Genomic DNA, 48,118 nt, shown 5'->3' on the forward strand with positions numbered 1-48,118 from the left:
TCACGAAGCTCGTCTGGGTACTTGCGCGGTGCTCCCATGGTTCTGATGATCCCTTCCCGGGTATTCGATGTCTCCATCAAACCCGGGGCGATTCACGATCGTCAGCCAGATCGCGAGCCCCGAAACCCCACCACTCCACGGGACTTACCCCGCCCTGCCCGACATGCTCACGTTGAGCGCCTGCAGCCGGCCCGGCCGACGACGGGTCCGCTCCCGATATCGGCGCGCACTCATGGCCGGGGATCTCAGCCCCGCCGACGGCGGCTAGTAATCCACCCCACCAGCATCGCGAATACTGCGGTGACCGTGATGATGAGTTCAGGAATTGAACGTAATCGGGTGGCAAGTGTGAACTCGGTATTGAGCGGGACCTGTGCGACGAGGGCATCGGCAGTGAACATTTCGGTCTGCTCGAGGACATCGCCATTCGCCGCGATAATCGCGCTGACACCGCTGGTGGCCGCTACCACCACCGTGCGGTTGTGTTCGACAGCGCGCAGCCGCGACATCGCCAGCTGCTGATAGGTCATGTCGGTATCGCCGAAGGTTGCATTGTTCGTTGGTACCGCGATCAACTGCGCCCCCGACCGAACCGACTCGGCCACCAGATCATCGAACGCGACCTCATAACAGGTGGCCACAGCGAGCGGTGTCTCATCGATGGTCACCACACCATCGCCGTTACCGGGCACGAAGTTGCCCGCCTGCGCGGCATAAGGCGAAAGCTTGCTCACGATCGATCGCATTGGCAGATATTCACCAAATGGAACCAGGCGTCTTTTGTCGTGCGCATCGCCAGGTCCTGTTCCTTGCTCCCACACCAGCGCTGTATTTCGGGTGGTACCGGAGCCAGTGGACACCACCGCCCCCACAAGGATCGGAGCGCCGATCGCCTCTGTGGCCGCATCGATCCGCTCTGCAGCGTCGGCATTGCGAAACGGGTCGATGTCTGATGCGTTCTCCGGCCAGATCACCAGATCCGGTGCGGGCTTCACCCCCGCTGCGACCTCGGCGGCGAGAGCGTCGGTACGAGCCACATGATTGTCCAGTACAGCGCGCCGTTGCGCGTTGAAATCCAGACCGAGTCGGGGCACGTTGCCCTGGACTAGGGCAACCGTTTTAGAGGGGGTGGTGACCGCTGCGGTAGGGACGGGCATCGAGCCGAGTGCAGAGGCGGTCACAAGCACCGACCCGAGCAGCAACACCGAGCGCCAGGCGGAGCGCCGAGCAAGTCCGACGACCACTGCAGCCGTCGCGCTGCCCACCAGTGCAACGGACAGGCTCACCCCTGGCGCCCCAGCGATCTGAGCGATCGCCAGCAATGGTCCATCAGTCTGACCGAACGCCAGCCGGCCCCAGGGAAACCCACCGAAGGGCAGGCGCGCTCGAACCGCTTCGGTGGCCACCCAGCAGCACGCGATCCACAGTGCAGCCCCGGGCAGCCGCGCCACCAGTGCGGTGGCCCCAGCGAAGACAGCGACTGCCACGGCCTGTAGCGCCGCTAATGCTAGCCAGGGGACAGCGCCGACATAAACCCCCACCCAGGGCAGTAAAGGTACGAAGAACCCGAGACCAGCCAGGTATCCCAATCCGAACGCGCCGCGCACGCCGATCCCTCGGACCGACAGAACCAAAATGGCAAGACCGGCCGGGGCGAGAAACCACAAGGATAGAGGCGGGAAACTGGTGTACAGCAGTATTCCTGCGCCCAATGACGACACCATTCGACCAAGCGCACGGCCGACGGGGTGACTATTTAGCCACCGCCGAGAAGGCGTTGACCGCGGTTGATTTCGGGTAACCCCGCCCATCCTGAGGCCGACTGCTGGCAGTACCACCGATTGCGGCCCCCGGTTCTTCTGTCGTGGTGTCATGTCACGCTCGCGAGGTGTGCTCTCGTCTTCCGCAGAGGTCGCGGGGGGAGCGAATCGAACCCGTTCACGGCCTCGCTGAGTCCACGCGCGCGGCCCCGGAGCGGGGCCCGGCACATGCCTCCGACCGGGACGCACAGAGCGGATCGGAAGCATATCTGCCGGGTCACCCGGCGAGCTGGCCGATCTGGAACTCGGCGAGCCGCGATTGTGGCTGGGACGCTCCACTGTGCTGGTCGGTGAAACTCTCTGTCCCGTCTGTGCCGCACAGCTGCTCGATCCGGTCCGGCCCGCCCGGGTGTTGGTCGACCCACGCGGTGAGGTCGTAGACGATGTTCTCGATCACGGTCCAACACGAGTCGGTCGAATCGTTCTGCTGGACCTCGGCCATCGTGACCTGTTTCTCGGCTCTCTCGCCCGTCTGGAGCTGCTCTGCCTGCTCTGGCGCGCCCGTGTCGTTCCCGGCGCAGCCCACAGCTAGGAGCAGGGCGGCGGTGGTGCCGGAGGCGGTGAGTGTCCTGCGCAGTCTCATTCGATCTCCTCGTATAGTGATCTACCGAAAGTCCAGGCGGCCAGCCACGTACACAGGACCGTGAGCACCAGTGCTACGCCGATGTGGAATGCCAAGGTCGAGCTGCCCCCTAAGCTCGCTTGGGCGAACGTGGCCCCGAACAGGACGAGGGCGACGACTGCAGCCCAGCGACCTCGCCGTGTAGCCCACGCGCGCCACCCTAGAACCAGAGCCAGCACGCCGGTGAGGAGATGAAGGGCGATGGCGGCCGAGCGGTGGACGTCCAGACTGGTGCCGTCCTGGACCAGCACCCCTGCCGAAGTGAAGAGGAGTCCGAGGGCGCTGACTGTCACTAACGCCACCGCTCGTGCGAGCAACAACAATCGTCCGGAAATCTGTAAATCTTGTGATCGCGACACTTTCCCTTTCTCGAGCTGCTCGTCCACTTCTTCGTGGTGGGAGGCGGCCGGCGACCCGCCCCACTTGTCCCCCAATGCCGCACGCACTGTCACATCTGGAGATTGTGCTGTGCTGACCTCTTGATTCGGTCGGGGTTTGATGAAGGTCTGATCAAGATCCCGGACGTGACGGTCGCTGACGCGGTGCTGATTTGGTGCGCGGCCAGTTGGGGTGAACCTGGGTGAAGCCTGTCAGGACGTCCAGCTTCCGAAGGCCTTCCCATGTCGCCCACGTAGTCCCTGACACTCGCAACAGGCAGCTTGATGAACGCTGCCAGAGGCTGTGGTCAGAGGGAGACTCTAGGCACGATGCACGCTGGTGGGGGCCGCTCCCGGTCGTTCGTCGACACGGGTGACGAGGCCCCCACTTCTTGCGACGGCGGACTCTGCTCGTCTAAGTTCGAGCAGAAGTCACATCACGAAACCATCACGGTATAGCGGCAGGGGAGACACGGCGGCAGTGGAGCGAAGACGTGCACGCCGCAAGGCACACCCTTTAACTGTCGACATCTGGGCGAGTTCTGGTCGCCCTCGAGGTGGCGGTACGCATCGCCAACCCTCCGCCCGGCCCGAGTTACGCGATCAGGTCGTCGTCGTCACTGTCGCCGCCGGGGCCATCGTGTCCTCGATAAGTTTTCTAGTGGACCAGCACACAGAGGCTGGTGGTGAGCACATTCACCTCATCGCGCACGAGGAGTCGATCAGTCCTGCTGGCCAGTCTGGAGACATAGCCCTTCCCACGGCTGAACTGCCTGGGCCCGTTGCGGTGCAAGGCGACCTCCCGCTGGAGAGCGCTGCCGCCATGGTGTCGTCATTGGCGGCAGGCACCGAAATCGACGCTCGCCGGCAAGTTGCCGAGGAGACCGCGCGCCGTCCAACAGCAGCGATGCCGACAGTCGGGACCCTCACGTCTGAATTCGGCCAACGCTGGGGCGCACTCCACGGCGGCATCGATATCGCAAACGTGATCGGAACCCCGATCGTGGCGGCGACTGACGGGACCGTCATCGATGCCGGCCCGGCGCAAGGGTTCGGCAATTGGGTCCGACTGCTGTCGGATGAGGGCACGATGACCGTTTATGGACACATGGAAGAGGTTCTCGTGTCCACGGGCCAGCGTATACAGGCTGGACAGACGATTGCCCTCATGGGAAGTCGTGGCTTTTCCACCGGGTCGCACTTGCACTTCGAGGTGTGGTTGAACGAGGGACGGGAGCGCGCCGACCCCATCGAGTGGCTCCGGGAAAACGATATCGCGACCAACTGAGTCAGCCCTTGGAATGAGCCGGGGTCTGCGGTAAGGAGATCGTGAATCGGGCGCCGCGGCCGAGCCCGTCGCTGTGAACGCGGATATGGCCTTCGTGGGCTTCGACGAGTGCACGGGTGATGGTGAGTCCGATGCCGCTTCCTCCGTGTGCCCGGTCGCGTGCGGTGTCGACGCGGTAGAAGCGGTCAAAAATGTGGTCGAGGTGCTGCGCTGCGATGCCTTCACCAGTGTCGGCGATAGTGATCTCCACGTTCCCGTTGTGTAGGCGACTGGTGACGGTGACCATCCCACCTGAATCGGTGTGGCGGAGCGCGTTGTGCAAAAGGTTGGTCAGGACCTGGTTGATTCGATCACTGTCGACAGTGATCGGTACTGCCTGATCAATACGCGCTTGGAGCATCACATTCTTGTGCGAGTACTCGGGGCGCAGGGCGTCGATCGCGGCCGCGATAATGCTGCGAGTGTCGGTACCGATGGGGATGAGACGCGTGAGGTGTTCTTCGGCTCGGGACACCGCGCTGACGTCGTGAGCGAGCCGGCCTAGCCGACCAGTCGCGGTTCGCAGAATGCGCAGCGTGTCGTCGTCGAGTGCACGGACGCCGTCTTCGATCGCCTCCAGGTGGGACTCGAGCGTGGCCAGGGGAGTCCGCAACTCGTGTGCAAGATCTGAGAGCATCCGCCGGCGTGTGGTTTCGGTGGCATCTAGTCGTCGTGCCAGTTCGTTGAAGCTGGCGACAAGATCGTCGAATTCACGACCTATTCCCGGCTCGTGCACTCGTGAGTCGTATCGTCCACCGGCGATCTGCTGGACTGATCGGGTGACCGGGGAGATCGATCGTTGAACGCGGCGGGCGATGTAGCCGCTGACAGCCAGCGACAAGATCACCGATACCGCCAGTGCGATCGACCAAGACAGCATTATTGACGAGTTGAATGCCTCCTCCATATGGGCTGCTTCGGAGGAGTTCTGTGACAGTCCGGCCATCTCCAGATGCTCGTGGAAGATCCCGGGGGCAAGTATTGCGGCGACGACCCAGGCACTGACTGCGAAACCGATCATCACAAAAGCGAGCGCCGCCAGTAGCCGGGTACCGAAGGTGGCAGTGGTGAACCACCGCTTGAGGCGCGTCACGTTGTCACCCAGATCGATCCGGCTCACTGACCATCTCCGGTGCGGTAGCCGACACCGCGGACGGTGCGGATGTACGCGCCCCGGGACGCAGTGTCTCCGAGCTTGCGTCTGAGGTGCGCGATGTGGACATCAACCAGGTGCGTGTCGCCGACCCAGTCAGGCCCCCAGATGGCACTGATCAACTGCGTCCGGGACAGCACCAAGCCGGGGTCTCGCGTCAGTGCCGCCAAGAGGTCGAACTCGGTCCTGGTCAACTGAACCGGGGTGGTGTCGACGGTGACCTCGCGGCCTTCGACGTCGATCGCCAGTGCCCCAATCCTTCGCAGCTCTCTGCGTTCGGAGGCCGCAGACGGGGAGCGTAAGGCTGTAGACGATCGAGGACGGCGCAGCATGACTTGGATGCGGGCCATGAGCTCTCGTGGGCTGAACGGTTTGGTCATGTAGTCGTCGGCTCCCACGGACAGTCCGATGAGGGTATCGACCTCCTCGGTGCGGGCGGTGAGCATGACGACATACGCATCGGAAAAGGTGCGCAACTGGCGGCACACTTCGACGCCGTCCAGTCGCGGAAGGCCGAGGTCTAGCACGACGACGTCGGGATCAATCTGCCGGATCAGGTCGACTGCATCCTGCCCGTCGTGAACGATCGTGATGTCGAAGCCCTCGCGGGTCAGATAGGTACCGATGAGATCGGCGAGCTCACGCTCGTCTTCGACGACCATCGCCCGCAGCCCTGCGGTCGCGCGCGTGGTCGGGGACTCGCCTTCAGGTCCGGTGTCTCGAGAATCGGATGTGGACATAAGGCCCATCATCGTCGTAGGTCTGCCACTGGCGCCTATCGCGTGCTCCATCTTGATCAGAGCTTCATCAAACCTCCACCGAATCAATGGGGTCGGCGAAGCACAATCTCCAGATGTGACTATGCGTGCTAGAGCGGTACTGATGATGCTATGAAGCCGGTGACGCCCCACCACAGTTGCCCCTCGTTCCGGTTCGTCTCGCCGGGAACGGCAGAGGGGACTCATATCAGTGCCTAGGATGGCTCCGGTCACCGCGTTCCTGCGGAATTCATGGCGCACTCTCACCGCGATGCGCACGGCATTGATCCTGCTATTTCTGCTGGCGGTGGCGGCGATACCGGGGGCACTCCTGCCGCAGCGCAGCCTCAACCAGGGAAACGTCAATCAGTACATCGCGGACAACGGCTGGCTGGGAGAGTTCTTCGACAAGCTCCAGCTGTTCGACGTGTTCTCCAGCTGGTGGTTCACAGCCGTGTACGTGTTGCTGTTTATATCGCTGGTGGGCTGCCTGACGCCGCGGTCGATTGATCTGGTCAAACAACTCAAGGCCCCGCCGCCGCTTGCCCCGCGTAACCTTGCACGCCTGCCGCATCATGCGGCGTACCGGACCACGGCAACGCCGGAGCAGGCCGCGGACCAGGTCCAAAAGAGCCTCAAGGGCTGGCGGGTCCGTCGCAACAACGGGGACGGTCGCGTGTCGGGCGGCATCGAGTTGTCCGCGGAGCGCGGGTATGCGCGCGAGGTGGGCAACATCGTATTCCACTTCGGCTTGCTGTTCCTGCTCATCGCATTCGCGGCCGGCAAGTTCGTGTACGCGGAGGGCATGCGGGTGATCATCGCCAACGAGGAATCGCCAGCCTTCTGCAACACCACGCCTAGTGCGTACGACTCCTTCCGGGCTGGTCTGCTGGTAGACGGCACTGATTTGGCGCCGTTCTGTATCAAGGTCGAAGACTTCCGTACCGACTATCTACCTAATGGCCAGGCGGAGATGTTCACCTCCAACATTCGCTTCAGCGAGGAGGTCACTACCACCGATCCAGACACATGGGATCCCTACACGTTGCAGGTGAACCACCCGCTGCGCATCGGCGGCACCCGTGTCTACCTCCAAGGTCACGGCTTCGCGCCCACGTTCACGGTCACGTTCCCCAACGGCGAGACCCGTACAGACACAGTGCAATGGCAACCGACGGACCTGTTGACTTTTCTCTCCTCCGGCATCATGCGCTTTGATCCGCCAGCCGGCATGTACCCGGACATCGACGACCGCCTTGAGCAGCAGATCGCCATCCAGGGGCTGTTCGCACCGACCGCCTCGTTCGACGGCACCATACTCAGCTCCCGTTTCCCGCGGATGGACGACCCGGCGGTGGCGATCGACGTCTACCAGGGCAACGCCGGCCTGGACAATGGCGGCGCACAGTCGATCTTCTCGCTGGACCCCGACCTTATGGAGTCGGGCGCGTTGGAGCGTAGGGCCCGCGTCAACCTCATGCCCGGCGAATCCACGACCTTGCCCGATGGCACCGAGGTTCGCTTCGACGGAGCCGACGAGTTCATCAACATCCAGATCTCGGAGGACCCTACTCAGATCTGGGTTGGCGTGTTCGCTGCCGTCATGGTGGGTGGACTCGTCCTGTCGTTGATGGTCCGTCGCCGAAGGATCTGGGCACGGATCATCGTCGACGGGGCCCAGGCGACCCGCGTCGACCTGGGTGGCCTCGCTAAGACGGACAGATCGGGCTGGGGCCGGGAATTCGATGACCTCCGGGACCGGCTGGTCACCATTGCTACTGCTACACCCGTATTTCCCGAACCTGGCGACACTGCATCTAGTCGAGGCGACGACCCCGACGCTTCGTGGAAGGACAACATCCGGTGAACACTGTAATTCTCGCGCAGGGACTGCCTGTCAACGAGACGCTCTCCACCTACAGCGACCTGGCGTATAGGTCCGCGTTCGGTCTATACGTGCTGGCGCTTGTCGCATCGTTGATCTACTACGCCGGATTCCGGGTAGCCAAGGTGACTAAATCAAGCCGGAACCTAGTGGGTGCCGGTGGGCCCGGGCTCACAGAATCAACCTCTCTCACCGACACCGGAGACGAGGACCGTGAGTCCGCAGGCAGTGTCCGCTGGGCACGGATCGCACAGCTATTCATCATCATCGCCTTCCTCTTCCAAGCGGCTGCGCTGATCCTGCGCGGGGTGGCCACAGGTCGCTTCCCGTGGGGCAACATGTACGAGTTCATTCTGGCCACCACGCTGCTGGGAGTGGGCGCCGGGCTGATTTTCCTGCGCAAGCCGGCCCTACAGGTGGCCTGGCCATTCGTACTGGTACCGGTTCTGATCCTGCTGTTTTTCGGCGGCACCAACCTGTATTCCGAAGCCTCTCCCGTCGTGCCGGCACTGCAGTCGTACTGGCTGCCCATCCACGTCTCGATCATCTCGCTGGGATCGGCCATACTGCTGATATCCGGCGTCGCCTCGATCATGTACCTGATCCGGGTGTGGCAACCGCAGGGTCAGGAAACGGGCTGGAGCTCTGGGCTTTCCCGCCCACTACCGCATGCCGACACTCTCGACCGACTGGCCTATCGCACCGCTGTGATCGCATTCCCGATCTACAGCGTGGGCATCCTGCTGGGCGCTGTCTGGGCCGAGGGCGCGTGGGGTCGCTTCTGGGGCTGGGACCCAAAAGAGACTGCCTCCTTCGTCTCTTGGGTCCTTTACGCCGGCTATCTGCACGCCCGTGCCACCAGTGGCTGGGGCCCCAAGAAGGCCGCTTGGATCAACCTCGCCGGGTTTGCGGTGCTCATCTTCAATCTGTTCTTTATCAACATCGTGGTCTCCGGTCTGCACTCCTATGCTGGCCTGAACTGAACGGTTGAGGAGCACTTCGCAGCCTCGATATCTGCTTTAGAAAGCGCAGCATCCAACTCCGCGAAATGAAAGAAACGGGGCCGGCTATCGCCCCGGTCCGACTCGGGCAGGAGACGCTTTTTGGCACCGTGCGAGGCGAGCCGGGTAACCACACTGGGCTAGGTGGAACCGTTCGCGGCACCTCGGGGAAGCCGGTGGCTCCCTGAGTCCGACTACGAAGAGATCGGCAGAACGAAACTGTGAGCTCCCGCAATGAATCCGAACTGACCGGCCGCCGTGTCCGCCCGGCCACCTGGGCGATCCTGGCGTGGATGATCATCATGATCGCCGCCATCCTGGGGGCGTGGAAGGGGTCGGAAGCCCGGTTCGGTGTGCTGTCGGAGATCACCGTGGCCACCGACCGCAGCACCGTCAAGGCTCTGCCCTTCACCGCGACCGACCTGGACGGCAACTCCTTCACCAACCCGGTGCCCGAATTCGTGGTGCGCAGCGAGCACACACTGACCGTCCGATTGTCCACCGAGCTGCGCGAGTCGACGATGAACGTCTACGAGGTGCGTCAGGGCGGTACCAACGAGTACATCGTCGAGGCTGGCGGTGCCGGCGAGCTACTCATTCCGGTGAGCACCCCGGAGCATGGCCCCATCGAGGGCCTAGCCATCCGGTCGGTCCCGATCTTCTATGACAAAGCCGGTGAGCCGTCGATCCTCAACGGCGAATGGTCCGTGTCCTTCGTCTACGAGGACTGAGCGCCCCAGTGGCGGCAGCGGTATCGGCCTGACCATCACTCGCGCACTCGTCGAAGCCCACGGCGGGAACATTCGAGCGCACAGTGACGGGCCCGGCCGAGATGCAAGTTTCACTGTCGAGTTTCCGAGCTCTGGCCGCTCTCCCACTAACCGAGCCGGCATTTCCGGCGCGCAAGTGGCCGGGCCCGGTCTGATTTGACCGAAGAAGGGAGTCAGCTTATGTGTCGACCGACGTGGCGCTACCGCCTGCTCTACCGTGCGCGGACGGCGCCTTGCCCACGGCCGGGACCGGCGACGGAGGACGATCTCGTGCTGCGGTACGCCACGATCGCTGATCTCGGCGCGACCGCGCAGTTGCACGTTGAACAGCTACCGGCCGGTTTCTTCCCCGGCCTGGGGCCACGATTCATGCGTCGCTGGCACCGGACCTACCTTGATTCCCCGCACGGCGCGGACGCCTGCTTGGCAGAAGAGGCGGTTGCCGACCTGCGGAACTGCATCCGTACCAATCTCGACTGCGCCGATGTCTGCGTCGCCACCGCTTCCGTCCTGAGTCGCCGAACGGGCAGCAACCTGACCGTGGTCACCGAGTTGCTCAAGGCCTGCCGTGCCGCGTGCGCTACTTGCGCCGAAGACTGCGAGGCTCACGCCGACATGCACGAGCACTGCAAGCTGTGTGCTGACGCCTGCCGTCGTTGCGAAAAGGCCTGCAGCGACCTCCTCAGCGCCATTGGCTGAACCCGCGGCGCCGCTGTAGTCGTTGCTCGACTGGGTGTGCGACTTAGGTCCTACGGCGACAACCGACGATCTAGGGGGTTCTCTCCTATAAGCGGGCTCTCCTGTACGGCCCCCGGCTCCCTCCCGCACCTACTCGACGCCCCTTCCGGCTGGGGAAGGCTGCCGCTCCCAGCCCTACAGGATCCCGGGGCCGTCGAGGGCAGCCCACAGGACACCGGCCAGGACGCCCAGCGCCAGGCTCGCGGTCGCGGCGACCGCGGCCGTGACGGCCGGCCAGGCGGCCATCCCGCCGCGTCCGGGGAACTCGGCGGCTTGGGAGTCGGGTCGGGCGAAGACGGGGGCGAACCAGCGCAGGTAGTAGAAGAGGCTGATCACGCTGTTGACCACCACCACCAGAGCCAGCCACCCGTGACCGCCGTCCCAGGCGGCGGTGGCGGTGGTCAGTTTGCCCACGAAGATCGCCAGGGGCGGGGTGCCCACCAGCCCCAGCAGCGCCACCAGCACGGTCAGTCCCAACCCTGGGCGGGAGCGGGCCAGCCCGCGGTATTCGGCGAGCGTCCGGTGCTCGGGCAGGGCAGCGGTCACGGCAAAGGCGGCGACGTTGGTCACGGCGTAGGCGGCCAGGTAGAACAACAGCGAGGGCAGGGCCAGGTCGCTGCGCCCGGCTGCGGCCACGGGCACCAGCAGGAACCCCACCTGCGCCACGGTCGACCAGCCCAGTAGCCGGCGGGGATCGGTCTGCCAGTAGGCGGCCAGGTTGCCCAGGAACATCGAGGCGGTGGCCAGTAGGGCGGCGACGAGCAACCAGGAGTGCTCTTCGGCGGAGACCGTGGCCACCAACCGGTACACGGCCACCAGCGCGCCCACCTTGGGCACGGTGGTCAGGAACGTGGCGGCGGTGACCCCGGAGCCCTGGGCGGCGTCGGGCACCCAGAAGTGCATCGGCACCCCGCCGGCCTTGAACAGCAGCCCGGCCAGCACCCCCAGGATGCCTGTCCCCACGGCGGCGTCCGGTGCGGTGGGCAACGCCTCCCGGAGCAGGGCGTAGTCGGTGCCTCCGGCCAGGGCATAGAGCACGGTGACGCCCAGCATCAGCAGGATCCCGGACAGCGCCCCCATGAGGTAGGTCTTGACCGCCGCCTCGGCGCCCAAGCGGCCGCCGGTGAGTCCGATGATCCCGTACAGCGGGATGCTGGCCAGCAGGAATCCCACGATCAGCACCAACAGGTCGGTGATCCCGGCCAGGACCATCACCCCGGCGGTGGCGAAGAGCAGCAGGGCGTAGGTGTCGGATTCGCGCGGGGAGTCCTTGAGCTCCCCGGAGGCCACCCCCAGGATCAGCAGGGTGGCCAGGGTGGCTATCACCCGTGCGGCGCCGGTGGCGGTGTCCACGGCAAAGGTACCCGCAAAGGCGCTTTGCGCAGGCCCGGCCATAGCCACCGCGGCGGCGGTCGCGGCGCCCAGTAGCGCCAGGGCGGCCGCGGCGCGGGCGATCCACTGGCGCTGCCGGGGGAGGAACGATCCGCCCAGTAGCACCGCCAATCCGCCGGTAAAGACGATGATCTCGGGCAGCAGCAGCCCGGGGCTCATCTGCATGGAGGCGTCCACGGGTTACCGTCCCACCAGTTCCACGAGGGCGGCCGAGCTCGGCTCGATCACCCCGAGCAGCACCAGCGGCAGCACTCCGATCAGCACGGACAGCGCCAGCAGAGGGCCGGCCGACCACAGCTCGTGCGCCCGCAGGTCCGCGAACCCGGGGGAGCGCCCGGCGGCGGGCCCGGTGAAGACCCGCTGCAGGGCCCGCAGGAACAGGGCGGCGGTGATCACGATGCCCACTAGCGCCACTGCGGTCACCGGGGCCACGGCCACGCTGCCGGCGAAGATCTGGAACTCGGCTATGAACCCGGAGAACCCGGGCAGGCCCAGGGAGGCAAAGGCGCCGATCGCGAACAGCGCCGCGTACCGCGGGGCGGGGCCGGCCAGCCCGCCATAGGAACCCAGGTCGTAGGTCCCGGCCCGGCTCTGCATGACCCCGGCCAGCAAGAACAGGGCGGCGGTGATCAGTCCGTGGCTGACCATCTGCACCATCGCGCCGGTGACCGCCACGGACCGGGCCTGCTCGGCACCCTCCACCAGCAGCCCGGCCGCACCCAGGGCCAGGACGATGTAGCCCATGTGGTTGACGGAGGTGTAGGCGATCATCCGCTTGAGGTCGGTCTGGGCAAGCGCCACCAGTGCGCCGTAGAGCACGGAGACGATTCCCACGGCCACGATCACCCAGGCCCACGCCCGCCAGACCTCGGGCAGCATCGGCATGGCGATCCGCACGAAGCCGTACGCGCCCATCTTCAGCAACACCCCCGCCAGGACGGCCGAGCCGGCGGCCGGGGCGTCGGTGTGGGCCGGGGGAAGCCAGGTGTGGAACGGCACGGTGGGGGTCTTGACGGCCAAGCCCACCAGGATCGCCGCCAGCACCAGCCCCCCGGCGAGCGGCTCACCGGCCAGCGGGGGTGCGGCGACCAGCTCGGGGATGTCAAAGGTGTGGGGCGCCGAGAACACATACAGCCCGATGAAACCCAGCAGCAGGGCCAGCGACCCCAGGAACGTGTAGAGGAAGAACTTCAGCGCCGACCGGGCCGCATTGCCGTGGCCCCACCCGGCGATGATGAAGTACATTCCCACGATCGACAGGTCAAAAAAGACGAAGAACAGGATCAGGTCGGCCGAAACGAACACGCCGAGGCTCATGCTCTGCAGGAACAAAAATAGCGCCGCCTGCACGCGCGGCCGGTCCGAATCCCGCAGGCAGCACACAGCGCACGCCAAGAACACCACGACCGTCATCGCCACCAGCGGCAGGGACAGCCCGTCGATGCCCACGTGGTAACTGCTGCCCACCCCCGGGATCCACGGCACCTGCTCCTCGAACGCCAGCCCGTTCGGTCCCGGGTCCTTGTAGCCGGCCCACACCACGGCAACCAGCAGCACTTCCAGCACGCTCACCGCGATCCACGCCCATCGCGCGGCCGCCGGCCCGATCGCCGGCACCGCGGCCAGGACGGCGGCGGCGGCCAAGGGGAGAAAGACGATCAGACTGAGCATGCTCATCCCATCACTGCGTAGACGGTCCAGGCCACCACGGCCACGGTGAGCACCGCGACGGCCTGCAGGAGGTACTGGTGGACGGCCCCGGTCTGCGGGGTGCGGGCCAGGTGCCCGAGTCGGCGAACCCAACCGGCCAGGCCCTCGACGGCGCCGTCGACCACGGCGTCATCGAGGCGGGCCGCGCCCTGCCCGGCCGTATGGGCGGCCCGTGCGGCTGCTCCGACTCCGGCGTCGAGGACCTCTTCGTCGAACCGCGCCACGGACCGTGCCAGCATCGGGACGGCCCCGGCCACGGAGGTCACGGCGCGGTCCAGGACCGCGTCGTCGAACCGGGCCAGGAGGTGCGCCAACCGCATGACGGGAACGACGACGACAACGTGCGCAGCAGCCTCCAGCCCCAGCCACCGCTCGGCCCACCCGAGTTCCGGGGCGCGTAGACGTCGCATCAGCAGCACCACGGCCAGGGCGATGGCGGCCGAGACCACGAGCTCGAGCGCCGTCACCTCGCCGTGCCCGCCCATCGCCTGGGCGAGGGCGCCGCTGAGCGGGGGCAGCGCCAACACCGACACCGCGGCCGCCCCCGCGGCCAGCACGACCAGCGGGGCCTGCTCGAGCGCCCCCACCTGCCCGGTGCCGAGCTCTTGCGTTGCGCCGACCTCCCGCCCGGCGGTGGGCTCCTCGACCCGGGCCTGGGCCCCGCGGTGCCAGATCGTCCATAGGACCTTGCCGGAGTAGGCCGCCGACAGGGCCGCCGCCACCAGTCCTGTGGCGTAGAGCCAGGCCGAGGTCTCCAGGGCTCCAGCCAGCACCGCGTCTTTGGTCGCCCACAGGGACAGCGGCGCGATCCCGGCCAGGGCCAGGGCTCCCACGGTCGCGGTCACGCCCACCACCGGCCATCGGCGGCCCGCCCCGCGCAGTTCCGTGAGCTTCTCGGTGCCCAACGCGGTGAGCCACGCCCCGGCAGCGAGGAACAGCAGTGCCTTGGTGGAGGCATGAGCCACCAGTTGGGCGGCACCTCCGCTCACCGCGCCCACTCCGGCGGCCAGCACCACAAATCCCATCTGCGCCACAGTGGACGCCGCCAGCAACTGTTTGAGATCCCGTTGGGCCAACGCCACGATCCCCATCGCCACCGCGGTCAGTAGCCCGATCCACGCGGCGGCCGGGCCCGCCCACCCGGTGGAGGCGAGCAGCGGCTCCACGCGCAGCAGCAGGTAACCGCCCATTGCCACCATCGCCGCCGAGTGCAGCAGTGCGCTGACCGGACTGGGGCCCTTCATCGCGCCGGAGAGCCAGAACGAGAACGGCAGCTGCGCGGCCTTGCCCAGTGCCGCCACCAGGATCCCGGCCGCCACCACGTGCCGCCACGGGCTCTCCGCCGCCGGCAACTCGGACAGGCCCATACCGGCGCCGCCGGCCAAGGCAGCGCCGGCGGCCAGGTAGAGACCCAGGTCGGCGGTACGGGTGGTGAGGAAGGCCGTGAGCCCGGCCGAGACGCGGTCGGTGTCCCGCCACCAGAACCCGATCAACGCGTACGAGGTCGCGCCCATCAACTCCCAGGCAAACAGCAGCGCTGGCAGGCTGGCGGCCGAGGCCGTGATCAGGGCCGCGGCGGCGAAGAGCAGCATCAGCCCGTGGAAGCGGGGCCGGGCCGCCCGGATGTTGCCGGCCGCAAAAACCAGCACCAAAAGGGTCACCACTGCGACCATCGGCAGGGTCAGCGCCGCCAGGGCGTCGACCTCCAATGCCACGTCGACGCCGGCGATGAACGGGAACGCCACCGCAGGCCGCGCAACGGCGACGACAGCCGCCAGCAGCGCGGTCACGGCAGCGGTCGATACCGCGATCGGGGCCGCAACCCGCTCCGCCCGGGTCAGCGCGAGCACCGCACCCACGGCAGCCGGGAGCACCACCAGGGTCAGCAGCAAGGTCTGGTCGGCGGTCATCCGGAGAGATCCTCGGCCATGTCGGTCATGTCGGTCTGCCGCTTGCGGTGCAACAGCGTCGCCACGGCAAAGCCCATGGCCATCTCCACGGTCATGGCCGCCAGCACCACCAGCAGCAGCACCTGCCCGGAGGGGCCCGGGGCCAGGAACCACCAGAACCCCGCGGCGGCCAGGAGCACCCCGTTGATCATCAACTCCAGGCCCATCATCACCATCACCACCACCTGCTGGGACAGGGCCCCGTAGAGCCCGACGGCGAACAGGGCGGCGGCCACCACCAGAACGGCCTCCAGGGTCATCGACCCACACCTCCCGGCTGGGGGTCGTCGGCCGGGCGGCGCCGCAGATCGTCGCCGAGCCGGTCGTAGCGGGTGCGCCCGGCGGCCAGGACGATCCCGGCCACGATGGTGGCCACCATGACCGCGCCCACCACGGCCATCACCAACATCTTTTCGCCCATGATCTCCAGGCCCAGCGCGTTGGTGAGGTCCTCGGGTGGGGCGCCACGTCGCTCGGGCCACGGGATCAGCAGCGCCCCGGCGGCCAGCAGCACAAAGACCCCGACCGAGGTGCCGATCGCGGTCTTCTTCCCGTGGGTCATGTCCATCGGCATCAGCGCCGGGTTCATGCCCATGAACATCACCATGTAGACCGCCATCACCGCCATCTCCATGACCATCATCAGAATCGTGATGATGCCCAGGTAGCTCTGACCCAGCAGCAAAATCATCACCCCCACGGCGATGAACGATGCCGCCAGCGCGTAGGTGGCCCGGGCCATCGAGTCCACCACGAACACGGCCGCCCCCGCGGTCACCGCCACCACAGCGAGTACCCAGAACACGATCCCGACCAGCACGGCTCAGCCCTTCCAGACCACGACGAGGGACACAAGCAGATCCTGGGCCACGACGGCCGGGAGCAAGACAGTCCAGCCGATCTCCATGAACCGATCCGGTCGCAGCAGCGGAAGTTTGCGCCGCGCCCACACCAGAACCGTCAGCACCAGCGCTGTCTTGACCAGCACCCACGCCCAGTCGGGCAGGACGGGCCCGGCACCACCGCCGAGGAAGAGCGGCACCGAGAACGCCGCCCCGGCGGTGAGGAACAGGTAGCGCCCGGCCTGCAGGACCAGCCGATCGACCCCCGAGAGTTCGGCCGTCACCCCGCCGACGATGTCCGCGGACAGGGCCGGGGCGAATGGACCCCATACAGAGAAGCCGGTCACGCCGATCAGGAAGACCAGGAACGCCACCGGCATCCACACCACAAACCACACGCCGTCCTGCGCGGCCGCGACGTCGCCCACCGCCAGACTGCCGGCGGCGATCGCCGGGGCCACCAATGCGAACATCAGCGGCAGCTCATAGGCCAGCCCGTGCGCGAGGAAGCGGTAACCGCCCACCAGACCGTGGATGGAGTTGGCGCCCCACCCCGCCAGCCAGACCAGGGCCCACACCATGACGTCGACGGCGTTGAACCACACGACTCCCACGTCGAGGTCCGCCAGTGTCCAGCGGCCCAGCGGGATCACGGCGATCATCAGGAACGCCCCGACCAGCATGCCCGCGCCGCCGATCCGCCACAGCAGGGTGTCCGCGGCGACCGTCGTGCGGCGACGCTGCCGCAACAGACGGGCCGCACGGGCCAGGGGAGTGGGCCCGCCACGACCGCCGCCCCGCGCCGGCGACGAGAGCACCCCGTCCAGCGCCACCGCGAACAACGCCAGCCCACACAGGATCACCCCGGCCAGCACGGCCCACCCACCGGACACGGTCGTCACCACGGTCTCAGACATGCCCCACCTCCCGGACGGCAGGATGCGAGCCCAGATCAAGGCTCGCCACCGCCAAGCGCACAGTGCCCAGCTCCAAACCGGTCACCAGGTCCGGCACCACCGCCCACGGCACAGTTAGTTTGTCCGCAGATTCCTGCGCTGAGCCGCCATCCGCCCGGTCCGGCGTTGCGCCGCCGACCTCGACGCGGATCCGTTCCAGTTGGGCCAGCAACCGGTCGTGGGCATCCCCGAGGCAGTGCCCCGGCAAGCCGTGGCGCTCCAGATCGGCCGGGCCGAGCGGCAGCACGCCCCGCAATGACCAGCGCAGCAGCCGCGACCTGCGAACCTTCCGGTGCAGACGCTCGACGGCGTCACGGGCGGCACCGGGATCGCCCGTCAGAATCCCGTCCCGGGCACGGCGGGCGCAGTCCGCCAGGTCTTCGGCACCGGCCAGTGCCAGCAGTGCCATGACCTGATCACATTGGGTCACCGTGGCAGACGCGTGGTCCGTGGGCCGACCGGGTGCTCCGGCCCTGTGCTCCGTCGCGTCGATCACCGAGGCGGTGGCGTCGACGACAACGTCCCCCTGTAGCGAGCAGTGCAGCACGAGCCCGGCCGGCCAGAACGGCAATACCGGACCGAGCGGCAGATGGAGAACATCCATCTCCAGGCCGTCGCGGTCCTCCCCGCCTTCGGCCAAGGGAATCCCGGCGGGAGCCATGTCCATATCCCCGTGGCCTTCATGGCCCTCGTGCCCGCCGTGGTCTGCGTGGCCCTCGTGGCCACCATGCCCGCCATGGTCTTCGTGGCCCTCGTGCGACTGGCGATCCGCGTGCTCTTCGTGGTCCGAGTGTCCACCGTGGCCCTGGTGTTCCTCGTGTCCTTCGTGACCCACGTGCCCTTCGTGCCCTTCGCCATCAGCGTTGTTCGCGTGATCGGACATCGAGGGCTCCTGCGCCCGTTCGCGGGCGTCGGTCCGGTGATGGGAAGTGTCGAGCAGGAGCGCAGTGGCATTGTCGAGGGCGGGAACCACCGCTCCGGGCGAGGCGATGCCGATGCGCACCCGAGGGCCGGGCATCTGCTCCCAGAGGCGGTTCGCCAGATCCGACAGCTCAGGGCCCGGCGCACCACACACGACGAGCACGTCCCCCTGAGCCGGACTACTGGCTATCCGCCACCCGCGACGGAGTAGCTGTTGCTCAAGCTCCATCCGAGTCGCCCACTGGCCCGGGGCCTCGACGACGAGCACCCGGGTGGCCTGGACGGCGAGGCGGGCGAGAAACGGGCTCAAGCCCATCGGAATGCGCCTTCTCGCCGTGCCCAGGCCACGGCGACTAGCAGGGCACCAAGGAACAGGAACATCTCCACCACCGCAGAGAGCCCCTTCTCGATCACCACCACGGCCCACGGGTACATAAAGAGCATCTCGACGTCGAAGGCCAGAAACACGATCGAGGCGAGGTACCAGCGTGCGTGGAACCGCGACAGGGCGTGCTCCTGCGGTGCCCACCCGGATTGGGCCGGCAGGACTGTCAACGGGTCGGAGGTAATGCTGGCCACGCGGTGGAGTGCATAGAAGAGAGCAACGACAGACAGCGCCACCAGAGCCACGGACACGATCCCTGAGGACATGACGGTCTCTCCCCTTTCTCGCGGTCGAACATCGAGGCCGGTCGCTGAGCGGTGGGAGTCACCTTAACGGATTACCGCGATCGATAATCTCGTTCCAGCTCGGCGGTCAGCCGTGACCGGGGCCGGCTCCGCAGAGCAGCAGGAAATGATGGGCGCTGTAGGGCACCGGCAGAGGGTGCTTTCAGGGGCCAGTCCGAAAACCGCGGTTCTCCGAGCCCGATCGACCAGCCTCGGGCAACGTGTCCTGGGGCGCCCACCTCGCTCCCTCGGTGCCAAGGTCAAGATCTCGTGAAGAAACCTGACGACTCGAATCATGTACCCACCGGGGGTATATGATTCTGGTGTGGGATCGCCCCACGGCGTTCGGCGAAAGGATTAAGACGATGACGGCCACCACATACCAAGTTCAGGGGATGACCTGCGGGCATTGCGTTTCGTCCGTGAAAGCCGCTGTTGGTGCATTGCCCGGCGTGATCGGCGTCGAAGTCAACTTGCAGGCAGGAAGTATGACAACGACCGGAACCGCGACTACCCAGGCCGTATCCCAAGCCGTGGCCGACGCCGGATACGCGATAGTCTCCGCAGATCAGACGGTCGGTGTCTCCTTGCCCGTGGCGAGTGGAACGGGTGGCTGCTGCTGCAGCTGACGGTTGGCCCATTTCGGCCCGATGACGCGATGAACCACGTTCTCGAGCGAACACAGCATTGGCCGGGTGGGCACCCTCGCTCACCCGGCGCTCGACTTCCAGCCGCAAGTCATTGAGAGATGTCCGGGTCGGCATGTGGCCCGCGCGCGTGTGGCCCATATGGTGGCGCCGAGGATGATGGGGGACATGAACTCTTCTGCCCGTGCGCTCGGAACGACAGAAGTCGCCGCACCGACGCCACGTCCGGCCACGGGCTTGCGGGCGATGGCGCAGACCGCGGGTGCGCCACAAGTACAGATTCTGGCGGGTGATCCCGATTCGGCGGGCCAGCTCGGCCTCACTGACGCCGTAGGTGTGCTTGTGAGCATCAATGAGCTCGACCAGGCGAGAGGTCTCCATAGTCCCGAGTATTCGCCTGCGCTGAGTATGTCGTCAAGTAGTAGTGGACGCTCTCGACAAGTACTACTTTACATAACGTCTGGTTACCGACCGTGGTGTACGTGCCATAGATGGGTGGGCATCCAGCCACCTGCATTCTGGCAGCGACTCACTTTCGCGGGCTGCAGCTGCGTGGTCCGCGTAGCGACTCCGGCCGGATTGCCTACTGGTGAAACGGCTACCGCTCCGGGTGGCCTCAGGCCAAGTCTAGGAAGCGGCGTAGGTCGACGAACGTCTCGTGCACGACTGAGTAGTGCGCCCACTTGCCGCGCTGGTCTCGGGTCAAGAGTCCTGCGTCGACGAGTTTCTTGAGGTGGTGGCTGATCGTGGGCTGGCTGATGTCGACCACGTCGAGTAAGTCGCACGCGCACACCGACTCGCAGCCTTGCGCGGCGATGTGGGACAGCAGTCGCAGGCGTGTCGGGTCCGCCAGTGCTTTGAGCGTGCGCGCCACCTGATCTGCGGTCTCGGCGGTGATCGGAGCTGATGACAGGGGGCAGCACTCGTTCTGCGTCCGAGTCAGAAGTACGTCGTTTGCTGAAGTCATTTCCTCGATCACCTCACTTTGAACAATACATTGACACATGCCGATATGTGGACATAGCCTCCAGCATAGACGTTCATCGATGTGAGGGAGTTTCGTGCCAATGAGCACCACCACAGCCCGGGCTGTTGCGCCGGTCGCCAAGAAGATGTCGTTTCTCGACCGCTACTTGGCCGCATGGATCCTTGTGGCCATGGCCGCCGGCCTGCTGCTCGGGCGCTTCGTCCCAGGCCTGGATGCCGCATTGGACTCGGTGAAGATCGGCGGCATCTCGGTGCCGATCGCGATCGGCCTGCTGGTGATGATGTATCCGGTCCTGGCGAAGGTGCGCTACGACGAGACCCACAGGGTGACCGGCGACCGCAAACTCCTCACGTTGTCGTTGATCCTGAACTGGATCCTCGGGCCGGCATTCATGTTCGCGTTGGCGTGGATCTTCCTGCCGGATCTGCCGGAGTTCCGTACCGGGTTGATCATCGTGGGACTCGCCCGGTGCATCGCGATGGTGTTCATCTGGAACGACCTGGCCTGCGGGGACCGGGAGGCTGCCGCGGTGCTGGTGGCGATTAACTCGGTGTTCCAGGTCGTGGCGTTCGGCGCCCTGGGCTGGTTCTATCTCCAGCTGCTGCCCTCCTGGCTGGGGTTGGAGACCACGACGGCCGAGTTCTCCGTGTGGTCCATCGTGATCTCCGTGCTGGTCTTCCTCGGAATACCGCTGTTGGCCGGTTTCCTCACCCGTGTGTTGGGGGAGAGGGCGAAGGGACGCCAGTGGTACGAGGAGACCTTCCTTCCCCGGATCGGCCCGTGGGCGCTGTACGGGTTGCTGTTCACCATCGTGTTGCTGTTCGCGATGCAGGGGGAGGCGATCACCTCGCAGCCGTTGGACGTGGCCCGGATGGCCGTGCCGCTACTGCTGTACTTCGTACTGATGTTCTTCTTCAGCTGGTTCGTCTCCAAGGCGGTGGGGCTGAACTACGCCAAGTCGACCAGCGTCGCCTTCACCGCTTCGGGCAACAACTTCGAACTCGCGATCGCGGTGTCGATCGGCACCTTCGGTATCGCCTCTGGCCAGGCACTGGCGGGTGTGGTCGGCCCGCTGATCGAGGTCCCCGTCCTGATCGGGCTCGTCTACGTCGCGCTCTGGGCCGGTCCGAAACTGTTCCCGGGAGACCCAACCCTCCCGCCACCTCGCACGAACCCGGCCCGCAACACCGAAGGAGCCCGGTCATGACCAGCACTCCCAGCGTCTTGTTCGTATGCGTCAAGAACGGCGGCAAGTCCCAGATGGCGGCCGCGCTCATGCGCCTGCACGCCAGGGAGGCGATCGAGGTCCACTCCGCGGGCACCCGGCCCGGTTCCGCGGTCAACGCCCTAGCCGCGGAAGCGGTCGCCGAGCTCGGCGCCGACATGTCCGACCAGACACCCACGGCCATCGACTCCGAGCTGCTTCGGCGGGTGGATCGCGTGATCGTTCTGGGGGAGGAAGCCCAGGTCGAACCGGTCGACGGGATGGCGGGCACGATCGAGGTGTGGGATACCGATGAGCCCTCCGCCCGCGGAATCGAGGGGATGGAGCGGATGCGGTTGGTCCGCGACGACATCGATCGCCGAGTACGCGATCTGCTCGCAGAGATCACCAATGGCAAGCCATGCGTGTTGTTCGTCTGCGTCCACAATGCCGGGCGTTCCCAGATGGCCGCCGGCTACCTCTCGCATCTGGCGGGGGACCGGATCGAGGTCCTCTCCGCCGGTTCGCAGCCAGCCGAGCAGCTCAATCCCGTCGCGGTGGAGGTGATGGCAGAAGAAGGCATCGACATCACCACCGCCACACCGAAGGTGCTGACCACCGACGCGGTCAAGGCCGCCGACGTGGTCATCACGATGGGCTGCGGAGACACCTGCCCGGTCTTCCCGGGAAAGCGGTACGAGGACTGGGAACTGGCCGATCCAGCCGGTCAGGGCAAGGACGCTGTCCGCCCGATCCGCGACGACATCAAACGGCGCATCACCCACCTGATCGCCGAACTGGCACCGAAGGAGAACGCCCAGTGAGCACGACACTCAACGAACTTCCGGTAGTAGTCATCGGCGCCGGGCCGGTGGGGCTGGCCACGGCCGCGCACCTGCGGGAACGGGGTCTGACGCCGTTAGTGCTCGAGGCTGGCGCCGCCATCGGTGCCGCTATCGAGCAGTGGGGGCACACTCGCCTGTTCTCGCCCTGGCAGTACGACATCGACGCCGCCGCCCGCCGGCTGCTCGAACCCACCGGCTGGGCCGAGCCCGACCCGGACGCTCTGCCCACGGGGCACGAGCTGATCAAGCACTACCTGGCCCCGCTCGCCAAGCTCCTGGGCGACGATGTCATCCGCACCGGCGCCCGCGTGGTGGCGGTTTCCAGAGAAGGAATCGACAAGACCCGCTCGGCGGGCCGCGAGCAGACCCCGTTCCTGGTCCGAGTCCAGGCCGCTGATGGCGCCGTGACCGATGTGCGGGCCCGCAGCGTCATCGACGCCTCCGGAACCTGGGGCCAGCCCAATCCGCTCGGCCGCTCCGGTCTACCCGCACCCGGTGAGAACGCGGCGATCGACAAGGGCCTGATCACCGCGCCGCTTCCGGCCGTGACCGGGTCAGAGCGCGACCGTTTCGCCGGACGTCACGTCCTGGTCGTGGGGGCCGGACACTCGGCCGCCAACACCCTGCTCGACCTCGTTGACCTCGCGAAGCAGGACCCTGCAACGCGGATCAGCTGGGCGGTGCGCACCCCCGAGGTGTCGAGCGTCTACGGAGGCGAGGACCGCGATGAACTGGCGGCCCGCGGAGCGCTCGGCACCCGCCTGCGCGAAGCCGTCGAGTCCGGAGTGATCGAAGTCCACACCTCCTTCACCATCACCGAATTCACCCCGAAGACCGACAATCTGACCGTGCACGCCAGCACCCCACAGGGTCCCACTCGACTCGAGGTGGACCTACTCGTCCCGGCCACCGGATTCCGCCCCGACCTGTCCATCCTGTCCGAGCTTCGGCTCGCTCTCGACCCGGCCGTGGACGCTCCGTATCAGCTCGGGCCGCTGATCGATCCGGAGTTCCACTCCTGCGGAAGCGTGGCACCGCACGGCGAGAGCCTGCTGGCGCATCCCGAGACCGGCTTCTACATCGTGGGGATGAAGAGCTACGGCCGGGCACCAACGTTCCTCATGGCCACCGGCTATGAGCAGGTCCGTTCCATCGCCGCCGCACTCGCCGGTGACCGGGCCGCCGCCGATGATGTGCACCTCGACCTGCCCGAGACCGGAGTCTGCTCCACCGACCTCGGTGGCTCGTGCGATGCACCGCCAACCTCACAACTGATCTCGCTCGGCGCCACCACCTCCACCTCTTCCTGCTGCTGAAAGGGATCTGCCATGACTATCGACGCACCCGAATTGGACGTCCACGTCCTGCAGCGCACGGTCGAGGACCTCGCTCGAACGTACGAGGGCATGTTCTCGGCCGAGACCATAGAGCGGTACGTCTTCGAGTCCTACACCGCGCTGGCTCGCACGGCGACGATCAAGCGGTATCTCGCGGCGCTCGCCCGAAATTTCGCCTCAGACAGGCTCCGTGCACTGGCGTTGTCACAGGGCAAGATCCAGTCGACCGTCCCACAAGTGCTGTTCGTGTGTGTTCACAATGCTGGCCGATCCCAAATCGCCGCGGCCCTGCTCAAGCACTACGCCGGTAGCGGCGTCGAGGTCCGGTCAGCCGGCTCCCTGCCGGCTGGCGAGGTCGACCCCCACGTGGTGGAGACGCTGGAGTCTCGCGGAATCGACATGGCGGGGGCGTTCCCGAAGCCGCTGACGGACGACGTGGTCAGGGCTGCCGACTACGTCATCACCATGGGGTGCGGCGATGCGTGCCCCGTCTATCCGGGCAAGAACTATCTGGACTGGGACCTCGCAGACCCCGCAGGTCAGGGCCCCGAGGTCGCTAACCAGATCGTCGACGACATCGACGAGCGAGTCCGCGCCTGGTGGGCCACGGTTCAGAAGTAACCCACCGCGACCCAGTGGCCACACACTACGTTCGATCCGGTGTCCCCAGCAGCTGCGAAACCGCATATGCCTGACCGGCCCCGCGGCGGGCTCGCGGCGCTGTGTATCGCGCAGACCACCAGTTGGGGCCTACTGTTCTACTCCCTGCCCGCCGCAGTCGCACCGATCTCCCAGGAGACCGGCTGGAGCGACACCGCCATCACTGGGGCACTGTCAGCCGGTCTGCTCGTCTCGGCGATCGCGGGCCTGAAAGTGGGCTCCGTTCTGGATTCCCACGGTCCACGCACGGTCATGACCCTCGGAGCGGTCATCGGGGTGGCCGCGCTGGCACTGGTGGCGTGGTCGCCCACCCTGCCCCTGTTCTATCTGGCCTGGCTGGTGGCAGGGTTCGCCCAATCGGCTGTCTTTTACCCGCCCGCCTTCGCTGTCATCACTCGCTGGTACGGCCCGCGACGAGTCGGCCCCCTGATGACGCTTACACTCGTCGCCGGACTCTCCTCCACTGTCTTTGCCCCGCTCACTGCCTACCTGATCGAGCAGTTTGGTTGGCGCACCAGCTACCTCATCATGGCCGGCATCCTCGCCGTCGTATCTGTGCCCCTGCACGCCTTCTTTCTCAACTCCACCTGGTCAGACACCGCCAGCGAGCCGACCGTGCAGCAGTCCCGAACCGAGATCCGCCAAGTCACCAGAACCCGCCAATTCCTCACCCTGCAAGTAGTGATGACGGTAGCCACGTTCACGCTGTTCGCCGTCACGATCAACCTCATCCCGCTGTTGCTGGAACGAGGAATCGACTACTCGACCGCAGCACTGGCCTTCGGACTGGTGGGCGCAGGACAAGTCATCGGCCGGCTCGGCTACCCATCACTGACCCGAAGAACCACACCCCAACACCGCACCCTGGTGATCCTCGGCGCCGGCGCACTCGGCCTGTGGGGTCTGGCGACAACTCCCGGCCCGACCTTGGTACTGATCGCTCTGGCCGTCGGCACGGGCGCGGCCCGCGGCTGCCACACCCTTCTTCAGGCCACCGCCGTCTCCGACCGGTGGGGCACCCAAAACTTCGGCGCCATCAACGCCTTATTCAACGCACCGATGACCGCCGTCACTGCACTCGCGCCCGTGTCCGGACCCCTATTGGCCAGCCTCGTCGGGGGATACCCCGCAATGGCGATCGTCATGGCAGTCCTGCTCACCATGGCCGCAGCACTAAGTGCCCGAACGTGAACAGGAGCTGACCACCATTTGTGCCACATCCCGCCCCGCAGATCACCGCGAGGCAATCATCATCGGCGGCGGGCAAGCAGGCCTGGCCACCGCCTACTACCTGCTGCGGGCAGGCGTGGACATCCTCGTTCTAGATGATCAACCCAACCCCGGCGGGGCATGGTTGCACGTATGGCCGTCCCTGCGACTGTTCTCCACCGCCGAGTTCTCCAACCTGCCGGGCTGGCCGATGCCCCCTTATGACGGGTTTCCACCGGCCTCCCATGTCGTGGACTATCTCGCTGCCTACGAACAGCGCTACCGGATTCCGGTCCAGCGCCGCGTCGCGGTCGATGAGGTGACGTACGAGGACGGCATCTACCACGTTCGGGCGGGAACTAAGTCGTGGACAACCGAGAACGTGGTCGCGGCCACCGGGACGTGGTCCGCCCCCTTTGTTCCCTCCTACCCAGGAACCTTCGCCGGCACGCAGTGGCATTCCGCCAACTACCCCGGTACCACTCCCTTTCGAAGTACCACGGTCGCGGTCGTGGGCGGCGCGAACTCCGGCGCCCAGATCGCCGCAGAACTCACAAGCGTCGCCAAGGTGACCTGGTACACCCGTCAGCCACCACGCTGGATGCCCGATGAGGTCGATGGACGAGTACTGTTTCGCCGCAACCGACTACGTGCCCTTGCCCTGCAGCGCGGGGAGCCCGACCCCGGGACAGACTCAGCCTTAGGAGACATCGTCGTCCTGCCCGAGGTGCGCCGCGCCCGCGACACCGGACGGCTGCAGGCCACACCGATGTTCACCTCACTGGATGAGATCGACGCCGAGCACCTGATCTGGTGCACGGGTTTTCGCCCCGCGATCGGGCCGATACGCCGACTGCTCGACCACGGTCGACCAAAGCATCCGGGACTCCATGTGGTCGGCTACGGCGACTGGACCGGCCCCGGAGCGGCAACGATCACCGGTGTGGGGCCCTATGCCAAACAGGCTGCCCGAGAAATCGCCGCATCAGTTGGCAGAACCGTGAAATAGGCGCAGCCACCAAGGGGCGGTCATGCCGGTACGCCTGATAATCCGTCGGTGTCGTCGAGGTAGCCGACATCGCGCAAGGCCGCCTCGAGAACCCGGATATACGGAAGATGCAGTTCGGTAGCCATGCCGTCGAGGGTCGTTCGGGCTGGCAGGCCGCGCAGTCCGCGGGTGCGCCATAGGTGCAGATTCTGGCGGGTGATCCCGATTCGGCGGGCTAGCTCGGACTCGCCGACGCCGTAGGCGCGTTTGTGGGCGTCGATGAGCTCGACCAGGCGAGGGGTCTCCATGCTCTGAGTGTCCGCGTGCGCCACGGGTACCGTCAAGGGGTAGTTAACCGTTCCGGCAAGGGTAACTTTACAGAATATAAGTTACCGGCGTGGGTGTCCCGGCTGGTGGGGAAGGGTTTCTTGGCCTCGTCGTCGGGCCAGATCGTGGCGTGGTTGGCCGATGGCGCACCAGGGTGCAATGCCCGTTTGGCAACCGACAGAAACCCCGGCCACCTGCCGGATGAGCCAGCAGATGACCGGGGTTCAGTGTGGAAACCGCGAGTGGAGTGAGGCTAGAGCTCCTCGAGCGTCGCCGTGGCGTGCACGGTGCCCAGCTTGCGGGGATTGCGCGCGGTGATCGTCCAGGCCGGATCGCCTGCGGCCACCGCACGCCGGGCGTAGACGCCCAGCTTGGCCGGCAGGACCACGGGCTTGCCGAACTCGACCGAGTAGCGGGCCCGCTCCGGGATCTCGCCCTCGACCGATCCGAGCAGCGTCGCCGCCGTCCACATGCCGTGGGCGATCACGTTCGGGAAGCCGAACGCCTTGGCGCCCAGACCGGAGACGTGGATCGGGTTGCGGTCACCCGAGACGGACGCGTACTCCGCGATCTGCGCCTCGGTGACGGACTTGACCACCGTGGGATCGCCGATCTCCTCGGCGGTCGGCGGCTCGGGCCGCGGCGGACGCGGCGCGTCCTTGGCCGGGGTCAGAGACGTCCGGCGCTTGGACAGCATGCTGGAACGCTGGAGCCACGCGGGCTCGTCGTCGTCGCCCGTCCGGATCTCCGTGACCACGTCCACCAGCAGCCCCGACGGGTGCTCGCGCAGGTTCTCGGCGTGCGACCGGATGGACAGCTCGTCACCGACGCGCAGGGCGCGGCGGGAGGAGATCTCGTTGATCAGGTGCACCGAGCCCATGGCCGGGAACGGGAAACCCGGGTCCAGCATGAGCTGCATCGTCAGCGGGAACGACAGCGTGAACGGGTACGTCAGCGGTAGGGCGTCGCCCAGACGCAGGCCGCAGACGCGGGTGTACGCGGCCAGGTTGGCCACGTCGACCTTCACACCCGACACCTCGACGCCCTTGGCGGGTAGCGAGGTGGCGTCACGGCTTCCGCCCACGACGGGCACCGAGCCGAGCGCGGCCTTGCCGTACTGCGACAGCAGGTTGGGGATCCCGGGGAGCTTCCTGTACTCCATGTCAGATCACGCGCCCAGCAGCGACTGGCCGCACACGCGGATCACGTTGCCCGTGACCGCGGACGAGGCCGGGCTGGCGAAGTAGGCGATGGCCTCGGCCACGTCGACGGGGAGACCGCCCTGCTGCATCGAGTTCATGCGGCGGCCGGCCTCGCGCGTGGCGAACGGGATCGCGGCGGTCATCTGGGTCTCGATGAAGCCCGGGGCCACGGCGTTGACCGTGACCTTCTTGGACGCGAGCTCGGTGGACGCGCCGTCGACGAAGCCGATCACGCCGGCCTTGGAGGCGGCGTAGTTGGTCTGGCCGCGGTTACCGGCGATACCGGCCATCGAGGACACGCCCACCACGCGCGAGCCCTCGCCCAGCACGCCCTTCTCGGCGAGCTCGGCGGTGATGCGCTCGGGGGCGATCAGATTGACGGACATGACCGAGTCCCAGCGGGCGGCGTCCATGCCGGCCAGGGTCTTATCGCGGGTGATGCCGGCGTTGTGGACCAGGATGTCGACCGTGCCGTCGTGGCGGTCCTTGACGTGCTGGGCCAGCACCTCGGCGGCGTCGGCGGCCGTGACGTCCAGCGGCAGGGAGGTCCCGCCGACCTTGTTGGCGGTGGCCGCGAGCGACTCGCCGGCGGCCGGGATGTCGCAGCAGATCACGTGCGCGCCGTCGCGGGACAGGACGGCCGCGATCTCGGCGCCGATGCCCCGGGCCGCCCCGGTGACGACGGCGACCTTGCCCTCGAGCGGGCGGTCCCACGAGGCGGGGGCGCTCGCGGCGCCGGCACCCACGGTGAACACCTGGCCGTCGACGTAGGCCGACTTGCCGGACAGGATGAAGCGCAGGGTGGACTCCAGTCCCGAGGCGCCGGTGTCGGCATCAGCGGAGACGTACACGAGCTGAACGGTGGCGCCGCGCTTCATCTCCTTGCCGAGCGACCGGGTGAAACCCTCGAGGGCGCGCTGGGCGATGCGCTCGTCGACCGCGCCCGTCTCCTCGGGAGTGGTGCCCAGCACCACGATGCGGCCGCTCGGGGCGACGCGACGCACGACCGGGTTGAAGAACTCGAACAGGGCCTTGAGCTCCTCGGGGGAGCGGATGCCGGTGGCGTCGAAGACCAGGCCGGCGAACTTGCCCTCGGCGTCCGCGCCGGCGATCTCGTAGTCGCCCTGCAGCATCTCGCGCACGGGCTCGACGAGCCGACCCTCGCCGCCGATCAGGACCGGGCCGTGGAGCGCGGGCTGGCCCACCTCGTGTCGGCGGAGCTGCTCGGGCTGCGGGAGACCGACCTTGCCGGCGATGAACGACCCGGGGGCCGAGGTGACGAACTGGGAGTAGAGGTCGAGGTTGCCCTGTGCCATGGCGATCATCTCCTGGGGAGTTTCGGTAGTGCGGGGTCGACAAGTAACTTACTCCCGAGTAACAATACTCGTTGGGCCGCGCTTTGGGCCAACGGATACCGAGAAGAAAAACGGGAGTGACACACGTGACCACCAGCCCCCGCAAGGTCGCCATCGTCGGCGGCAACCGAGTCCCCTTCGCGCGCTCGAACGGCAAGTACGCGGACGCCTCCAACCAGGACATGCTCACTGCCGCGATCGACGGACTGGCCGCCCGCTACAACCTGCAGGGCGAGCGTCTCGGCGCCGTCGCCGCCGGTGCCGTGCTCAAGCACGCACGCGACTTCAACCTCACCCGTGAGTCGGTCATCGGCTCGGTGCTCGACTCCTCCACGCCGGCCTACGACGTGCAGCAGGCGTGTGGAACCGGCCTGGCCACCGCCATCCAGATCGGTGACCAGATCGCGATGGGTCGAATCGACTCCGGCATCGCCGGCGGCTCCGACACCACCTCGGATGCCCCGCTCGCCGTCAACGACGACCTGCGCAAGATCCTCATCAAGGTCTCGGCCGCCAAGACCAACCTCGACCGGATCAAGCTTCTCGGTGACATCCGCCCGCAGGCGATCGTCCCCGAGCAGCCGCAGAACGCCGAGCCGCGCACCGGCCTGTCGATGGGCGAGCACGCCGCCATCACCGCCCGCGAGCTCGGCGTCTCCCGCGAGGACCAGGACGCCCTGGCCGCGGAGAGCCACAAGAACCTCGCCGCCTCCTACGACTCTGGCTTCCAGGACGACCTGGTCACCCCGTACCTGGGCGTGCAGCGCGACGACAACCTGCGCCCCGACTCCTCGGCCGAGAAGCTGGCCAAGCTCAAGCCCGTCTTCGGCAAGCGTGACGCCGAGGCCCACGGCACCGAGGCCACCATGACGGCCGGCAACTCCACCCCGCTCACCGACGGTGCCTCCGCGGTACTGCTGGCCAGCGAGGAGTGGGCCAAGGAGAACAAGCTCCCGGTCCGTGCCTACCTGGTGGACTCCGAGACCGCCGCGGTCGACTTCATCCACGGTCACGACGGCCGCACCCCGGACGGCCTGCTCATGGCCCCGACCTACGCGGTGCCGCGCCTGCTCGAGCGCAACGGCCTGACCCTGCAGGACTTCGACTTCTACGAGATCCACGAGGCCTTCGCCTCGCAGGTCCTGGCCACGCTCGCGGCCTGGGAGTCCGAGGAGTACTGCACCGAGCGTCTCGGCCTGGACTCCGCACTGGGCTCGATCGACCGCAGCAAGCTCAACGTCAACGGCTCCTCGCTGGCGGCCGGCCACCCGTTCGCCGCGACCGGTGCGCGCATCCTGGCGGCCACCGCCAAGCTGCTCGAGGAGAAGGGGTCGGGCCGCGCGCTCATCTCCATCTGCGCCGCTGGTGGCCAGGGTGTCACCGCGATCGTCGAGCGCTAACGCCGAGGCGGATCCGACGCGGCCCGGTACGTCGGGCCCGTCTACCGTCCGATAAACGTATCCTCGATCCAACAGGTCATGGGCTGATCCCGTGAGTGAGTGCAGCCCCCGCGTTCGGCGCGGGGGCTGCACTCATCGGTACCGGTCCGCCATAGTGGACCCAGTGGTTCGGGTGGGGCATCCCACAGGGACCGGTTTCGGCGGCCCGCCGGACCGGTGCCGCCACCCGTGAGGAGCGTGAGAGCGCGTGGACGATTCCACCATCCACGACGGCGGCCCGGCCCGCCCCGTCGAGATCGAGGGTGCGGCCCCTCGTCCGGCTGCGTCCGATCGCCGCCGGTACCGGGTGCGGTCGCGCTGGATCTACACCGCCGTCGGGATCTTCATGGGACTTGCGGTGCTGTACGGGTTCGACCTGGTCAACAGCATCGGCCGCGTGCCGCGCGGAACCGAGGTCGCGGGGATCAACGTCGGTGGGATGCGCACCATGGACGCTGAACAGCGCCTGATCACGGAGTTGGGGCCGCGGGTCGACGAAGAGGTGGATCTGCGCGCCGGCGTGGTGTCGACGACACTCGACCCCCGGGCGGTCGGCTTGTCCGTCGACTGGCAGGGAACCCTCGACCGCGGGGGCGAACAGCCGCTCAACCCGTTCACCCGCCTGATCAGCCTCGTCTGGACGCGCGACGTAGGGATCGCGAGCGTCATCCCGGACGAGCGCCTCACCAATTTCCTCGAGCGCTTGGCGCTGCAGGCCGACTTCGAGCCCCGCGAGGGCGCCATCTGGTTCGACCAGGCGAAGGTCCGCTCGGCGATCCCGCTGGACGGGCAGCGCCTGGAGATCGAGAACTCGCGCGACGCGGTGCTGGAGAATTGGCTCAACGAGGACGGGGTGGACCTGCCGGTCGAGTTCACGCCGACCGAGACCGACGCCGACGAGGTGCGTGCGCTCATCCGCGAGGTGGCCGAGCCCGCCGCGTCCCGCGATGTGACGCTGTTGGCCTCGCGGCTGCGGCCCGACGGCGCCGAGCCGCCCACCGAGACCATCCCCACCCGGATGCCGGTACCGCCGCCCGCCCCGGGTCAGCCGCGCGCCAACCCGTCCGAGCGTGAGATCGAGATGGTGGTCCGCGACGACCCCGATGCCGTGCCGGTCGAGTTCCCGAGGGACCGGATCGGCGAGTACCTGTCCTTCGTCCGCGAGGGTGCCGTGCTCGAGCCACGCTTCGACGCCGATGCCGCCAAGGGGATCCTCGAGCCCCTGCTGGAGGAGACCGAGCAGGAGGGCCGAGACGCCACCTTCTCGTTCAGTGGCGACACGGCCACGGTCGTGCCCGCCGTCCAGGGGCGCACCATCGAGTGGGGTCCGCTCCTCGGGGCGCTGCCGGGTCAGCTCACCGATCTTGAGGGTCCGCGCGTCATGCCCGTCAGCTACGTCGGCCGCGACCCGGAGCTCAGCACCGAAGAGGCCGAGAAGGCCGGGATCCGCGCACCCGTCGGCGAGTTCACCGTCGCGGTGGGCGCGAACGGTCAGGCGCAGTCGATGATCGCGGAACTGGCAGGGCACTTCATTCCCGCCGGCGAGAGCTTCTCCCTGGAGGCGGTGGCCGGGCTGGTGTCCGGGGACGCCTCCGCGGACGCCGTGGCCACCGCCCTGTTCAATGCCGCACTGCAGGCCGGCGCCCAGGACATCCAGCGGACGCCCAGGGGCGTCGACAGTGACGCCTTCCCGGTCGGCCGCGACGCCACCGCCGCGGCGGACGTGGGATTCCGCAACGCGCAGGGCACCGCCCTGGTGATCGACGCCTCCGCGAGCGCGAGCTCGGTGACCGTCCGCCTCTGGGGCACGCCCGAGTACGACGTGCGGATCTCGACCTCCCCGCGCACGAACATCGAGCCCCCGCGGACCCGGGTCGTCACCACGGCCGGCTGTACGCCGTCCGCGGGCGAGGACGGTTTCACCGTCAGCATCACGCGGGTGGTGATGCGCGGGAACGACCGGGTCAGTTCGGACACCTTCTCCTCGACGTACCCGGCCCGCGACCGGATCGAGTGCCGGGGAGACGACGCACCCCCCGCACCCGGCGAGGACGCCCCTCCGCCGGGACCGCCGGCTCTCGAGATCCCGGGGCTGCCGCGCATCGAACTCCCCGGCATCCCCGGGCTCCCCGGCAACTGACCGCGCCCGGCCTCGTACGCCCACCCCCTTACGCCCCGCGCCCCTTACGCCCCGCTCCCGTACGCCTCGCCCCGTACGCCTCGCCCCGACCGAGCAACCCGCCGTTGCAGGACCCGAGCCCCGCGGTTGCAAGACATGCGTCGCGAGTTGCCTGACAACAGGTGCGATTTCTGGCATGGATTCCGCGCCATTCGTCGTGCAGCCGGGATGGGATGTCTTGCAACCAGTGGGCGGGGTTGGGGGTTGCCGGTGACGGGCCGCGCGCGGGGCGGGGGCTGGCGGCTCTGGGGCGCTGGCGGATGCGGACGGGGTGATCTGAGTGGGCGAGCTGAGTGGCGGCCGGCCAGACGACAGTGGGCCCCGCGCCGTGGTGGCGCGGGGCCCAGAGTCGGCTCAGGCGCGGGGCCCGTCCGGGACGTGCCCGCTCAGAGTTCTCGTGCGACTTCTGCGTGGGCGCAGTCTAGATCAGAATGCGGCCTCGTCCAGCTCCATGAGGTCGTTGCCGAGGTCGGCGACGATCCCGCGGGTGGCGGTCAGCAGCGGGAGCTCGTTCTTGGCGAACCAGCGGGCCGCCGCGATCTTGCCGTTGTAGAAGGCCTTGTCGTCGTCGTTGGCGCCCTCGAGGGCTCCGAGCGCGACCTCCGCGCCTTCCAGCAGACGCCAGCCCATGACCAGGTCGCCGAAGGCCATCAGCACGCGCACCGACGCGAGGCCAATGGTGTACAGGCGCTTCGGCTCCTCCTGCGAGCCCATCAGGTGCTCGAAGCAGGTGCCGAGCATGGCCTCGACATCGCCCAGGGCGGTGGCGAGGCGCTCGCGCTCGGCGGCGAGCGCGCCGTTCGAGTTGTCGTTCTCCAGGAACTTCTTGACCTGCGCCGACACGTGGCCGACGGCGGTGCCGCGGTCGCGGGCGATCTTGCGGAAGAAGAAGTCCTGCGCCTGGATCGCCGTGGTGCCCTCGTAGAGGGAGTCGATCTTTGCGTCACGGATGTACTGCTCGATGGGGTAGTCCTGCAGGAAGCCGGAGCCGCCGAAGGTCTGCAGCGACTCGGTGAGCAGCTCGTAGGCACGCTCGGAGCCGACACCCTTGACGATCGGCAGCAGCAGGTCGTTGACGCGGTGGGCCAGCTCGGCGTCGGCGCCGGAGACGCGCGCGGCGATGGTGTCGTCCTGGTGGGCGGCGGTGTACATGTACACGGCGCGCAGACCCTCGGCGAACGCCTTCTGGCGGATCAACGCGCGGCGGACGTCCGGGTGATGCGTGATGGTGACGCGCGGGGCGTTCTTGTCGGCCATCTCGGTCATGTCGCCGCCCTGGACGCGCTCCTTGGCGTACTCGAGGGCGTTGAGGTAGCCGGTCGACAGCGTGGAGATGGCCTTGGTGCCGACCATCATGCGGGCGTGCTCGATGACGTCGAACATCTGACGGATGCCCTGGTTGAGCTCGTCGCCGCCGATCATCCAGCCCTTGGCCGGGACGCCGTGGCCGCCGAAGGTCAGCTCACACGTAGTGGAGACCTTGAGGCCCATCTTGTGCTCGACGTTTGTGACGAAGACGCCGTTGCGCTCGCCCATCTCGCCGGCCTCGAAGTCGAAGTGGAACTTCGGCACGAAGAACAGGGACAGGCCCTTGGTGCCGGGACCGGCGCCCTCGGGGCGGGCCAGGACCAGGTGGAAGATGTTCTCGAACATGTCGTCCGAGTCCGCCGAGGTGATGAAGCGCTTGACGCCCTCGATGTGCCACGAGCCGTCGTCCTGCTTGACGGCCTTGGTGCGGCCCGCGCCCACGTCGGAGCCGGCATCAGGCTCGGTGAGGACCATGGTGGCGCCCCAGCCGCGCTCGACGCAGGTGGTGGCCCACTTCTTCTGCTCCTCGGTGCCGTTCTCGTACATCACGGCGGCGAAGGACGGGCCGGCCGAGTACATGTAGGCGGCCGGGTTCGCGCCGAGCATCATCTCGCCGGTGGCCCAGACCAGGCTGCGCGGGGACGGCATGCCGCCGAGGTCCTCCGGGAGGCCCATGAGCGTGTAGCCGGCGTCGTACCAGGCGGCGAAGGACTTCTTGAAGTCCTCCGGGATCGAGACCGAGTGGGTCTCCGGGTCGAAGACCGGCGGGTTGCGGTCGGCGGAGGCGAAGGACTCGGCGACGGGACCCTCGGTCAGCGTCTGAACCTCGCTGAGGATGCCCTTGGCGGTCTCCGTGTCCATGTCGCCGAACTCGCCGGCGTCCAGTGCCTCGTTGATTCGCAGGACCTCGAAGAGGTTGAACTCGAGATCCCGGACGTTGCTCTTGTAATGACCCATATCGGTCTTCTCCGTTCGGAGTGCGGTGTCATGGATTTGGTTATGCCGGTCGAAACGCTGCAGGTCGCGGCCGCATGCCGGAACCTACTCGCCGGTAACAAGATCGATGCTAATGGGTTGTCAGCAAACAGTCCAAGGTGAGGGATGGCTCTGTTTTTCCGTTGTCATTCTGCAGACCTCGGGCCGAGTCGTATGTGCTGGTCACGATGAGCGTGAGAGTGGGGCATCATCGGCATATGTCAGATATCCAGCCGAGGTTCCCCGGTCCGTCGTCGGTAGTCGGTGCCGCGACCCGCCTCGTCGCGTGGGAGATCCGCGTCGCGCGGTACATGTGGTCCATCCCCGCGCGCATCGCGCTCCTGCTGGAGGATGCCGAACTGATCGTGGCCAGGGTCAATTCGATCATCGCCAACATCGACCGTGCGGTGGCCGCGGTCGACCAGGTCATCCTCGCCGCGGCGAACTCGGTGGACGAGGTCGACGACACGGTGGCCCGCGTCGGCCGGACCGTCACCCGCGCCGAGCTCGCGGTCGGTGCGGCGGAGGGGATCGTCGCCCGCGTCGAGACCGCGATGAGCAGGGTCGAGCCGGTGGTCGACAGGGTCGAACCGATCGTCGGCCGGGTGGAGACGGTTGCCGGCCACGTGGAGGGGTTGGTGCTGCGGGTGGATTCGGCGGTGACCGACGCCGAGCAACTCGTGGAGCGCGTGGCGGCTGCGGTCGGCGACGCCGAGCAGCTCGTCGTGCGGGTGGATTCGGCGGTCGGTGCCGCGGAGGGGCTCGTCGTGCGAATCGGCTCGGCGGTCGACGACGCCGAGGGGTTGGTGCTGCGGGTGGATTCGGCGGTGACCGACGCCGAGCAACTCGTGGAGCGCGTGGCGGCTGCGGTCGGTGACGCCGAGGAGCTCGTCCTGCGGATCGATTCCGCGGTGGGCGCCGCCGAGCAGCTGGTGCTGCGTGTGGACTCGACAGTCGGCTCCGCCGAGGGACTGGTGCTGCGTGTGGACTCGACCGTGGGTGACGCCGCGCAGCTGGTGCGCCGGGTCGCGACCGCGGTCGGCGACGCCGAGGACCTCGTCCTGCGCGTCGACTCGACGGTGGATTCGGCGGACGGCCTCGTCGTGCGGGTCGACTCCACGGTGGGCGCCGCCGAGGGCGTCGTCCTCCGAGCTGACTCGACGGTGGGGGACGCCGAGCAACTCGTGGAGCGCGTGACACCCGTCCTCGAACTCGTGGAGACCACCGTCGCGGAGGTGCGCCCCGTCCTGGAGGAGCTGCTTCTCGAGGAGGGCGTCCTGTCGGATCAGGCCAAGCTCATCGCCACCCGGGTCACCGAACTGCTGGTGGTGGCCGACGACGTGGCCACCAAGCTCATGCCGGTCGTGGGGCGGGTCGCCGACACCGTGGACTCTGACGACTTCGAGGCCGTCCTCGACGTGATCGACAACCTGCCGGCGATCATCAAGGCGGTGGAGACGGACGTCCTGCCGGTGGTCAGGTCTCTCGACACCGTGGCGCCGGAGCTGTCCGAGATCCTCGTGGTGGCGAACAACTGCCTGGAGGCGCTGAACGGCATCCCGGGTTTCCAGCGCCTGCGCCGCCGCGGCGGGGAGGGCAACAACAGGCTGACCTAGTCGGTCGCGCGGTCGACCGGCCGAGCGTCCGTGTCGGAGTAATTCTCCGCGGGCCCCTGCGGCGTGGTGATCAGCATGACGTCATTGTGCTGCGCCCGCCGTCACCGCGATCTCAGATGCGCCAGGGCGGAGCGAGCGGCGTTCCACCCCGCCATCCCGTGGGCGCCGGCGCCGGGCGGGGCCGCCGCAGAGCAGATGTACACGCCCGGGATCCCCGCCGAGTAGGGGTTGAGGGCCACCCGGGGGCGGAAGACCAGCTGGAACGGCGTGTTGGCGCCGGTGACGATGTCGCCGCCGACGAAGTTGGGGTCATAATCCTCGATCTGCTGGGTCGACAGTGACCGGGTGGAGCGGATCCGGTCCCGGAAGCCCGGTGCGAACCGCTCGATCTGGTCGATGATCGTCCGGGTGGCATCACCGGTCCACCCGGCGGGGACGTGGGCGTAGGCGTCGACGGGATGGACGCCGTCCTTCGCGCGGTGCGGGTCGGCGACGGACTGCTGCCCCACCAGGATGAACGGACGCTCCGGCATCTCCCCGCGCACGACCCGCCGTTCAGCGTCGGCGATCTCGGGAAGCGTTCCGCCCACGTGGACCGTGCCCGCACGTCGCGAGGGCTCGTGGGCCCAGGGGATCCCGCCCTCCACGGCGAACGCCACCTGGAACGCGGCGGGGCCGTGCCGGAACCGTCGATAGGCGCGGCCGACCCGCGGGGGCAGGTCGTCGCCGAGGATGTCGGCGGCCGCGGAGGGGGAGGTGTTGAGCAGGAGCAGGTCGGGGCGGCCCAGCTCGCGGTGGTCCCGAACGGAGACGCCGGTCTCGATCCGGCCTCCGAACTCGGCGAGGCGGGTGGCCATCGCGGTAGTGATGGTGGACGAGCCGCCGGCCGCCACCGGCCAGCCGTACCGGTGCGCGGCGGTGCCGAGGGCGACGCCGATCGCCGACGACATCACCGAGCCCAGGGGGCGGAACGAGTGCGCGGCCACGCCGGCGAACAGCGCCCGCGCCTCCTCGGACTCCCAGCGGCGGGCCAGGAGTGCGGCGGGCAGTGCCGCGTACAGCCCGAACCTCGCCAGCGGGACCGGGTGGCCGGGCACGTGGACCAGCGGCTGCAGGAACTCGTCGACGATCTGGGGAAACCGCCGGGTCAACGGTCCGAACATCCGGCGGTAGGACTCGTTGTCGTCGTCGCCCAGTTCCCCGGCGGTGCGGTCCACCGATCGCCACACCGACGCGCCACGTCCACCGTCCAACGGGTGGGAGTACTGGACCTCCGGCAGCGACCAGCGCAGGCCGTAGTCCTCGAGGCCGAACTGGCGGCTGAAGCCGGTGTCGACAGCCAGTGGGTGGAACCCCGAGCAGTGGTCGTGCAGCAGGCCCGGCAGCGTCAGCTCGCCGGACCTGGTGCCGCCGCCGATGGAATCGGATGCTTCCAGGACGGTTACATCGACTCCACCGGCGGCCAGTGTCAACGCGGCTGCCAGACCGTTGGGCCCGCTTCCGACGATGATTGCTGAGGGCATGGGATCAGTTCTATCCCACCGTGGACTCGTCGCGACGGGTCACGGCGGACCTGTCGGCGAGCGGCCCCTCGCCGCGTCTGCGGGGATGGCTCCGCAAAATGAGGAATGTCCCGGACCAACGAGGATCCGGGACACTACTTGGAGCCGATGACGGGAATCGAACCCGCGCTGTCTGCTTGGGAAGCAGAAGTTCTACCATTGAACTACATCGGCACTGCCCGCTCGGGCTGGTTCAGGTTAGCACGCCCCCGCCGCGCATTACCGCCGCGGGTCGGTCGCGCTGCTCCTACTTCTCGTCGGTCGCGGGCTTCTCGGCGGACTTCCGCTTCGCGGCGGCGGCCTTGCGGCGCGCGCTCGACGTCATGGGCCGCCTGGGCTGGTCGAGCGAGGCGCGGGGCACGAAGCCGAACCCGATGCCCCCGATCACGGCCACCGCGATCGCCCCGATGATCCACGGGGTGAGCGACATGTAGCTGGTGATCCCCATCAGCACGATGAGTACGGCCAGTCCGACGCAGACCCACGACCACACGGTCCAGCGCCAGACGTACTTGGAGGGCTCTTCCCTGAACTCGTCCATGCGCCCCATTTCACCACGTCAGCCGGGGTCGGCGCACATCCGGTCGCTGCAGCCGGGGCCCCTGGGGTCCCCCGTGCGCCCGGCGGAGGACGTTGATGTGTCCAGTTTCACGCACCCGTTTGTTACTGGCGGGTAGCATTTCGGCCGACGAGAGCGCTTAATGAGGAGGGCGGTCCGTTTCAGGGGTCGGAGTATCGACCGGCGGATGCCACCCTGCCCTGGAGGTGCGTGATGAACGACGTGACGCAGCAGCCCATCGCCGAGCGTGTCCGCACGGTGCTCGCCCGCGGCGCGGTCGGAACGATCGAGGCCGGGATCCTGCGCCGTCCACTGCGCTCGGCACGTGTGCGTGACGACGGCGTCGTGGTCCTCGTCGTCGACGTCAACGGCATGTCCCGCGCCGTCGGGGACGAGGCCCGCGTGGCCGCCGTGGGCGCCTCCGCGACCGTCGAGATCGTGGACTCCGTCTGTGCCGGGCGCTGCCGTGGTGCCGCCCCGCGACCGTCGTTCGCGCTGGACGGCCGGCAGGTGGCACGTCCCGAGGGGTGCGACGACGACTGCGCCGTCATCCGTGGGGTCGTCACGATGTCGGGGATCGTCACCGCGTCGTCCGATGCGCGTCGCCGCCGTCTTGTGGCTGCGGACGGTGGCTCGATGAGCCCGGCCGGGGGCCTGGGTTCTATGCGCCTGAGCGAGCTGCAGCCGCTGGAGATCACGTACCTCGGCAGTGACGGCGTGGACATCGTCTCCCGCGCCGAGCTCGCCGCGGCGCCCGTCGACCCGATCGGCGTGGACGAGCAGGCCTGGCTCCGCCGGATCGGGGCGGACGCCGGATGGGCGGCGCGTCTGGCGCTTCGTGCCGGACGGCAGATCGCCGGCACGAACCCGCGGATCGTCGGCGTCGACGGCCGCGGCCTGGACCTCGACGTGGCCTCGGTCGGCGGCGGATTCCGCGAGGTCGTGCGAGTGCCGTTCTCGCAGGTCTGCCTCGATTCCGAGACGCTGCGCGCCGAGCTCGAACTCCTCGATTCCTGACCCTGTCGGACCGGTCCGCGCGGATAATTTTCTGCTGAGTTTCCGCCAAGTCCTTGCGTTGTAGGTGAGCCTTACCTAAGTTAATCGGCGCGGGTAGTCACGTCCCCGCCCCCGAACCGTTCCGGCGCCAATCCCTGAGGCGCCGGAACGGGCCGGGTACCGATTCCACGAGAGGGGTTCGACTCCATGCGATCACTGGTGGGGCCCGTCCCCGAACCCGCCGAGCGCGTCGGTTCCGCACTCCGCCGCTGCGGCCGGGCAACGCTGACCATCGGGTCCGGCACCCCGGCCGCCACCGTGACGCTGGCGCATCACGCCCCCGGGACGGCCGACCTCTGGCTCGTCATCCCGATGGCCGACTCCGCCGCGATCACCGCCGGGGGGCTGCGCGCCCGGCTCGAAGTCCTGGACGTGATCCTCGGAGGGGTCGCGGACGGGCGGTGTCGTCGTGTCGTCGTCGTCGAAGGCCGGGTCGAACTGCCCGGCGGCCACGCGCAGCGCCACGTCGCCACCCACATCGCCGTGGACCTCCCCGACCCCTCACTGCTGGGCGTCGGCGGCGACCTCGCGCTGGTGCGGCTCCGCGCCGACCGGATCGTCCTCACCGACCACGACGGCGTCACCGACATCGAGCCCGACGACCTCGCCACGTCCGGCCCCGACCCGTTCGCCGACCTCGAGGGGCACTGGCTCGACCACCTCAACGATCCGCGCTGCCGGATCGTCCCGCGGATCGCCATGCGCGTGTGTCGCTGCCTGCCCGCGCAGCGACCGCTGCTCGTCGGAATCGACCGCGCCGGCGTGGACCTCGAGTTCACCGACCGCGACGACAACACCCACCGGCAGCGGCTGCCGTTCGCCGAGGCGTGCACCGAGGTGGCCGAGTTGGGGACCCAGATCAGGTTGCTCGCCGGCGGGTCGCGGTACCCTCTGGATCGTGCTGCTCTCCGACCGTGACCTTCGTGCCGAGCTCGCCGACGGGCGGGTCGCGCTCGACCCGTTCGACCCGTCGCTGATCCAGCCCTCGAGCATCGACGTCCGGCTCGACCACCGGTTCCGCGTGTTCAACAACTCGCGCTACACCCACATCGACCCGGCGCAGCAGCAGGACGAGTTGACCGAACTGGTCGAGGTGTCAGACGGCGATCCCTTCGTCCTGCATCCCGGCGAGTTCGTCCTGGGTGCCACGCTCGAGCGGCTCGAACTGCCCGACGACCTGGCCGGACGTCTCGAAGGCAAGTCCTCGCTCGGGCGGCTCGGCCTGCTCACCCACTCCACGGCCGGGTTCATTGACCCCGGTTTCGGCGGGCACATCACGCTCGAGCTGTCGAACGTGGCCAACCTGCCCATCACCCTGTGGCCCGGGATGAAGATCGGCCAACTGTGCCTGTTCCGGCTGTCCAGCCCCGCCGAGAACCCGTACGGCAGTTCGGCGATGGGCTCCAAGTACCAGGGCCAGCGCGGGCCGACGGCGTCGAAGGCGTACCTCAACTTCCGGTGACCGCGCGCCGGGGCCGGCCCGGCGGTCCGCGCGCACGTCGGCAGGCCGGGTAGGGGGTCGGTCGGGGCCGCCGAGAGTTCATCGGGCGTCGCCCGATGCGTCATCCTGAGTCCTCCGACCGGTTGACCGGGGTCGATAGCATGACGACATGCGTATGACCGTCTTCGGAACCGGATACCTCGGCGCCACCCACGCCGCCTGCATGGCCGAACTCGGTCACGAGGTGCTCGGGGTCGACGTGGACGCGGTCAAGGTCGATCGGCTGTGTCGGGGCGAGGTCCCGTTCTTCGAGCCGGGCCTGCCCGAGATCCTGTCCAGGCACGTCGAGTCGGGCCGGCTGCGTTTCACCACCGACTACGCGGAGGCCGCGGAGTTCGCGGACCTGCACTTCATCGGTGTGGGCACGCCCCAGCGCAAGGGCGACTTCGCGGCCGACATCTCGCACGTGGAGGACGTGGTGGCGCGGCTGGCGCCGCTGGTGAGCCGGGACGCGGTGGTCGCGGGGAAGTCGACGGTGCCTGTCGGGACGGCGGCGCGGCTGCAGGAGATCGCCGACCGTTCCGCGGCTGACGGCGTGCGGGTCGACGTGGTGTGGAATCCGGAGTTCCTGCGCGAAGGGTTCGCCGTCGAGGACACCCTGCGGCCGGGCCGCATCGTGGTGGGCCTGTCCGATCCGGAGTGCACGGCCAAGGCGCTGATCGACGAGGCGTACGCGCCGATCATGGAATCCGATCCGTGCCCGGTGATCGTCACGGACCTGGCCACCTCCGAGATGGTCAAGGTGAGCGCCAATGCGTTCCTGGCCACCAAGATCAGCTTCATCAACGCCGTGTCGGAGGTGTGCGAGGCCGCCGGCGCCGACGTGACCGTGCTGGCGGACGCGATCGGGATGGACCCGCGCATCGGGCGCAAGTTCCTCGGCGCCGGCCTGGGCTTCGGCGGCGGTTGCCTGCCCAAGGACATCCGGGCGTTCATGGCCCGCGCCGGTGAACTGGGCGCGGCGCAGGCGTTGACGTTCCTGCGTGAGGTCGACACGATCAACATGCGGCGACGCGACAAGATGGTCGACCTCGCGGCCGAGGTGTGCGGCGGGACGGTGATCGGCAAGACCGTGGCGGTGCTGGGCGCGGCGTTCAAGCCGAACTCCGACGACGTGCGGGACTCGCCGGCGCTCAACGTGGCCGGCATGCTCTCGCTCAAGGGCGCGCGGGCCGTGGTGTACGACCCGCAGGCGCTGGACAACGCCCGGGCCCTGTTCCCCACACTCGCCTACGCCGACTCGGCGCTGGAGGCGTGCGAGGGCGCCGACGTGGTGTTGGTCGCGACCGAGTGGGGCGAGTTCGTGGAGCTGGACCCGGCCGAGGTCGCGCGGGTCGCGCGCGGCCGGGTCCTGCTGGACGGCCGCAACTGCATGCCGGGCGAGCGGTGGCGGGAGGCGGGCTGGACCTACCGGGCTCTGGGCCGGGGCGTGTCCGCGCCCGCCGACGCCCGGGCAGTCGCAGGAGCGCAGGCTGCCGTTGCCGGAAGCGCGGCCCTCGCTCGGGTCTGACCACCTCTGCGTATGCCCGGTCGCGTGGCCCGGTCGCGTCTGCCCAGACCTGTGCCACCCCAGCCGCGTTGCCGCGGTTTGGTGGCGCCACTGCGACGTTTCGGGCTGTTCCTCGCAGTGGTGCAATCAAGCTTCACCGTAGTGTCGACCAATCGCGGGGCAAGGGCGGGCAGGGCGGTCCGTCACCCCGTCGAGAAGAGGGTTCCGCACGCGTTTGCCGATAAGCGGGTGTGCGTAACGCTCTTCTCAATGAGGGTTACAGGCGATATGGGGCTACTGCCGGTACGAGCTGAGGAAGTTGCCGATCCGCTCGATCGCCACGCCCAGGTCGCGGCCCGGCGGCAGGGTCACGATCCGGAAGTGATCCGGGTCCGGCCAGTTGAAGCCTGTGCCCTGCGTGATGAGGATGCGCTCGCGCTCCAGCAGGTCCAGGGCGAACTGGCGGTCGTCGTGGATCTCGTGGACGTTCGGATCCAGCCTCGGGAACACGTACAACGCGCCCATCGGCCGCACACAGCTCACGCCGGGGATGGAGTTGAGCTTCTCCCACGCGATGCCACGCTGCTCGTGCAGGCGCCCGCCCGGCTCGATGAGCTCGTCGATCGACTGGTACCCGCCCAGGGCCACCTGGATGGCGTGCTGCGCCGGCACGTTGGGACACAGGCGGGTCGAGGCCAGCAACTCCAGCCCCTCGAGGAACCCGGCGGCGTGTGCCTTGGGGCCGGTGATCGCCATCCAACCCGCTCGGTAGCCGGCCACACGGTAGGTCTTGGACAGGCCGTTGAAGGTCAGCACCAGCAGGTCGTGGGCCAGCGTGGCGATGGACGTGTGCTGGGCCTCGTCGTAGACGATCCGGTCGTAGATCTCGTCCGCCAGGATCAGAAGGCTGTGTTCGCGGGCCAGGTCGACGATCCCCTGCAGGACCTCTCGCGAGTACACTGCGCCCGTCGGGTTGTTGGGGTTGATCACCACGATCGCCTTGGTGCGCGGGGTGATCTTGGCGGCGATGTCCTCCAGCGACGGGTTCCAGTCGTCGGACTCGTCGCAGAGGTAGTGGACCGGCTTGCCGCCGGACAGCGAGGTCATGGCCGTCCACAGCGGGTAGTCCGGGGCCGGGATGAGGACCTCGTCCCCGTCGTCGAGCAGCGCCTGCATGGTCATGGTGATCAACTCGGACACGCCGTTGCCGAGGAAGATGTCGTTCACGCTCAGGCGCGGGAAGTCGGGCACCAGCTCGTAGCGCGTGAAGATCGCGCGCCGGGCCGACAGGATGCCCTTGGACTCCGAGTACCCCTGCGCGTGGGGGAGCGCGGCGATCATGTCGCGCATGATCACGTCCGGCGCCTCGAACCCGAAGGGCGCGGGGTTGCCGATGTTGAGCTTGAGGATCCGGTGGCCCTCGGCCTCCAGCTGGTTCGCCCGCGCCAGCACCGGCCCGCGGATCTCGTAGAGGACGTCCTTGAGCTTGGAGGACTGGTCGAGCGGGCGCGGCTGGTGGTGCGTGCGTCCCGGGTTCTCAGGCGTCATACCTGCCGATTGTGCCACTTCGGCGCGGGTGCCCGGCATCACGTGCCCAGGCGGCGGCAGGGCCGGGCCTCCGGGCCGGATCGACGCGGTCAGATCCCGTATCGGAGGTCGACGATCGCCGGGATCTCCGAGTCCGGGAGAAGCTCGTCGGGATGCTCGACGCGCAGAAAGTCCACACACTCGCGCTCGAGCGAACACAGCGAGTACGGCTGGGACTCGATCGACAGCCCGGTGGCCCGGCGGAGACGACGCACCTCACCGCGCACCGTCGTGGTGGCGGCCGGATCCTCGTAGAGAGCCTCCGACAGCGCCCGCGCCGACCACGCCTCACGGGAGGCCAGCAGCGCCACGAGTTCGGCCCGCCGGGGCGTGAGCGGGATCGAGGTCCCGTCCGCCCGGATCACGGCTGGTTTCCACCCGAGCAGTCGGATCGCGGTGACAGGGTTGGAATGGTCGGCCGGGACGTGGCCGGGTGCGTGGGCGGCGGCGTTGTCGTCGTCGTGCCCGGGGCCGGCGGCCGCGCCGGGGAATGACGGGAGCGCGGCGAGCAGGGACTCGGCGAGTCGAGCGCCGCAGCGCACCAGCGCGGCGGTCTCCACCGACGAAAACCGCAGCGGGTGGGACACGTCGAGGACCCCGATGACCCGCCCCCGCGGATCCCTGATCGGACTCGCAGTGCACGTCCAGCCGTGGTGGGCGCGGACGAAATGCTCGCCCGCGGTGGCGTGGGTGAGGGCCCCGGTTTCGAGAGCCAGCGAGATGCCGTTGGCGCCGATGCCCTTCTCGGACCAGTCCGCGCCCTCCGCGAACGCGATCGAGTCCGCGCGACGCAACGCCTGCGCGCTGCCCGCGCGCCACAGCACGCGGCCCCGGGTGTCGGAGACGACGACGAGGTGGCGCCCGGCGGCCGAGGTGTCCGCCACCGATGCCACGACCTCCGCCGCGACCCGGTGCAGCGGCGTCATCTCGCGTGCGGTCGCGAGCTCGTCCCGCGACAGGACGCTGCGCGGGACCTGCTGGTCAGGGGAGATTCCCGCGTCCCCACTGCGTTGCCAGGCGCGCAGCACACGGGAGTCCAGATCGGGCGTCTGACCGCCGGCCAGCGCTATCTCGTGGGCCTCGATCGTGCGGGCCGCGAAGGCGCCGGGGTCGGAGAACCGCAGCGCCGATTGCAACGACATTGCCACCCCCTGGGGAAGACAGTGTGATCTACGTCATTAAAACGCTACAGCAGAGCGAAGGAGTGGGTATGACCCAGACGACCGAAGCGCCGGCACAGGCCGACAACGCCGACCGCGCCGTGGAGACGTGGCTGGCGGAGTTCGGCGAGGCGTTGAGTGCGGGTGACACGGGCCGGGCGGCCGGGATGTTCGAGACCGAGGGGTGCTGGCGCGACTTCGTGTCCTTCACCTGGAACCTCCGGACCCTCGAGGGGCGTGAGGAGATCAGGGAGATGCTCGACTGCCAGCTCGCCGCGGTCGCCCCCACCGGCTGGGAGCTCGCGGAGCCGGCCGCCGAGTCGGGCGGCGTGATCGAGGCGTGGATCAATTTCGAGACCGCGGCGGGTCGCGGCTGGGGCCACCTGCGACTGCGCGACGGACGGGCCTGGACCCTGCTCACCACGCTGCAGGAGCTCAAGGGGCACGAGGAGAAGAGGGGCCGCGACCGCGACAAGGGCGTCGAACACGTCATCCGCCGCGGACGCCGGACCTGGCTCGAGCAGCAGACCGAGCGGCGGGAATCGCTCGGCTACACCGAGCAGCCCTACGCGGTGATCATCGGCGGCGGTCAGGGCGGGATCGGCCTCGCGGCCCGGCTCAAGCGGCTCGGCGTGCCCACGATCGTGATCGAGAAGAACGAGCGCGCCGGCGACTCGTGGCGCAAGCGCTACAAGTCGCTGCACCTGCACGACCCGGTCTGGTACGACCACCTGCCCTACATCCCGTTCCCGGACGACTGGCCCGTGTTCCCCGCCAAGGACAAGGTGGGGGACTGGCTCGAGCACTACACCGCGATCATGGACCTCGACTACTGGTCCGGGACGCAGTGCCTGGGCGCAGAGTTCGACGAGACGACAGCGACGTGGCGTGTCCGGGTCGACCGGCGGGGCGAGGAGATCGAGCTCAGGCCGACCCAGCTGATCTTCGCGCTCGGGGTGTCCGGCTACCCCAACATCCCGCACTTCGACGGCGCCGAGGACTTCACCGGCGACCAGTGGCACTCGTCCGAGTTCACCGGCGAGGGCGACGTCGAGGGCAAGCGCGCCATCGTGATCGGTTCCAACAACTCGGCCCATGACATCTGCGCCGCCCTCTGGGATCACGGTGCGGACGTGACGATGATCCAGCGCTCGTCCACCCACATCTCCCGGAGCGAATCGCTGATGTCGCTCGCGCTCGGTCCCCTCTACTCGGAGGAGGCGCTCGACGCCGGCGTGACCACCGAGAAGGCGGACATGCTGTTCGCCTCCTGGCCGTACCGGCTGCTGCCGGACGCGCAGATCCCCGTCTACGACCAGATGGCGGAGAAGGACGCGGAGTTCTACGACAAGCTCCGGGACGTCGGGTTCGACCTGGACTTCGGAGAAGACGGGTCGGGCCTGTTCCTGAAGTACCTCCGGCGTGGCTCGGGGTACTACATCGACGTCGGTGCCAGTCAGCTCCTGATCGACGGCGAGGTGGCCCTCGAGCGCGGACAGGTGACCCGGATCCTGCCCGACGGCGTCGAGCTCGACGGCGAGCGCGTGCTTCCCGCCGACCTGATCGTCTACGCCACCGGGTACGGCTCGATGAACCAGTGGCTCGTGGACCTGGTGTCCCAGGAGGTCGCGGATCAGGTCGGGAAGGTGTGGGGCTACGGCTCCGACACCACGCGCGATCCGGGCCCGTGGGAGGGGGAGCTGCGCAACATGTGGAAGCCGACCAACGTGGAGCAGCTGTGGATCCACGGAGGGAACCTGCACCAGTCGCGCCACTACTCCAAGTACCTCGCGCTGCAGCTCAAGGCGCGGATGGAGGGGATTCCGACGCCGGTGTACCGGGTGCAGGAAGCGCACCACACCTGCTGACCGGTCCTCGCCGCCTGCTGGCCGGCCCGGTCGCTCTGCCCCCGCCGATCGGTCGCGATCCTGCAGGCATCGGCCGGGTGGCCGCCTGCAGGATCGCGACGGGATTTCACGTTTCGCGACCGGCTTGCCCCGGAAACGACCGCGGCCCGTGATCAGAACTTCTGATC

43 protein-coding genes, 1 tRNA gene and 2 pseudogenes are annotated in these 48,118 nt (G+C 68.0%); 23 read left to right on the forward strand and 23 right to left on the reverse strand.

Annotated elements, in window-relative coordinates; translation table 11 throughout:
• Nucleotides 1-245: 245 nt before the first annotated feature.
• The 3 genes from lnt to ACWIE7_RS13180 form a co-directional block, all read right to left on the reverse strand.
• The gene (gene lnt, locus ACWIE7_RS13170) at nt 246-1,724 is read right to left on the reverse strand and encodes an apolipoprotein N-acyltransferase (protein ID WP_454069445.1); all 1,479 of its coding nucleotides are present in this window, start codon (nt 1,722-1,724) and stop codon (nt 246-248) included.
• 313 nt (nt 1,725-2,037) lie between these two features.
• Entirely contained in the window at nt 2,038-2,403 is a 366-nt protein-coding gene (locus ACWIE7_RS13175; protein WP_007626850.1) for a cytochrome b5 domain-containing protein, read from the reverse strand.
• Nucleotides 2,400-2,894, reverse strand: coding sequence for a hypothetical protein (locus ACWIE7_RS13180; RefSeq protein WP_454069446.1), 495 nt, complete (start codon nt 2,892-2,894; stop codon nt 2,400-2,402). Before ACWIE7_RS13180 ends, ACWIE7_RS13175 begins: the two co-directional genes overlap by 4 nt.
• A 586-nt stretch (nt 2,895-3,480) precedes the next feature.
• Here ACWIE7_RS13180 and ACWIE7_RS13185 point away from each other — a divergent pair.
• Nucleotides 3,481-4,107 (forward strand): M23 family metallopeptidase, encoded by a 627-nt coding sequence (locus ACWIE7_RS13185; protein ID WP_454069447.1) that lies wholly within the window; start codon nt 3,481-3,483, stop codon nt 4,105-4,107.
• 1 nt (nt 4,108) lies between these two features.
• On the opposite strand, the gene ACWIE7_RS13190 is transcribed toward ACWIE7_RS13185, so the two are convergent.
• Both ACWIE7_RS13190 and ACWIE7_RS13195 read right to left on the reverse strand, forming a co-directional pair.
• Nucleotides 4,109-5,266: a sensor histidine kinase gene (locus tag ACWIE7_RS13190; protein WP_454069448.1), complete on the reverse strand. Its 1,158-nt coding sequence runs from the start codon at nt 5,264-5,266 to the stop codon at nt 4,109-4,111.
• Entirely contained in the window at nt 5,263-5,961 is a 699-nt protein-coding gene (locus ACWIE7_RS13195; protein ID WP_454069468.1) for a response regulator, read from the reverse strand. Before ACWIE7_RS13195 ends, ACWIE7_RS13190 begins: the two co-directional genes overlap by 4 nt.
• 367 nt (nt 5,962-6,328) lie before the next feature.
• Here ACWIE7_RS13195 and resB point away from each other — a divergent pair, with 367 nt between their 5' ends.
• From resB to ACWIE7_RS13220, 5 genes and pseudogenes are all read left to right on the forward strand, one after another.
• Nucleotides 6,329-7,924, forward strand: coding sequence for a cytochrome c biogenesis protein ResB (gene resB, locus ACWIE7_RS13200; protein ID WP_454069449.1), 1,596 nt, complete (start codon nt 6,329-6,331; stop codon nt 7,922-7,924).
• Nucleotides 7,921-8,925, forward strand: a complete 1,005-nt coding sequence (gene ccsB, locus ACWIE7_RS13205; protein WP_017836393.1) for a c-type cytochrome biogenesis protein CcsB — start codon at nt 7,921-7,923, stop codon at nt 8,923-8,925. Before resB ends, ccsB begins: the two co-directional genes overlap by 4 nt.
• A 239-nt stretch (nt 8,926-9,164) precedes the next feature.
• A complete protein-coding gene (locus ACWIE7_RS13210) occupies nt 9,165-9,674 on the forward strand; it encodes a DUF2771 family protein (protein WP_007626376.1) in 510 nt (169 codons plus the stop codon).
• Nucleotides 9,673-9,873 (forward strand): annotated as a pseudogene (locus ACWIE7_RS13215) (ATP-binding protein); the annotation flags it as partial. The gene ACWIE7_RS13210 and the pseudogene ACWIE7_RS13215, both read left to right, overlap by 2 nt.
• 110 nt (nt 9,874-9,983) lie before the next feature.
• Complete coding sequence (locus tag ACWIE7_RS13220) at nt 9,984-10,412, forward strand: four-helix bundle copper-binding protein (RefSeq protein ID WP_007626378.1); 429 nt, start codon at nt 9,984-9,986, stop codon at nt 10,410-10,412.
• A gap of 174 nt (nt 10,413-10,586) precedes the next feature.
• Here ACWIE7_RS13220 and ACWIE7_RS13225 read toward each other — a convergent pair whose 3' ends face one another.
• Genes ACWIE7_RS13225 through ACWIE7_RS13255 form a run of 7 tightly spaced genes read right to left on the reverse strand, consistent with a single transcriptional unit; the run spans nt 10,587 to nt 17,967 of the window.
• Nucleotides 10,587-12,008, reverse strand: a complete 1,422-nt coding sequence (locus ACWIE7_RS13225) for an NADH-quinone oxidoreductase subunit N (RefSeq protein WP_031264732.1) — start codon at nt 12,006-12,008, stop codon at nt 10,587-10,589.
• Between the two features lie 15 nt (nt 12,009-12,023).
• Nucleotides 12,024-13,514: a complex I subunit 4 family protein gene (locus ACWIE7_RS13230; protein ID WP_454069469.1), complete on the reverse strand. Its 1,491-nt coding sequence runs from the start codon at nt 13,512-13,514 to the stop codon at nt 12,024-12,026.
• 2 nt (nt 13,515-13,516) lie between these two features.
• Complete coding sequence (locus tag ACWIE7_RS13235) at nt 13,517-15,463, reverse strand: NADH-quinone oxidoreductase subunit 5 family protein (RefSeq protein ID WP_017836396.1); 1,947 nt, start codon at nt 15,461-15,463, stop codon at nt 13,517-13,519.
• Nucleotides 15,460-15,762 carry an NADH-quinone oxidoreductase subunit NuoK gene (locus ACWIE7_RS13240; RefSeq protein ID WP_017836397.1) on the reverse strand — a complete coding sequence of 101 codons (303 nt, stop codon included), beginning with the start codon at nt 15,760-15,762 and terminating at the stop codon, nt 15,460-15,462. Before ACWIE7_RS13240 ends, ACWIE7_RS13235 begins: the two co-directional genes overlap by 4 nt.
• A complete protein-coding gene (locus tag ACWIE7_RS13245; RefSeq protein ID WP_017836398.1) occupies nt 15,759-16,322 on the reverse strand; it encodes an NADH-quinone oxidoreductase subunit J in 564 nt (187 codons plus the stop codon). Before ACWIE7_RS13245 ends, ACWIE7_RS13240 begins: the two co-directional genes overlap by 4 nt.
• Before the next feature lie 3 nt (nt 16,323-16,325).
• On the reverse strand, nt 16,326-17,261 hold the full coding sequence (locus ACWIE7_RS13250) for a complex I subunit 1 family protein (RefSeq protein ID WP_017836399.1): 936 nt from the start codon (nt 17,259-17,261) through the stop codon (nt 16,326-16,328).
• On the reverse strand, nt 17,254-17,967 hold the full coding sequence (locus ACWIE7_RS13255; protein ID WP_007626389.1) for a hypothetical protein: 714 nt from the start codon (nt 17,965-17,967) through the stop codon (nt 17,254-17,256). Before ACWIE7_RS13255 ends, ACWIE7_RS13250 begins: the two co-directional genes overlap by 8 nt.
• A gap of 15 nt (nt 17,968-17,982) precedes the next feature.
• On the opposite strand from ACWIE7_RS13255, the gene ACWIE7_RS13260 reads away from it, so the two are divergent.
• A complete protein-coding gene (locus tag ACWIE7_RS13260) occupies nt 17,983-18,432 on the forward strand; it encodes a hypothetical protein (protein WP_454069450.1) in 450 nt (149 codons plus the stop codon).
• A 95-nt stretch (nt 18,433-18,527) separates the two neighbouring features.
• Here the strand turns inward: ACWIE7_RS13260 and ACWIE7_RS13265 are convergent, their stop codons facing one another.
• Entirely contained in the window at nt 18,528-18,872 is a 345-nt protein-coding gene (locus tag ACWIE7_RS13265; protein WP_007626392.1) for an NADH-quinone oxidoreductase subunit A, read from the reverse strand.
• 383 nt (nt 18,873-19,255) lie between these two features.
• On the opposite strand from ACWIE7_RS13265, the gene ACWIE7_RS13270 reads away from it, so the two are divergent.
• A complete protein-coding gene (locus ACWIE7_RS13270; protein WP_264887540.1) occupies nt 19,256-19,519 on the forward strand; it encodes a heavy-metal-associated domain-containing protein in 264 nt (87 codons plus the stop codon).
• A 634-nt stretch (nt 19,520-20,153) separates the two neighbouring features.
• Here the strand turns inward: ACWIE7_RS13270 and ACWIE7_RS13275 are convergent.
• Entirely contained in the window at nt 20,154-20,504 is a 351-nt protein-coding gene (locus ACWIE7_RS13275; protein WP_333618832.1) for an ArsR/SmtB family transcription factor, read from the reverse strand.
• A gap of 100 nt (nt 20,505-20,604) precedes the next feature.
• Here ACWIE7_RS13275 and arsB point away from each other — a divergent pair, with 100 nt between their 5' ends.
• The 7 genes and pseudogenes from arsB to ACWIE7_RS13310 all read left to right on the forward strand — a co-directional run bounded on the left by arsB (nt 20,605) and on the right by ACWIE7_RS13310 (nt 26,789).
• On the forward strand, nt 20,605-21,732 hold the full coding sequence (gene arsB / locus ACWIE7_RS13280; protein WP_454069451.1) for an ACR3 family arsenite efflux transporter: 1,128 nt from the start codon (nt 20,605-20,607) through the stop codon (nt 21,730-21,732).
• A pseudogene (locus ACWIE7_RS13285) lies at nt 21,729-22,115 on the forward strand (arsenate-mycothiol transferase ArsC); the annotation flags it as partial. The gene arsB and the pseudogene ACWIE7_RS13285, both read left to right, overlap by 4 nt.
• Nucleotides 22,116-22,154: 39 nt before the next feature.
• Nucleotides 22,155-22,553, forward strand: a complete 399-nt coding sequence (locus ACWIE7_RS13290; protein WP_454069470.1) for an arsenate reductase ArsC — start codon at nt 22,155-22,157, stop codon at nt 22,551-22,553.
• Nucleotides 22,550-23,890: an FAD-dependent oxidoreductase gene (locus ACWIE7_RS13295; protein WP_454069452.1), complete on the forward strand. Its 1,341-nt coding sequence runs from the start codon at nt 22,550-22,552 to the stop codon at nt 23,888-23,890. The genes ACWIE7_RS13290 and ACWIE7_RS13295 overlap by 4 nt, the downstream gene beginning before the upstream one ends.
• Nucleotides 23,891-23,902: 12 nt before the next feature.
• On the forward strand, nt 23,903-24,532 hold the full coding sequence (locus ACWIE7_RS13300; RefSeq protein ID WP_454069453.1) for an arsenate reductase ArsC: 630 nt from the start codon (nt 23,903-23,905) through the stop codon (nt 24,530-24,532).
• Between the two features lie 66 nt (nt 24,533-24,598).
• On the forward strand, nt 24,599-25,762 hold the full coding sequence (locus ACWIE7_RS13305; protein ID WP_454069454.1) for an MFS transporter: 1,164 nt from the start codon (nt 24,599-24,601) through the stop codon (nt 25,760-25,762).
• Between the two features lie 16 nt (nt 25,763-25,778).
• Nucleotides 25,779-26,789 (forward strand): ArsO family NAD(P)H-dependent flavin-containing monooxygenase, encoded by a 1,011-nt coding sequence (locus ACWIE7_RS13310; RefSeq protein ID WP_454069471.1) that lies wholly within the window; start codon nt 25,779-25,781, stop codon nt 26,787-26,789.
• Between the two features lie 20 nt (nt 26,790-26,809).
• Here ACWIE7_RS13310 and ACWIE7_RS13315 read toward each other — a convergent pair whose 3' ends face one another.
• The 3 genes from ACWIE7_RS13315 to ACWIE7_RS13325 form a co-directional block, all read right to left on the reverse strand.
• Nucleotides 26,810-27,076, reverse strand: coding sequence for a helix-turn-helix domain-containing protein (locus ACWIE7_RS13315; protein WP_394277812.1), 267 nt, complete (start codon nt 27,074-27,076; stop codon nt 26,810-26,812).
• A gap of 272 nt (nt 27,077-27,348) precedes the next feature.
• The gene (locus tag ACWIE7_RS13320) at nt 27,349-28,257 is read right to left on the reverse strand and encodes a MaoC family dehydratase (protein ID WP_454069455.1); all 909 of its coding nucleotides are present in this window, start codon (nt 28,255-28,257) and stop codon (nt 27,349-27,351) included.
• A 6-nt stretch (nt 28,258-28,263) separates the two neighbouring features.
• Entirely contained in the window at nt 28,264-29,613 is a 1,350-nt protein-coding gene (locus tag ACWIE7_RS13325; RefSeq protein ID WP_454069456.1) for a 3-oxoacyl-ACP reductase, read from the reverse strand.
• Between the two features lie 125 nt (nt 29,614-29,738).
• Between ACWIE7_RS13325 and ACWIE7_RS13330 the strand changes: the two genes are divergently transcribed.
• Nucleotides 29,739-31,052, forward strand: a complete 1,314-nt coding sequence (locus ACWIE7_RS13330) for an acetyl-CoA C-acetyltransferase (RefSeq protein WP_454069457.1) — start codon at nt 29,739-29,741, stop codon at nt 31,050-31,052.
• 247 nt (nt 31,053-31,299) lie between these two features.
• A complete protein-coding gene (locus tag ACWIE7_RS13335) occupies nt 31,300-33,231 on the forward strand; it encodes a VanW family protein (RefSeq protein WP_454069458.1) in 1,932 nt (643 codons plus the stop codon).
• A gap of 465 nt (nt 33,232-33,696) precedes the next feature.
• On the opposite strand, the gene ACWIE7_RS13340 is transcribed toward ACWIE7_RS13335, so the two are convergent.
• Nucleotides 33,697-35,535, reverse strand: a complete 1,839-nt coding sequence (locus ACWIE7_RS13340; RefSeq protein ID WP_454069459.1) for an acyl-CoA dehydrogenase — start codon at nt 35,533-35,535, stop codon at nt 33,697-33,699.
• A gap of 236 nt (nt 35,536-35,771) precedes the next feature.
• Here ACWIE7_RS13340 and ACWIE7_RS13345 point away from each other — a divergent pair, with 236 nt between their 5' ends.
• The gene (locus ACWIE7_RS13345) at nt 35,772-37,169 is read left to right on the forward strand and encodes a hypothetical protein (protein ID WP_454069460.1); all 1,398 of its coding nucleotides are present in this window, start codon (nt 35,772-35,774) and stop codon (nt 37,167-37,169) included.
• 101 nt (nt 37,170-37,270) lie between these two features.
• Here the strand turns inward: ACWIE7_RS13345 and ACWIE7_RS13350 are convergent, their stop codons facing one another.
• The 3 genes from ACWIE7_RS13350 to ACWIE7_RS13360 form a co-directional block, all read right to left on the reverse strand.
• Nucleotides 37,271-38,692: a phytoene desaturase family protein gene (locus tag ACWIE7_RS13350; RefSeq protein WP_454069461.1), complete on the reverse strand. Its 1,422-nt coding sequence runs from the start codon at nt 38,690-38,692 to the stop codon at nt 37,271-37,273.
• 139 nt (nt 38,693-38,831) lie between these two features.
• Nucleotides 38,832-38,905: transfer RNA gene (locus ACWIE7_RS13355), tRNA-Gly, on the reverse strand.
• Between the two features lie 73 nt (nt 38,906-38,978).
• Nucleotides 38,979-39,272, reverse strand: coding sequence for a hypothetical protein (locus tag ACWIE7_RS13360; protein WP_452101039.1), 294 nt, complete (start codon nt 39,270-39,272; stop codon nt 38,979-38,981).
• A gap of 231 nt (nt 39,273-39,503) precedes the next feature.
• Here ACWIE7_RS13360 and ACWIE7_RS13365 point away from each other — a divergent pair, with 231 nt between their 5' ends.
• From ACWIE7_RS13365 to ACWIE7_RS13380, 4 genes are all read left to right on the forward strand, one after another.
• On the forward strand, nt 39,504-40,307 hold the full coding sequence (locus ACWIE7_RS13365; RefSeq protein ID WP_454069462.1) for a hypothetical protein: 804 nt from the start codon (nt 39,504-39,506) through the stop codon (nt 40,305-40,307).
• A gap of 186 nt (nt 40,308-40,493) precedes the next feature.
• Complete coding sequence (locus tag ACWIE7_RS13370; RefSeq protein ID WP_452101041.1) at nt 40,494-41,264, forward strand: hypothetical protein; 771 nt, start codon at nt 40,494-40,496, stop codon at nt 41,262-41,264.
• Nucleotides 41,245-41,808, forward strand: coding sequence for a dCTP deaminase (gene dcd / locus ACWIE7_RS13375; RefSeq protein WP_454069463.1), 564 nt, complete (start codon nt 41,245-41,247; stop codon nt 41,806-41,808). The genes ACWIE7_RS13370 and dcd overlap by 20 nt, the downstream gene beginning before the upstream one ends.
• A gap of 148 nt (nt 41,809-41,956) precedes the next feature.
• The gene (locus tag ACWIE7_RS13380) at nt 41,957-43,357 is read left to right on the forward strand and encodes a UDP-glucose dehydrogenase family protein (protein ID WP_454069464.1); all 1,401 of its coding nucleotides are present in this window, start codon (nt 41,957-41,959) and stop codon (nt 43,355-43,357) included.
• A gap of 273 nt (nt 43,358-43,630) precedes the next feature.
• On the opposite strand, the gene ACWIE7_RS13385 is transcribed toward ACWIE7_RS13380, so the two are convergent.
• The gene (locus ACWIE7_RS13385) at nt 43,631-44,884 is read right to left on the reverse strand and encodes a pyridoxal phosphate-dependent aminotransferase (protein ID WP_454069465.1); all 1,254 of its coding nucleotides are present in this window, start codon (nt 44,882-44,884) and stop codon (nt 43,631-43,633) included.
• An 89-nt stretch (nt 44,885-44,973) separates the two neighbouring features.
• On the reverse strand, nt 44,974-46,065 hold the full coding sequence (locus tag ACWIE7_RS13390) for a GAF domain-containing protein (RefSeq protein ID WP_454069466.1): 1,092 nt from the start codon (nt 46,063-46,065) through the stop codon (nt 44,974-44,976).
• A gap of 68 nt (nt 46,066-46,133) precedes the next feature.
• Between ACWIE7_RS13390 and ACWIE7_RS13395 the strand changes: the two genes are divergently transcribed.
• On the forward strand, nt 46,134-47,951 hold the full coding sequence (locus tag ACWIE7_RS13395; RefSeq protein WP_454069467.1) for a flavin-containing monooxygenase: 1,818 nt from the start codon (nt 46,134-46,136) through the stop codon (nt 47,949-47,951).
• The last annotated feature ends 167 nt before the right edge of the window (nt 47,952-48,118 follow it).

Source organism: Dietzia sp. NPDC055343 (assembly GCF_053645265.1).

Coding starts and splice junctions, on each gene's coding strand:
- lnt (WP_454069445.1), bottom strand. CDS start 1,724: ATGGTGTCGTCATTGGGCGCAGGAATACTGCTGTACACCAGTTTCCCG.
- ACWIE7_RS13175 (WP_007626850.1), bottom strand. CDS start 2,403: ATGAGACTGCGCAGGACACTCACCGCCTCCGGCACCACCGCCGCCCTG.
- ACWIE7_RS13195 (WP_454069468.1), bottom strand. CDS start 5,961: ATGGTCGTCGAAGACGAGCGTGAGCTCGCCGATCTCATCGGTACCTAT.
- resB (WP_454069449.1), top strand. CDS start 6,329: ATGCGCACGGCATTGATCCTGCTATTTCTGCTGGCGGTGGCGGCGATA.
- ACWIE7_RS13225 (WP_031264732.1), bottom strand. CDS start 12,008: ATGCAGATGAGCCCCGGGCTGCTGCTGCCCGAGATCATCGTCTTTACC.
- ACWIE7_RS13230 (WP_454069469.1), bottom strand. CDS start 13,514: ATGCTCAGTCTGATCGTCTTTCTCCCCTTGGCCGCCGCCGCCGTCCTG.
- ACWIE7_RS13235 (WP_017836396.1), bottom strand. CDS start 15,463: ATGACCGCCGACCAGACCTTGCTGCTGACCCTGGTGGTGCTCCCGGCT.
- ACWIE7_RS13240 (WP_017836397.1), bottom strand. CDS start 15,762: ATGACCCTGGAGGCCGTTCTGGTGGTGGCCGCCGCCCTGTTCGCCGTC.
- ACWIE7_RS13250 (WP_017836399.1), bottom strand. CDS start 17,261: ATGTCTGAGACCGTGGTGACGACCGTGTCCGGTGGGTGGGCCGTGCTG.
- ACWIE7_RS13255 (WP_007626389.1), bottom strand. CDS start 17,967: ATGGACATGGCTCCCGCCGGGATTCCCTTGGCCGAAGGCGGGGAGGAC.
- ACWIE7_RS13260 (WP_454069450.1), top strand. CDS start 17,983: ATGGCCCTCGTGCCCGCCGTGGTCTGCGTGGCCCTCGTGGCCACCATG.
- ACWIE7_RS13265 (WP_007626392.1), bottom strand. CDS start 18,872: ATGTCCTCAGGGATCGTGTCCGTGGCTCTGGTGGCGCTGTCTGTCGTT.
- ACWIE7_RS13270 (WP_264887540.1), top strand. CDS start 19,256: ATGACGGCCACCACATACCAAGTTCAGGGGATGACCTGCGGGCATTGC.
- ACWIE7_RS13275 (WP_333618832.1), bottom strand. CDS start 20,504: ATGACTTCAGCAAACGACGTACTTCTGACTCGGACGCAGAACGAGTGC.
- arsB (WP_454069451.1), top strand. CDS start 20,605: ATGAGCACCACCACAGCCCGGGCTGTTGCGCCGGTCGCCAAGAAGATG.
- ACWIE7_RS13300 (WP_454069453.1), top strand. CDS start 23,903: ATGACTATCGACGCACCCGAATTGGACGTCCACGTCCTGCAGCGCACG.
- ACWIE7_RS13305 (WP_454069454.1), top strand. CDS start 24,599: ATGCCTGACCGGCCCCGCGGCGGGCTCGCGGCGCTGTGTATCGCGCAG.
- ACWIE7_RS13315 (WP_394277812.1), bottom strand. CDS start 27,076: ATGGAGACCCCTCGCCTGGTCGAGCTCATCGACGCCCACAAACGCGCC.
- ACWIE7_RS13320 (WP_454069455.1), bottom strand. CDS start 28,257: ATGGAGTACAGGAAGCTCCCCGGGATCCCCAACCTGCTGTCGCAGTAC.
- ACWIE7_RS13325 (WP_454069456.1), bottom strand. CDS start 29,613: ATGGCACAGGGCAACCTCGACCTCTACTCCCAGTTCGTCACCTCGGCC.
- ACWIE7_RS13340 (WP_454069459.1), bottom strand. CDS start 35,535: ATGGGTCATTACAAGAGCAACGTCCGGGATCTCGAGTTCAACCTCTTC.
- ACWIE7_RS13345 (WP_454069460.1), top strand. CDS start 35,772: ATGTCAGATATCCAGCCGAGGTTCCCCGGTCCGTCGTCGGTAGTCGGT.
- ACWIE7_RS13350 (WP_454069461.1), bottom strand. CDS start 38,692: ATGCCCTCAGCAATCATCGTCGGAAGCGGGCCCAACGGTCTGGCAGCC.
- ACWIE7_RS13360 (WP_452101039.1), bottom strand. CDS start 39,272: ATGGACGAGTTCAGGGAAGAGCCCTCCAAGTACGTCTGGCGCTGGACC.
- ACWIE7_RS13365 (WP_454069462.1), top strand. CDS start 39,504: ATGAACGACGTGACGCAGCAGCCCATCGCCGAGCGTGTCCGCACGGTG.
- ACWIE7_RS13370 (WP_452101041.1), top strand. CDS start 40,494: ATGCGATCACTGGTGGGGCCCGTCCCCGAACCCGCCGAGCGCGTCGGT.
- ACWIE7_RS13380 (WP_454069464.1), top strand. CDS start 41,957: ATGCGTATGACCGTCTTCGGAACCGGATACCTCGGCGCCACCCACGCC.
- ACWIE7_RS13385 (WP_454069465.1), bottom strand. CDS start 44,884: ATGACGCCTGAGAACCCGGGACGCACGCACCACCAGCCGCGCCCGCTC.
- ACWIE7_RS13390 (WP_454069466.1), bottom strand. CDS start 46,065: ATGTCGTTGCAATCGGCGCTGCGGTTCTCCGACCCCGGCGCCTTCGCG.
- ACWIE7_RS13395 (WP_454069467.1), top strand. CDS start 46,134: ATGACCCAGACGACCGAAGCGCCGGCACAGGCCGACAACGCCGACCGC.